The sequence below is a fragment of the Streptomyces sp. NPDC007875 genome, assembly GCF_042868035.1.
In the GTDB taxonomy this organism is placed as follows: domain Bacteria; phylum Actinomycetota; class Actinomycetes; order Streptomycetales; family Streptomycetaceae; genus Streptomyces; species Streptomyces antimycoticus.
In genome coordinates, this window is sequence record NZ_JBIADZ010000002.1 from 659,023 (window position 1) to 699,533 (window position 40,511).

Consider the following 40,511-nt stretch of genomic DNA (forward strand, 5'->3'; position numbering starts at 1 on the left):
CAACCGCGACCGTCGGGACAACGACCGTGGCGGCCGTTCCTTCGACCGTCGGGACAACAACGACCGCGACCGTGGTGGCTTCAACCGCGACCGCCGCGACGACCGTGGCAACTTCGGACGGCGGGACGACCGTGGCGGCCGTCCGTACGAGCGCCGTGACGACCGGGGCGGCTTCAGCCGCGACGGCCGGGAGAACGACCGTGGCGGCCGTTCCTTCGAGCGCCGCGACCACAACCACCGTGGTGGAGACCGTCCGTTCAACCGCGACCGTCGCGACGACCGCCCGGCCCGCCGTGACGACCACCGGGGCGGTTCCGCCGGCGGCCGTTCGTACGAGCGCTCCGGCGGCTCGTCCTTCGACCGGCGCGCCGACAAGCCGCGCTGGAAGCGCAACGGCTGATCCGGCCGTCGAGAGGGCCGTGCAACACCGCGCTGTTGCACGGCCTTTCGCTCCCGGAGGGTATTGGCTCGGGTGTTGGCCCCCGGCCGAGCTATGCTGCGGGGGTGCGGGTCATTAGCTCAATTGGCAGAGCAGTGGACTTTTAATCCATTGGTTCAGGGTTCGAGCCCCTGATGACCCACCTCGGAAACCGCAGGCGCCATCGGTGACCTGCGGTTTCATCGTTTCTGAGGGTCCCGTCGCGCGGTCTTCCGCGGCTTGGGACCGAGGTGTTCGCACCCCCGTCGTACAGAAGATCGAGTCTCACTCGACCGGCGCTTGAGCAGATGCCGAACGGTACTCGACCGCAGAGTCTGAACCTGCTGCGTCTGAACCGCTGCTCGGAAACGCTTAAGGAGACTCCTCGTGCGACTCGCGACAACGATCCGGGGATTGATCCCCGTCATGGCGCTGGCGGTATCGGCGTGGGCGGTTTCCGCTCCGGCGTCCGCCGAAGGGAAGGGAGACGGCGGAGGAGCAGGCGAGAAGGCGGCCCCGGTGCCCTGCGGGGACGTGGCGGCGCTGATCACCGCGGTGAGCGAGGCCAACAGCTCGCCATCGGGCGGCTCCGTCTCCCTGGCCACGGGGTGTGTGTACACGCTGGGTACCGCGGCGTACACCGGCGGCCCCAACGGCCCCGACGGACTGCCGCTCATCACCGGTGACGTGACCATCAGTGGGACCCAAGCGACCATCAGACGCAGTGCGTCCGCAGGCGACTTCCGGCTCGCGGAGATTGCGCCCGGTGGAAACCTTACGGTCAACGGCGTGACCTTCTCGGACGGCCGGGCGACTTCGGGGGCGGGCACCGACGGCGGTGGCATCTTCGACGCGGGCTCACTGAGGCTGATCAACGCCACGGTCACGGGCAACACCGCGAGCAACGTCGGCGGTGGCATCGAGGTCGCCTCGGGCGGTTCAGCGGTGCTTTCGGCCACGGATGTGACGCACAATTCCGCGGGGGACGGCGGCGGCATCCACATCAATACGTCGGCCACCCTCAGCGTCTCGGGCGGCAACATTTCCGACAATACCGCCTCCAGCTCGGGCGGCGGCGTCAGTAACTTCGGAACGACGCTGCTGGGCGCCGTCACGGTCGCGCGGAACAGGACCACCAACTTCGAGGGCGGCGGTATCGCCACCGCGGTCGGAGATTTCACGATCAACGGCGGCCGGGTCGCCGAGAACACCGCCGGCAGTTTCGGTGGCGGTATCGCCAATATGGGCAGCGCACTGCGCGTACTGGCCACCACCGTGTCCGGAAATACCGCGACGCTGAACGGTGGCGGGCTGTTCCAGCACGCGGGCACGACACAAATGATCGGCGACACGGTCACCGGTAATACGGCCAACGGCGGCCAGGGCGGCGGCATCTTCACGGACGGCGGCACGATCTCGCTCGCCGCGACCACGGTCTCCGGGAACAACCCGAACCAGTGCGTACCGGCTCTTGCGGGATGCTGAAACACACCGCTCAACGATCCGGCTGAATGCAGAGGCGCCCCCGGAAGTCGTTTCTTCCGGGGGCGCCGCGTGCTCGATCGCGAGATCGGCCGTCAGTGCTTGCAGTCCTTCTTCTTCGCCTTGGCCTTGGCCTTGTGGTGCTTCTTGGCCTTGTGCGGGTCGGCCTTGGCCTTGTGGACCTTCTTGGCCTTGTGCGGGTCCTTGGCCTTGTGCTTCTTCGGCGGGTCCTTGTGCACGACCACGACGGGGTCCGGCTCGTCGAGGGCGATGTTCGTGCAGTCGGAGCCGATGTTGACGTCGCCGGTCGGGGCGGCCACGGTGGTGATGACGGTGGGGCCGGTGGCCGTGTCGCACTCGTTCGACTGGATCACCGAACCAACGTGGTTGGCGAAGTTGACGCAGTCCGAGCCGAGGTTGATGTCGCCGGTGGGGGCGGCGGCGCCGGTGTTGGTGGTGGCGCCGGTGTTGGTCTCACAGTGGTTTCGCTGAGCACTGCTGGACTGCGGGAAGAGCCCATGAGCACTCGCGCTACCGGCGCCGCCGACCACCATTGTGCCCGCGGCCGCCGCGGCCATGAGAGCTGCCTTCTTGCCGATCTGCATTGTTCTGGTGCCTCCATATCGGGTTCTTCTCCGCGAATATTCCGCAGACACCTCTTGAACGAGATTTCCGTAATCCGGGATCCGGGACTATGTGAAGCATCACCCATCCGCCACAGTAAAGGTATATTCAGCCGGTGCGGAAGTCGGTGGATTTCTCTTCGCAAAAAATGAACGCGACCCCGGGGAAAATTCCCCAAGGCCGCGTTCATCTCGAGCAGCTTTTTCCAGAAGCTCGGTGGCGAACTCCGGTGAGCTCGGTGTTTCAGGAGCGCTGACGGTTTCCCTGGCCACCGCTCTTGCCGCTCTTCGTGCCGTTCGTGCTCGTGCCCTGACTTCCGTTCTGGGGGTCGGAGCCGGCGACATTGGCACAGTTGGTCTCGGTGGTGACATCGGAGCCGGGGCCGATCGTGATCGGGCCCGTCACGGAGGTGGTGCGACAGTCGTTGGTCTGCTTCGTCACACCACCCGACTTGCTGACGTTGACGCAGTTGGTCCCGTTCTTGATTTCGGATCCGGGGGCCAGCGCGACGGTGATCGGACCGATGACGGAGTGGGTACGGCAGCGGTTCTCCTGCTCCGACACACCCGACTCGGCGGTGTTGACGCAGTCGGTCTGATTGCTGAGCTCGGTCGGGCCGGCGGCCACGGTGATGGTGCCGACGACGGAACTCGTGGTGCAGCGGTTGCTCTGCGTCCCGCCGTTGGCGCCTGCCGCGCGGCTGGGACCGGAATCGGCGGCGTCGGCTCCGCCCGCACCACCGATGAGCAGCGCACCCACGGCCGCCACAAGAAGCGCCGACCTTTTGCGCATGTGCATAACGAGCCTCCAATCGGGCTTTCGGTACGGCACGCGCTCATCGCCATCACCGAAAGCCTCTTTCATGGCAGCGGCCCTGGAAGGGAGGCTTCCAGGGCCGCGATTCCCAACGGGGGGATGCCTCATGGCGTTACCGCGGGCGGGAACACCATGAAAGGGTCAGCGACTCAGCGACTCAGTGACGCTTGACGCTGTCGTCGTCCGTGGCGATGTTCGCGCAGTTCGACCCGATGTTGGTGTCGCCCGTCGGGGCGGCAGCGCCGGTGACCAGCGTGACGCCGGTGGACGTGTCGCAGTCGTTGGCCTGGACGACCGAACCGCTGCTGTTGGTGAAGTTCACGCAGTCCGAACCGATGTTGATGTCGCCGGTGGGAGCGGCACCGCCGGTGTTGGTGGTGGCGCCGGTGGCCGTGTCACAGCTGTTGAGCTGCACGATGAAGTCGTCGTTGTTGTTGGCCAGGGCGCCACCCGCGCCACCGATGACCAGAGCGCCGGCGGCCGCGGTCAGGAGAATTGCCTTCGTGCCGATGTTCACTTAATTCCTCCGTCTGGGTTGCTCCGCGAATTCACGGACGCATGACACAACGAAGCTCATCAGTTAAGGCTTCGGGCCGCCAGTCAGCTTCACCCGTCCGGCATAGTGCGGCTCTTCCGGCGCGTGTTCTCCAAGAATCCTGCTAAGGGGGACCAATGCAAGGACCATTTGGCCCAGCTCGGCCCGGCGGGCACCTGAATCCCTTTAATTGAATGAGGGGAAGCGGCTGCCCGGCGGAGGGGGCCCGGATGCGCTGGGACCCGGTGCCCGCGGTGGCCGACCGACCCACCCTGGCCCGCGCGCGTACTTGTTCGACCGGTCGGACGAGTGATACATCCAGGCTCTACGACGCAGGAGTGAGTGAGGCACAGTCACACCGACAGCTTTGCGGAACCGCAGCGCGGCGCGTGTTCACGCCGCTACGCTAAGTGCGCGAGGTGGTCGCCCGGGGGGCGCGGCGAATCAACGCCGGGAGGCGGGAGGAGAGACATGGGGCACTCACGAGCGGACGGGACCCCGGCCGAGCTGATGGACGGGCTGCTGGCCCGTGCGCAGAACGGCTTCGAGATCGGCGAGGCAGTGCTGGCCCAGGCGCGGAGCGCCCTGATGCACCAGTCCGAGCTGCGGTCCTGCCGGCAGTGCAATGAGCGGTGCGGCCAGCTTGGCTACAGCACCTACCGGCATGTCTTCCTGCTCCCTGACGGCAGCAGCCTGCTGCTGTGGGAACTGGAGCACAACACCGGCGAGGGCGGTCGCCCGCTGTACGAGCTCTACGCGGACGAGGACGCCCTGACGCTGGCCGAGCGCCGCGTCCACGATCGCCTCGGCGGCGCCCGCTGGGAGGAGCTCGACGGGTTACCGCTGTGGCTTCCGGACCAGCTGCTGCACACGGCCGAGCCACTGGAGAGCTCCCGTGCGTATGTGGCCGACAATTCGGCCGACCACGCCCGTCGTGTCCTGCGCCGCGCGGAGAACGCCGACCGCCCGGGCGAGGAGACCGAGCGGCTGCTGACGACCGCGTTCGCCCATGACATCGCCCTCGCGCCCAAGCCCCGGCGCCGCTCCGGCGGTCCCGACGCGACCTGGTGCCGCTTCTATGAGCACGCCTTCCTGCTCGCGGGAGGGGACGAGGTCGTGCTGTGGGAGCTGGAGCACAATCTCACCCGGGACGGACGGCTGGTGTGCGAGGTGTACCTCGACGAGGTCTCGGCGGAGCTCGCGGCGGACCGTCATGCCCGCGCGCTGGGCGTCGACCTCTGACGTCGCATCCGCACCCTCTGGCACATCCGCACCCTCTGGCACATCCGCACCCTCTGATGCATCCGCAACCTCTGGTGCGCCCGTAGCCGCTGACGCTCTCGTGGCCTCTGACGGGCCGGCGGCGCGCCCGCGGCGTAACCTCTGACGGCCCCCGTGGCTCTGACGCGCCCACAGCCTCTGAGGCGCCGCAGCGCGCCCGCTGCGTGCCCACCGCGTGCCCGCTGAGTGCCCGTGTGCGCCCTCCACATGCCCGCAGGGCGCCCGCCACGTGCCCGCAGCGCACGTGTGGGAGCCGGGCCCGCTCACGGCGCCCGTCCAGCACCCGCTTGGCCGACACCGACTCGCCTGGCGGCCCGTCAGCCGGAAGCCTGGTGACGAAGGTGACGAAGGTGACCAAGGTGGCAACGGCGACGCTGTGACGACAGCGAGCTGTGACGACAGCGACGCTGTGACGGCGGCGGGACGCGGACCAGGGAAGCGAGAGAAGCCGGTGCGGGTGCGAGGGAGCAGGGCTCGTACGGGCGCCCGTACCAAGTGGCGTACGGCCTGGCCCCGGCTGAGCCGCCCGCACACCCACCGCCGCCGCACCCGCCTGCACACGCTCATCGACACCGGCGCCGCGGCCGGTGGTGCCTCTGCCGAAGGGTTCACCGGGCCCACCGCGGGGCCCAGCCCGGTCGAGGACGCTCACCAGGGGCTGCCGGGCCGCCGGGTGGCCCGCTGGGTTCCCGCCATCCTCATCCTCGGCGGCGTCAGCTTCGACCTGGCCACCCCGTCCGGCTACACCGCCTCGCCCTTCTTCGCCGCCGCCCCTCTGGTCGCCGCGGCGCTCTTACCGCTGCGGCAGACCGTCATCATGGCCGTCATCGCCGTCCTCACGACCTGTCTGCTGGCGGAGTTGCACGGCGTGACGGACCCGACCCAGGCGGCCACCGAGATCGTCACGGTCGCCACCGTGACCGGGCTGGCGGTGGCGATCAACCGTGTCGTACGGCGCAGCTACCACCGGCTCGCCTCGGCACGCGGTGTCGCGGAGGCGGCCCAGCGCGCCGTCCTGCCCGCGCCGCCCGCCCGTCTCGCCGGGCTGGAGATCGCCGCGCGCTACGTACCGGCGGAGAAGTACGCGGCGATCGGCGGTGACCTGTACGCGGTCCAGGACACCCCGCACGGCGTACGGCTGACCGTCGGCGACGTACGCGGCAAGGGGCTGGGGGCCGTGGAGGTCGTGGCGATCCTACTGGGCTGCTTCCGGGAGGCGGCGGAGCAGGAGACGACCCTGGAGGCGCTCGTGGGCCGTCTGGAGCGGGCGCTGCAGCGTGAGGGCGCCCGGCGAGCCGACCTGGAGGTGTTCGAGGGGTTCACGACGGCGGTGGTGGCTGAAATTCCGCGCGGTGACTCCACCCTGCGGTTGCTCAACCGTGGTCATCCGGCGCCGCTGCTCATGGAGGAGGACGGCGGGGTGCGCGCCCTGGAGCCGGAGGCGGCGGCGCTGCCGGTGGGGATGGGGGAGCTGGCCGGGTGGCCGGACCGGGTGATGGAGCTGGGGTTCGAGGAGGGGGCGACGCTGCTGCTCTTCACGGACGGGGTGACGGAGGCCCGGGACCGCAATGGCGAGTTCTACGACCCGGCGAAGCAGCTGCGCGGCCGCCGCTTCACCGATCCGCAGGAGCTGCTGGATGCGTTGGTGGCCGATGTCGAGCGCCATACGGACGGCGGGACGGCGGACGACATGGCGCTGCTGGCGGTCCGCCGGACCCCGGCCCGCGGGAACGGACGGGGGAACGGGCACGGCGACGGTGACGCGAACCGCACCGGCCATACGAGGGACGGCGACGCTCCCCACCGTCCGTAGCCGACCGGGTCCATACCGTGCGTAGTCGGCCGAGCCCCCTCCGCATAACAATTGCTGCACGATCGACCCGCACGCGTTTTTGTGAACCTTTGGCCAGTGCGCCGATTCGCTCCCATCTGTTCCTTCTTGAGCGCTAAGTTCATGCCAAAGGTGCGCGGATTCCTCAGAACAGCTTGGAATCACATCGCGCTCTCTATTAACGTTCGATAACGCAGCGCGGTCGTCACAACCGTCGCAAGGGCGGCACCGTGCGCCGTCGCCGAATCCCGTACGCACACCGGCAGTACCGCACCACCAGCAGCACCAAGGGAACCGGGGAACCAACACCTTGGGGTGAATCGGGTCGAACCTGACCCGTAGGAGACCTTCCTGCTCCGAACCCGTCAGCTAACCCGGTAGGCGAGAAGGAAGGAAAGGAGTGCGCCTCCGTGGCGTCCAACAGGTCTGCCCTGGACGAGGCCCCGTATCGCACACGGGGAGGCGGTTTGGGGACCGCCACCGCCTACGGCCCCGGCTTTGACGCCGGCGGTGGGATGAGCTCCGGGGACGGACACTTCGCCCCCGACGATCGGTACGCGAATGCGGATGGGGACGCGTTCGAGGGCCCGGGTGCCGGATTCGAGACCGAGCCCTGGGAGGAGTGGAACCCCACCGAGGAGTCCATCGCTCCCGTACGCGGCCGGCATCGCGTGGCCAAGCAGCGCGGCGGGACCATGGCGCGCAGCGGCGCCGTCCTCGGGGTCGGCGTGATCGCGGCGGTCGGTGCGGGCGGCATGGCCAGCGCCAAGGACCGTCCCAAGCCGCCCATTTCCATGCCGGACCTCGGCCATGTCGCCGATGAGGTCAAGGCCAGCTTGCCCGCGGCCAAGGACCTGCCCGGCATCGGCTCCTGGACGTCGGACGACAGCAGTGGGCCGCAGACGGCCGCCGCCCCCCTCTCCCAGGCCGGCCTGACCAGCGAGGACGAGCAGCGCGGCACCACCGACGCGGGTGAGGCGCTCCGCGCCCGCATCCTCCAGCAGGCCGAGAACCAGCAGAACGCGGCGGACGAGGACAGCCGCACCGCCGCGGCGAAGGCCGCCGCGGAGAAGGCATCCGACCAGGCCGCGGAGGTGGCCGCCCAGCGGAAGGCCAAGGCCGAGGCGGAGAAGAAGGCCGCCGAGCAGCGGGCGAAGGAGGCGGCCGAGAAGAAGGCCGCGGCCGAGCGCCAGGCCAGGCTCGCCGCCGCGTACACCCTCCCCGTCGGCTCGTACACCCTGACCGCGAGCTTCGGCCAGGCGGGCGACATTTGGTCGGCCGACCACACCGGCCAGGACTTCGCCGCCCCGACCGGCACCCCGGCCAAGGCGGTGCACGGCGGCACCATCACCCAGGCGGGCTGGGCCGGTTCGTACGGCTACCGCATCGTGCTGACCCTCAGCGACGGCACCGAGATCTGGTACTGCCACCTGTCGTCGATGGTCGTCACATCGGGCAAGGTGACGGCGGGCGACGTCATCGGCCGCGTCGGCGCCACCGGCAATGTGACCGGCCCGCACCTCCACCTCGAGGTCCGGCCGGGCGGCGGCTCGCCGATCGACCCGATGCCCTGGCTGCGCCAGCACGGGATGAATCCCTGATACTCCGGCGGCTCTGGCGCTCTCTCCCCCCTTGACGCCAGGGCCGCCGGTTTACGTCCCGACGGGGCGGCCCCTCAGGAACACCCCTCTCAGGAACCCCCCAGGAATCCCCCAGGAACACCCCCCCGAGGAACACCCCCCCGAGGAACAACCCCGCCCGGCCACCCGTTGTAAAAACGTATGGCTGACAACACACAAAAGATCGGTGACCTGTCCGTCTTCCCGTTCTCCCTCGGCGGGAACGTCTTCGGCTGGACCGCCAACGAGGCCGAGTCCTTCCGGGTGCTCGACGCCTTCGTCGCGGCGGGCGGCAACTTCATCGACACGGCCGATGTCTACTCCGCGTGGGTGCCGGGCAACGAGGGCGGCGAGTCCGAGACCGTCCTCGGCAACTGGTTCGCTTCCCGGGGCAACCGTTCCGAGGTCGTCCTCGCCACCAAGGTGGGCGCCGGCTACCCGGAGCCCCGCGGTCTGACCTCGTCCGCCATCAAATCGGGCGTCGAGAAATCCCTCCAGCGGCTGCGCACCGACTACATCGACCTCTACTACACCCACTACGACGATCCGTCGGTGCCGGTGGAGGAAATCATCAGCACCCTGGACGAACTGGTCACGGAGGGCAAGGTCCGCGAGATCGCCGCGTCCAACGTCAGCGCGGAGCGCCTGGAGGCCCAGCTGACCTTCTCCACCCAGGAGAGCCTGGCCCGCTATGTCGCCCTCCAGCCGCACTACAACCTGGTCTCGCGCGACACCTACGAGGGCGAGCTGGCCGACGTTGCCGCCCGCCACGGCCTGGCGACCATCCCGTACTACTCCCTGGCGTCCGGCTTCCTCACCGGTAAGTACCGCCCCGGCACGGCGGTCGACAGCCCCCGCTCCACGGGCGCGGCCCAGTACCTGGAGACCGAGCGCGGCCAGAAGGTCCTCGCCGCCCTGGACGACGTCGCCGCCAATCACGCCACCGAGCCCACCACGGTCGCCCTCGCCTGGCTCCTCGCCCAGCCCACGGTCGCGGCCCCCCTCGCCAGCGCCCGCTCCGTCGACCAGCTCCAGCCCCTGCTGGCCTCGGTCGACCTCAAGCTGACCCAGCCGGAACTGGACCTGCTGACCTCGGCGTCGGACTGACCGGAAGTCGGCGGGACGGGGCGCGGTAAGGACTGAGCGGAAGGCGGCGGGACGGGGCCCCGTAGAACGGCGGGCGGGCAACAAGCCCCGCCCGCCTGAGCCCCCCCCGCACGAACGCGATCCGCTACATACGGCCCATGGACCCTCTACCGCCGATCGGCAAGAGCCCAGGAGGCGAGGGCAACCCCACCGGCGACGGCGAAGACGGACGGCCAGGCCCCGATCTTCTTCGCCAGCGGATGCGACCCGGCGAACGCGGCGACGTACGCCGCACTGAGCGCGGCGGCGGTCCCGTTCCCCGCCTTCTCCCGCCACCCCCGAGCGGCCACCGCCCCCGCAGCCGCGAGGGCAACCCCACCCAAGGGCCGCCTCTTGGTCCACCGAGCCACCGAATACCCCCCAACCAACCCACCCGCAGCCACAACCCCCGCCGGCACTCCAGCCATCCCCTTACCTCCCACTCCAAGGATCTTCTCGCCCCCGATCCTACGAAGGTAGATGCCGAGAATGGACGTCGCAGCCAAGCGGGATAGACAGGCCTGCGTCGCCCCTGTGGGGGCATCAGTTCGGCAGAGGATCTTTGCTCTAAAATCCTGGCTAGCCGCTTACATGCCCCAGACCGGTGGGTCCCTCCGTGAGTGGCTGTTCCCTGGAAGGAAGTAGGCATGGCGGCACCGGATTGGCTTCGCGAACTCCTCGCTTGGAAGAACTCAGCCAACCAAAAGGTGATCGATGTCTGTGATGAGCCCTGGGCTCCAAACATCTCGGACGTAGACAACAAAACCAGCCTGCGCATCGCAAAATCCGTGCTCGATGACCTCGGAGTTAGCCGCAAGGTTTCTGCGAACTCATCCGACGCCAAGGAGGAAAGCAGAGGAACCGCACTCGAAAACGCCGTTACAGTTCAGCTTGTCTCCGAGCTGCCCAGTCTTGAGCCGAATAGGGCCTGGGCGGTAGGACGCGGGAAAGACGTCAGGAACTTTGAGCAGTATCAGCACCTAGACGAACTGCGCATGCTTCTTGCTGAGACCCCGAGCCTGCGCGTGGCGCTCGGAACTGACTATCAAATTGCTCCCGATGTGACCGTCGCACTTGACGTACCTGGTCATCCGCTCCACGCGGTGGTCTCCTGCAAATGGACACTGCGGTCAGACCGCGCGCAGAACGTCCGACACGAGTTCAACCTTCTAGTGCGGTCCCGCCGGGGGCGGACGCCGCACTTGGTTGCAGTTACAACAGAGCCACTGCCAAGTCGCCTGGCTTCGCTAACGCGTGGGACTGGTGAGATAGACGCCGTCTACCATCTCGCCTTCGAAGAGACGCAGGCTGCGGTCCAAGAATGGGGAACAGTCCAGCACAAGAAGAGCGAGCCGACTCAACTTGAACTGTGGCGGGAGATGACTGAACAGAACCGGCTGAAGGACTACAACGACTTGGCCGGAGATCTTGCGCGACTGTGACGTGTGCTCGCTGACGCTCCCGGAATTAGCGGTTAGTGCAAGTCTTTATGGGGGCGCGTAGGACCGGTGAGGCCGGTCAGTTCAGGTGCTTGCGCCGCACGGCCGCGATGAATTCTTCCCAGGCATCGCTTGAGAACCCGAGCATGGGTCCGTCCGGATTTTTTGAGTCCCGCACGGCTGTCATGCCCTGCCGGAAAGTGGTCTCCACGCACTCGGTGTTCCCGGCACCGCTGTACGAGGACTTGAACCAGCCACTGTTTCTATCGGATATGCAGGGCTCGCGCATCAGATCTCCTCACGGACGCGTTCGATGAGGGCGGAGGACGAGGCCATGTCCAGCGCCTGAGCGCGAAGGTAGTCGAAAGCGACCCGGTAGCGCTCCAGTTCCTCGTCCTTCTCCATGAAGAGCGAGCCGACGTGGATATCGACGTACACGACGTCAAGCGAGGGCTCGGCACCCCCGAGGATCACGAAGCTCCCCATGGCCGCTGAGTGCGCGCCCTTGGCGAACGGCAGGACCTGGAGCGTGATGTCAGGCGACTCGTTGGCGCGCAACAAGTGATCCAGTTGCTCCCGCATAACCTCACGCGAACCGACCACCCGCCGAATCACCGACTCGTCGAGGATGGCCCACAGATGCGGTGGCTTCGGACGGCTCAGGATCTCCTGCCGCTTCATCCGAAGATCGACCAGCCGCTTGATCTCCTCCGCGGACAACCGCATCTCCGACGCATGCTGCACCGCCTCCGTATAGCCGCGCGTCTGGAGCAGGCCCGGCACATACAGGCAGGCGAAGTGGTCCTCCCGAGCCGCCTCGTCCTCCAGCGTGAACAGCAGGTTCATGCTCTCTGGCAAGGAATCCGCGAAGGATGTCCACCACCCCTGCCGCTTTGCGTTCTTGGCAAGGCCGACCACGGCCTTTCGCTCCGCCTCACTCGCTCCGTACTCACGGCACAGCGCATCCACGATGGGCCACTTCACGGGCCCTTCCTGCGTCTCGTACCGGCTGACGGTCGCCTTCGAGACTCCGACGAGCCGACCTGCCTCCTCCAGCGTCATCCCCTTACGGGCCCGGAACTTGCGCATCATGACGCCGAGCTGTCGCCGACGAGTAGTGGCCCGCGATGGCATGACGACTACCTCTCCCTTCGCGCCGACTCGTGACGGAGCCAGCGGCAACCAGGCTATGAGCGCCTGAAGTTGGCATACCACCGGATTCACTCTTTCGGGAACCGGTGAGAAGTTACATGAAGAGACTTCTCACTGTCATACTCGCATCAGCGAGACTACGCAGCGCGGTCGTACGGATACGACTGGACACAGTGCTGGCGTAGCGCCCAAGGAGTGTGGCCATGCACCGCTACTCAGTCACCGAATCCCAACCACGCCGCTGCATCCTTCCCTTTGCCGCCGAGCCGCCCCAACTGGCCGACCTCCGCCGAGCCGTGAACGCCGAGCTCACCGCCTGGGGCATGTCGGCGCTCGCCGACGAGGCGCAGCTGATCGCCACGGAGCTGGCTTCGAACGTCATCAAACACGTCGGCCAGGGCACCGCGGCCACCCTCGTCCTCGACGCAGACAGGGACCAGCTACGCGTAGAGCTGCATGACAGCAGCCATAAGGAACCCCGGAGCCGCATCCCGACGTCCGAGGAGGAGTCCGGCCGCGGGCTGCAACTTTTCGTCGGCCTCTCAGCTTCCTGGGGCACCACGCGTACGGCGGTCGGCAAAGCGGTCTGGTGTGAGCTTCCCCTGACTCCGGACGAGTCCCGCCGCCGCATCCAGCGCGCAACGGCCGTCATGGAGACGTACGGCTGCGCGATCGGCGGCTCGGCAGCACGGCTCACCCACCGTCCAGTCCTGGAAGAGTTGGCGACCAGTCTGATCCTGGACTTGCTGCACTGGCTCAGCGCACACGGTCTCGATCCCGACGACATTCTCGATCGAGCCCAGACCCACTTCGAAGCCCGGCCAGGAGTCGTCTGACGTAGGAGGTCGGAGCCGCTACTCGGAGACTTTCTCGATCTCAGCCTTGAGGGCCGCGGGTGTGCGCCATGATGCGCCGAGATGGTTCCTGTGACACATGCGGTGGCAGTTGGAGCACAGGAGAGCAAGATCGTCCAGTTCGGTATCCCGTGGCCCGGATATATAGAGAGGCAGCAGGTGGTGCACCTCGATGTAGCCCTCGCCGATCGGCCCGTAGAAGCGGTCGAACTGGAAGTCGCAGACCTCGCACCGCAGCGGCTGGCCGAGACGCCTCACTCGGTCGAGCTTGCGTCGGCGGAGCTTGGGGTCGCGTTCACGCGCGATGGTCCAGCGTGCCAGGAGGCGGCCTTCAGCTCCGGTGGCACCGTCGTCGGAAATCTCGTCCGGCTGCTCGGGTATTCGCTGCAGCTCGCCGGAGCGGATGCCTTCCTCGATCGCTTTGGCCGCGTTGATCATTTGGGACGGCTGGGAGATAAAGCCGGCGATCACCTCCCGGTCCAGGCGCCCGCACCGAGTGGGCTTCCCGGAGTAGGCAGGGTGGTTCGACGCCAGGTCGGTGGTCTTGCGGCTGACGCTGCCGACGGACCGGAAGTTGGGCACGCTCCGGGCCGCGTCGCCGTGCAGGGGGAGAGAACGGAGCAGTCTGGAGAGCTGCTGTGTCCGTGGATCGCTCTCGCGCAACTCGTTCCAGTCGTTCTCGACGACGAGAACGCACGCGAGCAGCAGTTCGTCCCGGGTCCATGCAGGGCTTCGCATGGGCAATATCGTATGAGTGTTCGCTGTGGCGCAGGAGGCGGGCGGAGGGGAGTGAAGTTGTCCGGCAAACTTGGCGAGGCACGTTGTCAGTGGGGTCTGTCACCCTCTGTGGTAGGCGGGTTGCGAAGAGTGCCCGTCGTAGCAAGCTTTGAAAGGAGGGTGCATGACTCGCGCTGAGTCCAAGTTCACCTCAGTGGAGATCTGCGCCGGCGCAGGAGGCCAGGCGGTCGGTTTGCACAAGGCAGGCTTCCGCCACCTGGCTCTGATTGAGATCGATGAGCACGCCTGCGCCACCCTCGAATTGAATGTGGCAGGTAATGCGGAGTGGGACGGCTGCAGGGTTCTGAAGAGAGACCTCAGGCAGTTCGATGTGGACGAGCTGGGTCTGAAGCCCGGTGAATTGGACCTCCTCGCAGGTGGTGTGCCGTGCCCGCCGTTCTCCGCAGCGGGTAAGCAACTGGGGCAGGATGACGAGCGCGACCTGTTCCCCAACATGCTTGACATGGTGGAGGCCCTACGGCCTAAGGCCGTGATGATTGAGAATGTGCGGGGACTGCTGGAGCCACCCGAGAAGTTCAGCCGCTATCGCGAGGACGTCATCGAACACCGGTTGCGTGAGGCCGGCTACGTAAAGTGCTACTGGAAGATCTTGGAGGCATGCGACTACGGGGTGCCGCAGCTACGTCCGCGCGCGATCCTCGTGGCCATGCTTGAGGAGTACGCGAAGCACTTCGAGTGGACTGAGCCGAAGACGCGTCCGCTCCTCACCGTGGCGGAGGCTCTAGCGCAATCCATGCGCGACCGTTTCAAGGCCAGCGGAGACCCTCGCTGGAAGACCTCCTACGACCGCTGGCTCAAGCAGGCCCGGAAGGGGACCGTTGCCCCGACGCTGGTGGGAGGATCCAAGAAGCACGGTGGTGCGGATCTTGGCCCGACCCGTGCCAAGGAAGCATGGCGCAAGCTGGGTGTATGTGGTCTGGGCGTTGCAAACGAGCCCCATGAAATCAAGGATCCCGAGCGCGATCTCTTCAGTGACCGTGGTCCCAAGCTCACCGTGAGCCAAGCGGCGACTATCCAGGGCTTTCCGAAAGACTGGAAGTTCGCGGGGCGGAAGACCGCTGCCTATCGCCAGGTCGGCAACGCCTTCCCGCCTCCAGTCGCCCAGGCGGTTGGCGAGCAGATCATTGCTGCGCTCGAAAAGGCTATGAAAGAACTGGCTGCGGCCCAGAACGACACGCTGTTTGAGTTCCCCGAGCCCTCAGCTCCGTCTGGGGCGAAGCCTGGCGACCGTAGCGGCGATCGCGAGTGCGCAGCTGTGAGCTGACTCATGCTCCCAGAAGCGGAGCACGGTCCACCCGGCTTTCGCAAGGCGTTGATCGGTGTCCCGGTCACGTGCGATGTTCCCGGCTACCTTGCCTGACCAATAGCCGGAATTGGTCTTTGGTGGCACGTAGTGCTCGGGGCAGCCGTGCCAGTAACAGCCGTCGATGAAAACCGCGACCTTCGCCGGACGGAAGACCATGTCGGCCGTCCGGCGAAGATCTGGGAGTGGTTTGGCTGACACGCGGTAGCGAAGCCCCTGCGCATGGACCAGTCGCCGGATGAGCTTCTCCGGCTTGGTGTCACGGCTCCGGATCGCCTGCATATTCCGGCGCCTGGATTCGGATGACGCCCACGAGCCGTCCGGCGGGGTCCAAGGTGTCTCTGTCGCCACTACATGCCTCCCATCTCGACTCTACTCAGTCCTGCGACGCCTTCTTCGTCTCGGGGAGCAGGGGCGCTGCCTCTCTCGGGTCGGTGCTGTCGGCGACCACCCAGTACTGACCGTCCATGAAGGCGCGCGGACGGTCCCCGTGGCGGGGCTGAGCCTGGGCGAGGCGTGTACTTACGAACTCCCCCTCCCTCGGGACTGGGATCTTGAGCTGAGCGGCAGCGGCTTGGTGATTGGGATAGTCGCCGAAGATCACGATGCCTTCGGGCTGAAGTATGGCGCGGGCTCCGCCGTTGTAGCGCACCCGCTTCATGTAGTCCTTCTGCTGTGCCAGCGTGCGCACCACAGTGCGGCTCACGGGCCGCCTCTGCACGCGCCGGAAGAGCTCGGAGACCCTTGCCTGGCCCGAGTTCCTGCGCGGGTTGATGCTTGGATTGAGGATGGCTTGCCGAATCTCGGTCGGGATATGAAGCAACAGGTTCTCTTGTAGCGGTTCGTTGTGCCACAGCCACGTGACCAGAGCGTGGTGCTGCTTTGTCAGGCTGAACTTGCCGTCGCGGTTGCCCTTCTTGGTGACTGTGCCGCTTGTGGTGAGCTTCTCCCGGTCGGCACGGAACAGCCCTGCGCTCCAGCGGCTTTGCTGGTCGTCGGCCCAGACCACAAGACAGAGCTCCCCCAGGGCCTCGGGAGGGATCATCCAGCCGTACAGCTTCTGTGAAAACTTGCAGTCGACCTCAAGTCCTTCGATGAGGTAGTCCATGTCCCGACCGTCGGCGAACCCGAACTCCCGCTGCAGATTGATCTCTACCAGCGTGCCGGCGTGAGTCTTCTCCGTCTTGTGGAGGTCACGCCAATCGAAGCGGCCGGTGTGTTCTCCGTCGAGAAGCTGGTCGATGGTGTCCCGCAGCACTTTCGCGAACCGTTGACCGTCAGGATCGAGCGTCAGCAGATGCTGCCGGACGAGCATCAGTTCCGGGTCATCGCACACACCTGGCTGAGGGCCCGGCAGGTCAGCGAGTTGCACTTCTCGTCTCCTCGGGAGTCACGGCACAGCGGAGTGTCATGCGCCACTCCTGTGTTTACCAGAGGGACATGCTTGCCTACTTGTCGTGATCGCATTGCTCAGTGCTCAACGGACGACTGTAAGAGGCTGTTGGCGGCGCCCGTGTGACAACTTATGGTCAGTTGCGATCAGCTGTTCGCGCACCGCGGGCTCGATCATCTTTCCGCGGCTGCTGCAAGACTCCCCGGATAACGACGTTCCGCGCCGGTGCCCGCGCACGCACGTGGGCACCCGCGCCCTAACAGCGCGGGTGCCCACATCATCGTTGAGCAGACTCAGCGCAGGGCGCTGAGCTTTTGCCAGGACGGGTAGGGGAGGTTCCAGTCGCCGAAGCCGTTGCCCGTGGAGACCGTGGCGCGGGTGGAGCCGGATATTTCGACGATGTCGCCTCGGGTGGCGCGGTTGTAGAACCACTTGCCGTCGGCGAGGGACATGCCGACGCAGCCGTGGCTCATGTTGGTCTGGCCGAAGTAGCCGAGGCCCTCGTTCCAGGGGGCGGCGTGGGCGTAGGTGCCCGAGGTGGTGAGGTGGACGGCCCAGGGGACGTCCTTGTTGTAGGGGTCGGCTATGCCGACGGACTCGCTGGTCATATTGACCATGGGGGCCTTGTCGAGGACGACCATGGTGCCGTTCCAGGTGGGATAGGAGGGCTGGCCGGCGGATATGGGGATGGTCTTCTGCTTCTGGCCGTCCTCGTAGACGGTCATCGTGTGGTTCTTGATGTCGACCTTGGAGATCCGGGGCGTGCCGATGGTGAAGGTCGTCGAGACATCGCGACGGAGGTAGCGGGAGTCGCCGGTATTCACGCCGCTGAGGTGGGCTCGGAGGGTGACCTTGGTGTCCTTGTGCCAGTAGGTCTTGGGGCGCCAGTCGACGCGCTCGATGCCGGTGAGGGGGTCCTTGGTCCAGCCCCAGGAGCCTTCGGTCTTGGGGCTGGTGGAGATGGAAAGGGTGCGTTCCACCGCTGCCTTGTTGGTGACGGGGTGGTCGAAGGCCAGGGAGACCGGCTGGCCTATGCCGACGGTCGAGCCCTTGGTCGGAGTGACCGTGACGCCGTTGGTCTGCTGGGCGGTGCGGGTGCGGAAGGTGGAGTGCTGGACGGCGGACTCGCCGGCGGCGTTGGTGGCCGTGGCCTCGACGGTGTAGGTCGTACCCGGGGTCATGGTGCGGGTGGAGCGCCAACTGCTCTTGGAGTGGGAGAGGGCGCCGGTCACCGTGGCGGCCTGGGAACCGGCGCCGTCGGGGACGATGCGGACCTTGGTGAGGGTGCCGTGGGAGGCGGTCACCTTGACCGTGGCGTCGGGGGCTATCGCCGCCGTGTCGCTGCTTGGGGTGATCGTGATCCGGGCGGGCTTGGCGTCGGCCGGGTCCACCGAGGCGGTTTTCGACGCCGACTGGCAGCCGGTGAGCAGGGCGACGGCGAGGGCGGGCACCGTGAGGGTGCTGAGGGTGCGCAAGGAACGGACGGAAAGCAGCACAGAGGACCTCTTGCGGGAGTCGTGAGGGGCGGTGGGAGGGGAGGAGTGGGTCAGCAACGCCTCTTCGCCTCCTCGGGGTTGTCCCGGTACGGGCCGGGGGAGGCGGTGGCGGTGGGATCGAGGCGCCAGAGCGCGACCGATACGCAGTAGGCGGAGGGACCGTCGGTGTAGTCGCCGGACGGGCTGCCGATGCCCTCGGCCTGCAGCACCCCGACCCGGGTGCCCGAGCGCATCAGGACGACCTGGGCGTCGTGCGGTGCGCGGGGCGAGTGCCAGCCGTAGGTCATGGTGGTCGGCTGGTCGGCCGCGGCCTTGCCCGAAGAGAGCGTGTCCATCGTCTTGGGCCGGGCACAGCGGTCCTTCAGCGTCTCCTCGAGGGAGGTGAAGACCTTGGCGGCCTCGCCGTCGCTCGCATAGGCGTTGATGGTGTGGCGCGCCTGCTCCGCCGCGCGGCCCTGGTAGCCGCGGGTGCGTTGGACGAGGGGGCGCGGACCGTCGAGGCGGCAGCTGGGGGAGAGGTCGAGCAGCGGTGCCCGGCCATCGTCGGCGGAGCCGATGGTGGCGTCGACCGTCTTCCAGCGCATCATCGCGTCGAAGGGGAGCGCCGAGGGCCGAAGGAGGGCGCTCGAGGGGATCTGCGTCCCTGCGACGCGGTCCGTTCGCGGTGCGGGCGGGGCCGCCGGGAGCGTACGGGAGGAGTCGTCGCCCGGCAGCAGCCGCCAGGAGCCTGCGGTCACGGCTGCCACCGCGAGGACGGCCGCGGCGGTGATTGCCGTGCGCTGCAGTGCGCGGCGCCGACGGCCCCGCGCCCGCACGGCTTCCGGGCCCACCAGACGTATGGAGGGCTCGACGTCTCGGGCGATATCGCGCAGACGCTCGTCCAGATCAGCCATGGGAGGGCACCCCCTTCGGGTGGCAGGTGGGCGGATGGGGTGCCGGTGCCTTGGCGTCAGCGTTGGCGAAGGTGCCGGTGTCGGCATCGGCATCGGCATCGGCATCGGCGAGATGGGAGCCGAGGACCTTGCGGGCGCGGCTCAGCCGGGTGCGCACGGCGCCGGAGGAGACGCCCGTCTCCCGGGCCACCTGCTCGATGGGCAGATCGAGAAGGTGGTGCAGGACCACGGCCGTACGCTGCTCGGGCTTCAACCCGCGCAGGGCATGGATCAACGCCACCCGGTCCGGGGCGAGATCGGGCAGATCGGGGGGCGGGCCATGGCGGAAGTGAGCCCGCATGCGGTTACGGGCGCGGCGCCAGGAGCTGACGGCGAGGCGCAGGGCGACAGTGCGCACCCAGGGCGTGGGGTCGCCCTCCGCGGTCAGCCGGTCCCAGCGCTGCCACGCCCGGGCATACGCCTCCTGCACCGCGTCCTCGGCCTCGGCGAGATCGCCCGTCGCCGCATAGACCGCGGCCACGAGCCGCTTCGCCGTAGCCGTATAGAACTGGTCGAAATCGGATGATGTTGATGAAGATGATGGTTCTGGCATGAATCCCCCGCGCCCCCACGTGCTCCCCGCTTCTATGTAGGAACACGTCTGAAAGGGGCGGGAGGTTACAGACGACTTTCGGGACCGCCGGGTCCGTACGGCACGGGGGAGGTGTGGGGCGTCGTCGAGTTCGCGGGTGGCTGCGGGGTCCGCGGCGGCTGCGGGCCGTGCGGCGGAGGGGCGGCGCCCCACGGGGCGTAGGCGGGCTGGGCCCCGTACTGCGGCTGGGCCCCGTAACCGGACCCGTACCCGTACCCGTAACCGGACCCGGGCCCGCCGTAGCCGTAGCCGTAGCCGTAGCCCTGACCGGTTCCGTAGTCATACGCGTACCCGTCGCCGTACGGCCCCGCGGGCCAGAACGGTGCGGGCATCGTGCCCGGGGCCGGCCGGGGTGCCCGGCGGGGCCGGGGGAGCGGCACGGACAGCGCCGCGTGGGCCAGAGCGGGCTGGACGGTCTCCCGCCGCTCCCACAGACGGTCCAGCAGTTCCTTCTCGTGGGTGGTGAAGTCCGGGCCGGCCGTGCCGCGGTACGCCCGGCGGCGGAGGAAGGCGAGTGAGGTCGCGAATGCGGTGTACTCGCCGACCGTACGGGCCGCCGCCGCGCCATGGGTGCGGCGGGCGAGGTCGCGGGCGATACCGCGGGCGCGCATCGAGGACAGGACGAGGGGCTCGGGCGGGGTGAGCCAGCCGGCGGCCTGGTAGGCGGCGAGCTGCTCCCGTATGGTGCGCAGTTCCTTGCTGCGGGACCAGAGCGTCAGCCAGGTCAGCAGCCCGAACATCGGGACCATGAACAGGGCGTAGACGATGAGGAAGCCGTAGCCGCCGAGGGTCGCCGAACCGTTCCAGACGCCGTGCAGAACCATCGCGGTCAGCAGCATCGCGATCGGCATGAGGACGCGGCGGACGCGCTGGTGCCGCGCCGCCGCGGCGGCTATGCCGAAGCCCACCCCCGTCATCGCGGTGAAGAGGGGATGCGCGAAGGGGGACATCACCGCGCGGATGAAGAAGGTCGCGGCCGTGGTCGACCGGATGCCGGAGTAGCCGAGCGTCTGGTCGCTGACGAAGGCCGAGCCGAGATAGAGGATGTTCTCGGTGAAGGCGAAACCGGTGGCGGTGATTCCGGCGACGACGACCCCGTCGACCAGCCCGTTGAAGTCGCGGCGGCGGAAGAGGAAAAGCAGCAGGACGGCGGCAGCCTTGGCGCTCTCCTCCACGAACGGCGCGATGAAGGTGGCGCCCCAGGCGTCGGCGTCGGCCTGGCCGGTCGGGGACGAGGAGTCCAGGGTGGTCATGAGCCACTCGGTGGCGAAGCCGTTGGCGATCAGCGCGACCAGCGTCGCGGCGCATGCCCCCCAGGCGAAGGCGAACACAAGGTTTCGCCAGGGCTTGGGGTCGACGCGGTCCAGCCAACGGAAGACCGCGATGATCAGCGGAACGGGGAGCACGGCGAGGCCGAGCCCCACGAGGAAGCCCTTGGTGCCTGTCTGTTCGCGCACCAGCGCCAGGATGATCAGGCCGGAGAGCGAGAGCAGACCGGTGAGCGCGGTGGCCCGCAGCGCCTTGTTGTGCCAGACGCGGGCGAGACGGCCCTCCGGCCCCCACAGGCCCTGGCGGGGCGGATGCGGCCAGCCCGCCGGTGCGGTGCCGGTGCCGAACCACGGGTGCTGGTCACCGTAAGGAGCTCCGTAGGGCGTGCCGTGTGGTGCTGCGCCCTGCGGTGCGCCGTGCGTCGCCTCGTACGGGCCGCTGTGCGTCGCCTCGTACGGGCCGCCCTGCGGTGCCGCGTTCACGCCGCCCTGGGGTGCCTCGTACGGCGCTCCGTGCGGAGCCTCGTGCGGTGCGCCACGCGGAGCCTCGGGCAGCGTTCCGTATGGAGCCTCGTGCGGCGGCGTGACCGGTGGTTCGGGCGGCTCTTGCGGGGGCGGGGACTGATGCACTCAACCGACCCTAACGAAAGGGGGAAGGGGGACTCAGGGTTTATGCCCATCCCCTTGGGGTCGCTATGTGTCGTTGCGGCGGAAGATCAGGTCATGGACGAGGTGGCCCTTGTCCAGCCCCTGGCTCTCGAACTTGGTGAGCGGCCGGAAGTCCGGGCGCGGGGCATAGCCGCCGTCGGGCTGGGAGTTGTCGAAGGCGGGGCTCGCGGAAAGGACCTCCAGCATCTGCTCCGCGTACGGCACCCAGTCGGTCGCGCAGTGCAGCAGCGCACCGGGCTTCATCCGGGTGGCGGCGAGCTCGATGAACTCGGGCTGGATGAGGCGGCGCTTGTGGTGCCGCTTCTTGGGCCAGGGGTCGGGGAAGAAGACCCGCAGTCCGGAGAGCGAGGCGGGGGCCAGCATCTCGCGGAGCAAGATGATCGCGTCGCCGTTGGCGACCCGGATGGTGTCCAGGCCGTTCCGCTCCGCGAGCGCGAGCAGATTGCCTTGGCCGGGAGTGTGGACGTCGGCCGCGAGGATGCCCGTGCCGGGGTCGGCGGCGGCCATCTGCGCGGTGGCCTCACCCATGCCGAAGCCGATCTCCAGGACGACGGGAAGGCCCGGGCGCGGGCCTGCCTCTGTGGCGAACAACTCACCGAGGTCGATACGGCTCAGCCCGTCGATGTCCAGGCCCCACTGTGGCCACAGGCGGCGCAGAGCCTCGCCCTGGCCCGGGGTCACCCGGCCGCGGCGGGGGCGGAAGGAGCGGATGCGGCGCTCGTGGTGCGAGCCGGCCGGATCGGCCACGGGACCGCCGGGGAACATCGGCTCGCTGCGGTCACGGGGGGCGGGCAGAGCGCGCTCCACGTGGGAATCGGGGGCGGTGGGGTTCTCGGACACAGTGCTTCGATTCTACGGGCGGAGGTGGGGAGGACGGCGGGGCCGGTGCGGCAGGTGGGGCACTGGGGGCACCGGGGGCTGGTCCGGTGGCCGCCGCCCGGCGGGTCGGGGGCGGTGGGACGGATAGCCGGGCCCCTGGGCAGTCGGATCTATGGGCAGCCGGGCCCTGCGCGGTCAGATCGTGCGGCCTCGGTGGGGGGTGGCCTGAGGGCTGGGCCCGTGCCTCGCTGCGAGGGCTCGGCCCGTATCCCGGCGGCGGGGCCCGGTTCGTACCCCGCCCCCAGCCGCCCCCTCACCCCGCCCGCAGGGTCTCCAGCACTCGGCGGGCGACCTCCCGGCCGATCGGCAGTGAGGCCGTGGCCGCGGGCGACGGGGCGTTGAGCACATGGACGATCCGGGGCGACTGAGAGATCAGGAAGTCGTCCACCAGCGTGCCGTCCGGCAGCACCGCCTGGGCGCGCACGCCCGCCGGGGCCGCTATCAGGTCGTCGGCCGTCACATCGGGCAGCAGACGGCGCACGGCATCGGTGAAGGCGCGCTTGGACAGGGAGCGCCGCAGCTCACCCGCCCCGTACCGCCAGTGGCGGCGGGCGATCCGCCAGGAGCCCGGATACGCCAGCGTGCCGGCCAGCTCCTGCGGGCGCACCGTATGCCAGGCGTACCCCTCGCGGGCGAGGGCCGGCACCGCGTTGGGCCCGATGTGGACGCCGCCGTCGATGCCGCGGGTCAGATGGACGCCGAGGAACGGGAAGGCCGGGTCGGGTACCGGGTACACCAGGCCGTTCACCAGCGAGGCCCGGGAGGGCACCAGCTCGTAGTACTCACCGCGGAAGGGCACGATCCGCATGCCCGGGTCGTCGCCCGCCAGCCGGGCGACGCGGTCGCAGTGCAGCCCCGCGCAGTTGACCAGGGCCCGTGCGCGCAGCACCGTGCCGTCCGCCGTGCGCACCGCGACCGCGGAGGGGCGGCGGCCAATGGTGCGTACGTGCGCCCCGTACCGCACCGAGGCGCCCGCGTCCTGGGCGAGCCGGGCCAGCCGGGCCGCCACCGCGCCGAAGTCGCAGACGCCCGTGGTGCCGACATGGATGGCGGCGAGGCCGCGCACCCATGGTTCGTAATCCGCGATCTGGGCGGGGCCCAGCTCGCGCACCGGAATGCCGTTCTCCCTGCCGCGCTGGACGAGGCCGTGGAGCCTCGGCAGCTCGGAGCGCTCCGTGGCGACGATGAGCTTGCCGGTGACCTCGTGCGGAATGCCGTATTCGGCGCAGAACTTCACCATCTCCGCGGCTCCGCGCACCGCGAACCGCGCCTTGAGCGACCCCGGGCGGTAGTAGATACCGCTGTGGATCACGCCGCTGTTGCGCCCGGTCTGGTGGCGGGCCGGGCCCGCCTCCTTCTCGAGCACGGTCACGTGGGTGCCGGGCGCGGCGCGCGTGATCGCATACGCCGTCGACATGCCGACGATCCCGCCCCCGATCACCAGCACGTCGCAGTCCAACGCCGTCACGCCATGTCACCTCCCCACGCGCCACACCGTCCAGTCGCCCGACCGTCGATCCCTATCATGACCTGCACCACTGACAACGGCCCGAAACCCATGCCATGACTAGGGTCCGGGCTAGGTCCACCGGCCATATGGATCGATTCACACCGAGTCATGCATTCCGGGCGAAGATCACATGATCCGCGCATTCCGGGCAGCTCTCGCCTCACCACTCATCCCGGGCCGATCGCGCCCTTCATTCCGGGCCGGCCACGTCTCCTCCCACGCCGAGGGCCGCTCACGCCGGGGTCACCAGCAGCGGCCGGGCCTGCTCGCGCAGCTCGGCGACGCGCGGCTCGTCGCGGTACGCCTCGAGGCGGCGCATCAGGTCGCGGACGTACTCCGTGGTGCGCGCGGACGAGATCCGGTTGGCGACCTCCACGGCACGGGCGCCCGCCGCGCAGGCCGCGTCCAGATTGCCGGACTCCAGTTCGGCGACGGCGGACACCACGAGCCGCAGTCCGTGCGACCGTACGAACTCCTCCGTCGGCCGGGCCAGCGCCTGCTCGGTGAAGCGCCGCACCTGGCGCGGCAGCCGGAGATCGCGATAGCACTCGGCGGCGTCGGCCGCGAACCGCTCATGGCTGTAGAAGTCGAGCCAGGACGGATCGGGGTCGCCCGCCCGCGAGCGCTCCAGCCAGCCCTCGGAGGACTTCAGGGCCGCCCCGCAGGCGGGGCCGTCCCCGGATTTGGCCTGGGCGCGCGCCTCCACGAGCCGGAAGAAGCTCATGGTGCGGGCGGTGGCCAGGCCGCGGTTGCGCTCCAGGGCGGCCTGGGCCAGGTCCACGCCCTCATCGGCGAAGCCCCGGTAGGTGGCCTGCAGGCTCATCGACGCCAGCACATAGCCGCCCAGGGGGACGTCGGCAGCGGCGCGGGCGAGGCGCAGCGCCTGGATGTAGTAGCGCTGTGCGGCCTCCTGTTGGCCGGTGTCGAAGGCCATCCAACCGGCGAGCCGGGTCAGTTCGGCGGTGGCGCCGAAGAGGGAGCGGCCGACCTCGTCGCTGTACGAGCCGAGCAGCAGGGGCGCCGCGTCCACCCGGAGGCACTCGGGAACCATGGACGAACGCCAGTCGCCGCCGCCGTACTTGGAGTCCCAGCGGCGCGCGTCCTCGGCGGCCTCGCGCAGCTTGGTGACGTCACTGTGGCCGACGCGCTGAAGCGGTAAGGCGTCCGGCGCCGCCCCGCCCGTGGTGCTCGCGGCGGTGGTCCCGTCCTCGGCGTCCTTGGGTTCGCGGGCCACCGAGCTGTCGGCGGGAGATATGAGCCAGCGTGAGGCCGGGGTGGCGTACGCGCTTACTGAGAAAGATCCGGCCAGGCTCTGCCAGATGCCGACCCCGCCGCGCCGACCCGCGAGATCCAGCCGGTAGAGCTCCGTCGCGGAGCGGACGGCCTGGCCGATGTCGCGCGGGAAGGCGAGACCGACCTCGGGGGCCGGATCGGCATCGGCCAGGCCGATTTCGTGCAGGGGCACGGGGCGGCCGAGTTTGCTGCCGATCGCAGCCGCAATGAGGTGTGGCGCGGCCCCCTGGGGGACCATGCCCTTGGACACCCAGCGCGCGACGGACGTCTTGTCGTAGCGAAGTGTCAGGCCACGCTGGGCGCCGAGGTCGTTGACTCTGCGCGCGAGCCCGGCATTGCTGATCCCAGCGAGGGCGAGAACGGTGCCGAGCTTCTCGTTCGGCCCGCGTGGCTCCCTGGACATGCGCACCCCTCGACAGCACCGACGGCCGCCCCGGCATAAGCGCGGGGCATTCGTAAACCCAGCGTAGTTCGCCGCATCCCGACCGTTAAGAGGTGGTGTCCCGGATGGCGAGATTCTTGTACGAACGGGCGTGCGGGGCGTGACGTGTGCTCCCGGTGTGTGTGGCTGTGCGCCCGTGTGTGCGCTCTGTCTCAGTCGCGGCGGGGACGTTTCGATGGGTCCTGCGTGGGTCGGCCCGCTGTACTGGATCCAGTGGGCTGGGGGACGCCGCCGCCTCATTCCCCGCGGGTGGCGGAACGGTCCGGGAGGCGAATGCCGCCTCCCGGACTGTCGTGTCGGGGGGCGCGAGAGGCGGAAGTTGAGTACTGGCAGGGCGTCCGCAAGACCATCGAGAGCGCCACGGCAACTTGGCTGAATAACGCCCATCACGGCCGGGCTCCCGCGTCGGGCCGGGGAGGGGGAGGCCCGACGCGGGAAGCCCTCTTCCGCTCGGATCGCGCACGTATTCCGCCCAGAGCGGTGCGCCTCGTATCACATGCCGCGGATGCCCCGGTGCGCGGCGGACGCCGCGGCGGACGGTAAGTCCCTCGTCTGGTCTGCGGGTTGGCGGATTTTCCGTGCGCCCCTTCGTGCGCCCCTTGTGCGCCGCTCCGCATATGCGTCGATGCCCTTGCGCTCTTGCGCGCCCCAGTCGTGGCAGCATGGGCCACGGCGGAACGGTGGGTCGCTACCGGCGGTGGTTCCCTCGTGGGCTCCTTACGGATGCCTCCCTGGGAGGCATCACCTACTGGGATCAACTCTGCGATTTCTGCGGTCATCTGTGGTCACAGGACATCCAGGAGATCCATGTTGTTGTCCGGTTCGATGCCGAAACCGTCAACATGCTGTGCATGATGGCACCTACTTCTTGGTTGCCCTGGATGCCCACAGCCTGTGGAGGCGGCGATGCGGTGGTTGGTGGGGTGGAGCAGTACCGCATCCGGCCCGGTCCCCTCGGAAGGCCGTGCGATCCAGCCGGTCGGCGCCCAACTCCTGTGGTCCGACCCCGATCCGCTATGGGCGGTCGGCGACTGGCGGCCCGATGAGGTGCGCGTCGTCCAGACCGATCCCTTCACCCGCCTCGCCGTCTTCGGCTGCTGCGGCGCCACCGACGAGGAGCTGCGGGTGGGGCTGTTCGCCGCCCGCGGCGGCGCCCTGCGCCATCTGACCGCCTGGCCCGGCAGCTACACCGCCGTCGCCCAGGTCGGCCGCCGCATCACCATCGTCGGCGACCTCGCGGGCGCCCGGCCCGTCTTCCACACCGACTGGGCCGGCGGCACCGCCTACGCCACGGCCGCGCTCCCGCTCGCCGATCTCATCGAGGCACAGCTCGACGTCGGCCACCTCGGCGCGCTGCTCGCCTGCCCCGACTCCCCGGAGGCCATGGGCGACGGCACGCCCTATATGGGCGTCAGACGCGTGCCCCCGGGCCATGCGCTGATCCTGCGCGACGGCGCCCGCGACGTCACCGGCTACGAGCCCACCGCGTCCCTCGCCGTCGCCGCGCCCCCACTCGACCAGGGCACGGCCGTGGACGCGGTCCAGGACGCCCTCGTGGAGGCCGTACGGGCCCGGCTCACCGCCCCGCGCCACGCCCCCGAGACCGACGACCTCGACCCCGGTCCGGTGCCCGGCATGGGGCCCGCCGAGCGGCGGGCCGCCCGCGGCGCCCCGGCCCCCGGCATCGGCGCCGATCTGTCCGGAGGCAGCGCCTCCGCCACCCTCGCCCTGCTCGCCGCCGGGCTCCCCGGAATGCCCGGCACCCTCTTCGGGCACGGCACCGAGGCGGGCGAGCGGCTGCTGGCCGTCACCTTCAACGACCTCGCCACGGCGGGCGGCGCCCGCACCCGCGAGGCCGAACTCGAACGGGCCGGCGCCATCGCCGCCAATCCGCGGCTGCACCATGTGGTCGTCGCCGCGGGCGAGGAGGCCCTGCCGTACGCGGGCCTCGACACCGGCGCCCTTACCGATGAGCCCGGCCCCTCCCTCGTCATCGCCGAACGCCACCGGCGCCGGCTCGCCGCGGGCAGCGCGGACCACTTCATCGGGCACGGCGCCCGCCAGGTGCTCGACGCCCACCCCGCGCGCCTCGCCGACCTGCTGCTCGACCGGCGCAGACGCCATCTGCTGCGCCCCGCCACCGCGCTCGCGAAGGCCGACGGCCCCTCCGCACAGTCCTTCTTCGTGCCCTTCACGGTCTACCGGGCCGCACGACGGCTGGCCCGCACTTCCTACCGCGACGGCGTCCAGGAGGCCGCGGTGCGCCTCCTGGAGCGCCGCTTCACCGACGACCAGGCGGTACGCGACCCCGGCGCCGTATCCGCCTCCCTCGCCGCCCTGACGTGGTGCCGCCCGGGGCCCGCCGCCCGCTGGCTCACCGGGGAGACGCTCGCCGAGGTGTCCGTCCGGCTGGAGGAGGCGGCCATGCGCCCCGTGCTGGTGCGCCGCCCCGGGGAGCGTCGCGCCGACGCCGCCCTCGCCCGCTACGCCGCGGACCACCGCGTCTTCGAGCAGGCCGCCGAGATCCGCAGCCAGCGCCTGCACGCGCCCTTCCTCGACAACCAGGTCGTACGGGCCTGCCGCGCGCTCCCCGAAGCGCTTCGGGTGCAACCGGGGGCGCGCGCCGCGGTGCTGCGGACGGTCCTCGCCGGAGCGGGTATCCGGGAGCTTCCTCCCGGATGGGGAGCCACCTCCCATGCCGCCCACACCGCCGCCGTACGGACCGGCATGCGCACCTGGACGGGCGAGTTGATGACCCTCTTCGACGCGCCGCTGCTGGCGGACGCCGGTCTGATCGAGGCCCGCGTCGTCCGTAAGGCCCTGCGCGCCGCCGCACAGGGGGAGCGGCTGCCCCTGGACGGCCTGGCCGAACTCGTCTCCACCGAAGTCTGGCTGCGGCGCCTGCTGGCCCGACGGGGCACCTGCTGGACGGGTACGGCGGCGCCACGGCAGCGGGCCGTGGCGGGCGGAGTGGTGCCGCGCCCGAGCCTGTGACGGCTTCCGCGCCGAGGCGGCACGAGGCCGCCTGGTGACGCCTCGCCCCCGGATGCCCCGCGGGGCATGGCCCCTGGCCCTCAGGGAGCCGGTGCCCGCCGCGGACCCGCCGCGCACGAAGCCGGCGTCCTTACGGCGGACGACGGCGGACGAGTCCTTACGGCGGACGACGGCGGACGAGTCCTTGTGGCGGACGAGACGAAGGGGCCGCGCCGCCCGACCTCCCCAGCGGCAACCGGCAACCTAGGAGAATGGCCCCTGTGCGGTATCTGATCCTCGGCACCACCGAAGCGCGCGACGACCACGGCGACCCGCTCCCCCTCGGCGGCCCCCGGATCCGCGCGCTGCTCGCCGCGCTCGCCGTACGGGCCGCACGCTCCGCCCCGGTCTCCGTCGACGTCCTGATCGACGAGGTGTGGGCCGACGACCCTCCCCATGACGCGCCCGCCGCGCTCCAGGCGCTCGTCGGCCGGCTGCGCCGGACCATCGGCAGGGACGCAGTCATCTCCTCACCCGGCGGCTACCGCCTCGCGACCGCCACCCCCCAGGACGACGTCGACCTGCTGCGCTTCGAGCGGCTGACAAACGAGGGCATCCGCGCCCTGGACGCCGACGACCCCGAGACGGCCGCCGTCACCCTCCGTAACGCGCTCGCCCTGTGGCGCGGCCTGGCCCTCGCCGACCTGCCGGACCGGGACGCGCCCGCCGCCCGCCCCGAGGCGCTCCGGCTGACCGCGCTGCACCGCCGGATCGACGCCGACCTCGCGCTCGACCGCCCTACGGACGTCATACCGGAGCTGCGCCAGCTCGTCGCGGACCATCCATTCGACGAAACGTTCCACGCCCAGCTGATCCGCGCGCTGCGGGCGGCCGGTCACTCCGCCGATGCCCTCGCCGCGTACGAGGACGTCCGCCGGATCCTCGCCGACCGCCTCGGCACCGACCCGGGAGCGGAGTTGAAGGAGCTCCACAGACGGCTGCTGACGACGAACGCCGAGCCGGCCCCCGAGGATCCGGACGCCGCGCGCGGCGGCGCGCCCACCGCGGAGGCCGTGGCGCCGAGGGCCGACGGCCATGGGGGGAGCGGTGGGGGCGGGACCCGGGCCGACAGCGGGACTGGGTGGGCTATCGACGGCCGGGGCGACAGCCCGGCCAGGGGCGCGTTCGACGCCCCGGCTGGGAACGGAGGAACCGGCGGCGGGGCCCGAAGCCGGGGCGACGACGGCCGGGAGGCGGGCTCGGGCACCGCCGTGCCGCCTCTGCCGCACAGCAACCTCAGGGCCCGCCTCAACAGCTTCGTCGGTCGGCAGGACGAGATCGGCGACATCCTCCGGGACCTGGACGGCGCCCGGCTGGTCACCCTCACCGGCCCCGGCGGCTCCGGCAAGACCCGGCTCTCCGAGGAGGCCGCGGCGACCGTGACGGCCAGCTATCCGGACGGCGTCTGGGTGGCTGAACTCGCCCCGCTCGACCAGCCCTCCGCCGTCCCCGGCGCCGTCCTGAGCGCGGTCGGCCGTCGCGCGACCATGCTGCTCGCCTCGGGGCTCGAAAGCCGCACCACGGGCCCGGACGGCGGGAATCCGACCAGTCGGCTCGTCGAGTACTGCGCCGACCGCCGGCTGCTGCTCCTGCTCGACAACTGCGAGCACGTCATCGACACCGCGGCCCGGCTCACCGAGACCCTGCTCGCGCACTGCCCGGGTGTGACCGTGCTCGCCACCAGCCGGGAGCCGCTGGGGGTGCCCGGCGAGACCATCAGACCGGTGGAGCCGCTCGCGCCCGCCCCCGCCCACCAGTTGTTCGCCGAGCGCGCCGCCACCGTAAGGCCCGGCTTCGACCCGGAGGCGGACCCGGAGACGGCGGCCGCGGTCGCGGAGATCTGCCGCCGCCTGGACGGTCTGCCGCTGGCGATCGAGCTGGCCGCGGCGCGGCTGAGGCTGCTGACCCCACGCCAGATCGCGGCCCGGCTGGACGACCGTTTTCGCCTGCTGACCAGCGGCAGCAGAACCGCGTTGCCCCGCCAGCAGACCCTGCGGGCCGTCGTCGAGTGGTCCTGGGACCTCCTCGACGAGCGCGAGCGCACCGTGCTGCGCCGTGCGTCGGTCTTCGCGGGCGGGTGGACTCTGTCCGCGGCCGAGGCGGTGTGCGCGGACGCCCCGCCCGGTGAGAACGCCCTTACGGTCGACACGGACGAGGATGGCGTCTTCGACGATGGCGTCTTCGAGAATGCCGTCGACACCCGTGGCGCCCTTACGGACGCGAAGGCGAGCACGCCGGAGCCGGGCGAACCGGTCGCGTACGACGAGACGCGCTCCCCCCTGCGCTCTCATGCGCGCCCCCACGCCAGGATCGGGCCCGCCGAGGTGCTGGAGCTGCTCGGGGCGCTGGTCGACAAGTCGCTTCTGATCGTCGACCATCCGCCCCACGGTGCGGCGGCGGAGTCCTCCGGGCCGCCCGGCGGGGAGCCCCGCTACCGGATGCTGGAGACGATCCACGAGTACGTCGGCAAGCGCGCCACCGAGGATCCGGCGGCCCGCGCCGACCACAAGGCCGCCGTGGCCCGTCACACCGCCCACTTCAGGGACTTCATCTGTACCGCCGAACCCCGCCTGCGCTCCGCCGAACAACTGCCCTGGCTCCACCTCGTCGAGACCGACCTCGACAACATCCGGGCAGCGCTGCACCGCTCCTTGACCATCGCGGACGAGGACACCGTCTTCGCGCTCATCCGTGCCTTGGCCTGGTTCTGGTGGCTGCGCAACTACCGGGACGAGGGGGCCGCCTGGGTCGGCCGTGCCCTGGCTCTCCAGGCCCGCCCCCACGGCACGGGAGCCGCGGCGGACCGGATACCGGGTGGCAACCATCCCCTTGACCAGTTCCGGCACATCCCGGCCCGGGTTCCGGACGGCGGGGACGGTGTCGACGAGGAAGCCACCCGTTACTGGCAGCGCATGGACCTGCGACTGATGCTCCTCGTCCTGCTCGCGGAGCAGGGCACCGGCCCGGATATGAGCGACCCCGGGATCCGGGACATCGCCATACGCATGCGCGACGCCTACGCGGGCCACCCAGGGCCCCGTAGGGCGTCCTTCCCCAGTCTGCTGTGGCCGTTCACGGCCTTCGTCATCGAGGGCTTCGCCGGTGGGATGCTGCCGCTCATGGACCAGACCGTGGCCGGCTGCCGCACGCACGGCGACGACTGGGCGCTCGGCATCACGCTGATGTACCGCACCCACCTCACCATCGACATGCCGGGCGGCATCGAGACCGTCGACGACGACCTGGCCGAACTGCTCGACCTGACCGCCCGCGTCGGCGATCGCTGGCTGCTCGCCCAGGTGGAGGGCGCGCGCGGCGAGATCGCCACCCACCACGGCCGGTTCGCGGAGGCGAAGGCCGCCTACGAGAAGGCACTGCGGCTCGCGCATGAGCTCGGCGCCCACACCGAGGTGCCGTTCCTCTACACCCGCCTCGCCGATCTCGCCCTCCACGAGAGGGACATGGAGGCCACGCTGAAGCTGGTGACGCTGTCCGAGGAGGCGGCGGAGCGCTGCGGTACCCAGGACGTGCGGGCCTTCAACCAGATCGTGCGCAGCGAGGCCGAGCTGTTCCGTGGTGATCTTGCGCGGGCCAGGACGCATTGCGACGCCGCGTGGCATCGAGCGGGGCGCGGCACGCCGCCGCCGCAGTTCTGGGTCGTGGCCAGCGGCCTGGACGGCCGTATCACCGGCCTGGAGGGCGATCTGGTCGGTGGACTGCGCAAGCTGCGGAACACTCTGCACGAGGGCTTCGCGGCGAACTCCATGGAGCTGCTGCTGGCCCATCAGGCGGAGTCGGCGGCGGAGCTCCTGGCGCGATGCGGACAAGAGCGGCTCGCCGGTCGGCTGCTCGGCGCCGCCGACGGCTGGCGCGGTCGGCTGCCGCGCTCACCACTGGTGGCCGGGGACGTCGGCGCGACCGTCGCCCGCGCGAGCCAGACGCTGGGCCAGGACGCGGTGGAGAAGCTGCGCGCCGAGAACACGACCCTGACCCCCGAGCAGGCCATCTGCCTGCTCGACGAGGTGCTGACATCTCTCGACGCCACGGCCGCCACCGACGCCTTCGAAGCCACCGCGGCCCAGGCCGAGGCCGTCGAGCGGGCCGCAACCGACGACCAAGCCAACCCCGACACCCAAGCCAACCCCGACACCCAAGCCAACCCCGACACCCAAGCCAACCCCGACACCCAAGCCGAGCCCGCCGACCGGGGAGCCGCACCGCCGCCCGCCCGCTGACGCGGGCGCACGCACGCGCAACGCCCCGGCCCACAGCCGCGTGTCGTCACTCGTACGGAGGAGGCGAGACGCCCCCGACCGCCCCGGCGCACGAACCGCGAGTACCTGCGGGCCCCGCCCGCCGGGCCGACGTATCCCCGACCCCCTCGCGGGCGGCCCCGCGGCAAGCACCCACGCCCGGCACGGCTCATCGGACGTCGCCGATGTCACCTTGCCGGGCGTGGATATCGCTCCAGGGCCGACGGCATCACCCCACGGGGCGCGACCGCAACCCGTCCAGCAGGATGTCCAGCAGCCGGGCCGACGCCGCCGCCTGCTGCGCAGCGTCCGGCAGCGAGGGCGCGGCCGTGGCGATCACCAGCAGTACGTCGGCGACCGCCACATCCGGGCGCAGCTCGCCCGCTGCCCGTGCCCGCTCCACCAGTTGCCCGACGACCTCCAGCAGCGCCGCGGCGCCAGCGTCGTCCGGCTCGTCCTCAGGCGCGGTCGGCCGCTCGACCAGCCGGAGCTCCGGCTGACCCGGTGCGGCTAACGCCGCCTGCCGCTGCTGCGGCAGCCGGATCTCGCCCTCCACATCGACCCCGACCCGCAGCACCTGCGGCGGCAGCAGCCGGCCCGCGCCGGACGCCACCGAGGTGCGCAGGAACCGGGCCAGCGCGGACCACGGCTCGTTCTCCTGACCCAGCGCCGCTCGCGCCTGATCGGTCAGCCTTGCCGTCTCCTCCTCGGCTATGCGGCGCACCAGCACGTCCTTGCTGGGGAAGCGCCGATAGACGGTGCCCACCCCGACCCGCGCCCGGCGCGCCACGTCTTCCATCGGAGCCCCGTATCCCAGCTCACCGAAGACTTCGCGCGCCGCCCGCAGGACGTGCTCCAGATTGCGCTGCGCGTCCACGCGCAACGGTGTGTTCCGTCCGCCGTTTCCGTCTGACGATGCGACGGCTGCGGACCATGACGAACCCTGAAGGTGCATAAGTGATCCCCCGGTAATGACGTCTCCCCCCGGAGACTCCCCGCCCAGACTGTCGAGGCAGTCACAACCCCGACGAAGTACGAACATAGTTGAGCCCAGGTCAAGAAAGAAGAGGGTAGCTCGGGACAGAACGTCCCCCGATCAGAGCAGAGGACCGCCTTTTTCTGACTCGCCCCCCGACCGTCACTGACCATCGAGGGGCTGACCTGCGGACATTTCGTACGTGTAACCGATTCCGCGCCGCGGGGCGAGTCAAGCCGTCCGGTCACACAATTCGTCGGGGCTGTGGACAAACCGCGGTCGCGCGTGCCTCATGGGAGGGTGAAGGAACCCGCGCGCATTCTCGTTGTCGGTGGTGGCTACGTCGGGATGTACGCCGCGCTGCGCCTCCAGCGAAAGCTGAAGCGAGAGCTGAGGCAAGGCGGCGTGCAGGTCATCGTGGTCGACCCAGAGCCGTATATGACCTATCAGCCTTTCCTGCCCGAGGCGGCGGCCGGATCGATCTCACCGCGCCATGTCGTCGTCCCGTTGCGGCGGGTCCTGCCCGACTGCACGGTCGTCATCGGCGAGGCCACCGCGATCCACCATGGCAAACGCACCGCGACCGTGAGAACCCTCGCCACGGAGGAAGAGCGCACCGGCACGGTCGATATCCACTACGACGAGCTGGTGCTGGCCCCCGGCTCCGTGTCCCGCGCCCTCCCGGTCCCCGGCCTCGCCGAGTTCGGCATCGGCTTCAAGACCGTCGAGGAGGCCATCGGCCTGCGCAACCATGTCCTGGGACAGCTGGACATCGCTTCCTCGACCCGGGACCCCGAGGTCCGCGACGCGGCGCTGACCTTCGTCTTCGTCGGCGGCGGTTACGCGGGCGTCGAGGCTCTCGGCGAGTTGGAGGACATGGCGCGGTACGCCGTCCGCTACTACCACAACATCGCCCCCGAGGATCTGAAGTGGATCCTCGTCGAGGCCACCAACCGGATCCTCCCGGAGGTCGGCGAGGAGATGGGCAAGTACGCCGTCCGGGAGTTGCGCGGCCGCAATATCGACGTCCGGCTGGAGACCCGCCTGGACTCCTGCGCCGACCGGATCGCCGCACTGAGTGACGGCTCGCGCTTCCCCACCCGCACGCTCGTGTGGACCGCGGGCGTCAAACCGCACCCGATCCTCGCCTCCACCGATCTGCCGCTGAACGAGCGCGGCCGGCTCAAATGCACCGCGGCGCTCCAGGTGGAGGGCGTGGAGCATGCCTGGTCGGCGGGGGACGCCGCGTCGGTCCCCGACCTGACGGCCGACCGGCCCGGTGCGGAGTGCGCCCCCAACGCACAGCACGCCGTCCGCCAGTCCAAGGTCCTCGCGGAGAACGTGGCAGCCTCGCTCGCCGGCCGGCCGCTCACCGACTACGCGCACAAGTACGCGGGCTCCGTGGCCTCCCTGGGGCTCCACAAAGGCGTGGCCCATGTCTACGGGCGCAAGTTGAAGGGCTATCCTGCCTGGTTCATGCACCGTGCCTACCACCTCAGCCGGGTGCCGACGTTCAACCGTAAGGCGCGCGTGCTGGCCGAGTGGATCCTGTCGGGGCTGTTCAAACGGGAGATCGTCTCGCTGGGCTCGCTGGAGAACCCGCGCGCCGAGTTCAAACTCGCCGCGGACACCGGTCGCCATCCCGAGTCCAGTTGAGCCGATCGGGGCGGAGCCGGGAACTCCCCTCCCACGATCGGCGTCTCACGGATGTCAGTCCGGTCGGCCACACTGGTCGTGTGACCATGGGTGGGCTCGTATCTGCAAAGAGTGACAATCGCGAGGATTCGGAAGTTTGCTGCATTCCCCTGGGGGCCGTCCCCCGTACCCGCACCCATCTCCCCGATCCCGCGTCGGCGCGCAGCTCAGCCACCACCCCACGAGGTAATCCGCAGTGAACTTCACGCGCTGGAGCGCCCGGCTCCCCCGAACCCAGCGACGCAACGCCGCCCGGGCAGACCGCGGTGCGCGGCGGCCGAAGCCCGCGGCCACCGCGGGCGGTGGCTCCGTCCCGGCGGCCCGGGGCGAGCGCGCCGACCCCTCGGGACGCGGTGAGCCTCCCGCTGCCGCCCCATCGGACGCCGCGCCGCCCGATGCCGTCCCGACCCTCGACGGGCTGTCCGTCCATGACCTCCTCGGCCAGGTGCCGGCCCTGGTCGCGGTGGTCTACGGCCCCGAGCACCGCATCGCCTACCTCAACGACACCTATGTCGAGCTCTTCGGCTCCCGTCCCCCCGGCACGCCCGCCCGCCATGCCCTGCCCGAGCTGACGGAGCTGGGGCTGCTGCCGCTCATGGACCAGGTCCTGCGCAGCGGCAAGCCCCGTACGGTCAAGTCCCGGCGCGTGCCCGCGGGCGGCCCGGCGACCACGCCCGGGCCCCGACACGAGGGCGCGGCCCCCGGCCCCGGCCGATCGCGCCACGGCTACTACACCTTCACCTGCTCCCCGATCGAGATGGCCGCGCCCAGGGTCGTCGCCCCCGCGCAACCGATGGACGAGCGGGCGGGGGAGGGGGCCGTGGACGGATCTCCGGTGGACGGATCGCCGTTGGACGGACCGATCCGGGAAGCCGCCCTCCGTAAGGGCGTCATGCCGGAAGCGGTCGCCACTGAGGCCGTCGCCACCGCCACCGGCACCGGCACCGGCACGGTCACCGAGCCGGTCCGCGGCGTGCTCGTCTTCGGCGCCGACGTCACCGACCAGGTCGAATCCGCGGAGCGGCTGCGCGCCGGCGAGCGGCTCCAGCGCGAGGCCGCCGTCACCCTCCAGCGCAGCCTTCTTCCCCAGGAGCTGGAGCAGCCCGACGATCTGCGGGTCGCCGCCACCTATCAGCCCGGTGGCACGGACGCGGCGGTGGGCGGCGACTGGTACGACGTCATCACCCTGGGCGCCGGCCGCACCGCCCTCGTCATCGGCGACGTCATGGGCCGCGGTGTGCGGGCCGCCGCCGTCATGGGTCAGCTGCGCACCGCCGTCCGTGCCTACGCCCGGCTCGACCTCCCGCCGCACGAGGTCCTGCAGCTCCTCGACGGCCTGGCCGCCGAGATCGACCCCCACCAGATCGCCACCTGCGTCTACGCCGTCCACGACCCCAACGAGAACCGCCTCGTCTACGCCTCCGCGGGCCATCTGCCGATCCTGGTCCGCGACCCGGACGGCACCGTGCGCCGCGCCTCCGAGCCCACCGGACCTCCGCTCGGCACCGGCGGCTGGCTGCACACCACCGGGTCGGTCCCGCTCGGCCCCGGGGCCAGTGCTGTCCTCTACACCGACGGCCTGGTGGAGCGGCGGGACAAGGACATCTATGACGGTGTGGCCGCGCTCGAGCGGGTCTTCGCGGGCGCGACCGGCTCGCCCCAGGTGATGTGCGACCGCCTCATCAGGGCCCTGGGCATCACCGCGGAGCACGACGACGATGTGGCGGTGCTGGTCCTTCAGCACCCCGCCCGTACGGGGCATGACGCCGAGCTCTTCCACAACGCGGCGCTGGAGCTCCTCGGCGGGGTGGAGGCCGCACCGCGTGCCCGGGCCTTCGCCTCCGGGGTCCTCGCCAGCTGGCGCTTCCCCATGGAGCTGCGCGATCTGGGCGTGCTCGCCGCCAGCGAGCTCGTCGCCAACTCCCTCCAGCACGGCACACCGCCCATGCGGCTGCGGCTGCGCCGCACCGACCGCCGCCTGATCATCGAGGTGACGGACGGCGATGAGCATCTGCCGCGCCGCCGCCGGGCCGAACCGGTGGACGAGGCCGGACGCGGCATCTCGATCGTCGCGACCATCGCCTCGTCCTGGGGCTCACGCCGCACACCGGGCGGCGGCAAAGCGGTGTGGTGCGAATTCGCCCTGCCTGCGGGCTAGCTCCACGGAGGGTCCCGGCGGCACTGGCCCGACGAGGACAAGGCAGACCCCGAACCAAAAACATCGCCCTGGCACGGCGGAGCCGACTGGCTCCTTCGCCGTACCAGGGCGATGGCGGAATGGCCGGGCGGCTCAGGCCGCGGTGGTCACCTCGTCCGACGCGGCCGCCCGCGGCGCGGGCACCGCTGCACCGGCGACCGCCCGCAGCGGATTGTCCTGCTCGGCCGTAAGCCACTTGCCGAGCCCCAGCGCGAGCGCGGTGATGCCGAGCGAGCAGACGATCAGCGTCACGATGTACGTCCCATACAGCCCGGCACCGGCCATCAGCCCGCCGACCGCCGGGCCCACCGCCAGGGCAAGCTGCTTGACCAGCGCAAACGCCGAGTTGTACTGACCGAGTGCCGACGACGGTGCCAGATCGGCGACCAGCGGCGCGACGGTCGGCGACAGCATCGCCTCGCCGATCCCGAACAGCGCATACGCCGAGACGATCGCGGTGATGCCGACGGCCTGGCTCCCGGGCACCAGCCCGGCGGCCCCGGCGACGCACCACGCCACCGTCCAGACCAGCCCGACCAGCGCGATCACCCGGCTGCGCCGTCGCCGCTCGACCAGCTTGAGCACGACGAACTGCGCGAGCACGATCGCCGCCGTGTTCGCGGCGAGGGCGACGCCCAGCATCGACGGCGATATGCGGGCGACGTTCACCGCGAACGCCGACAGCCCGGATTCGAACTGGCCGTAGCAGGCGAAGAACATCACGAAGCCCAGCACACACAGCTGCACCATGGCCCGGTCGCCGAGCAGCGAACGCCAGCCACCGCCGGCGCCACCGAGATGCTCATCGGCAGTGGGCACCGGGTCGTCGAACACCGGTGTCTTCGCCAGCCTTACGGTCGCGACCGCGGCGCCGAGCACCAGGAACATCACCGCGTCGATCGCGAAGAGCCGCACAAAGCTCGAGGCTGCGGAGGTGTCCACCAGCAGCCCGCCGAGGAGCCCGCCGACGCCGAGGCCCAGATTGCCGAGGAAGAACTGGGTGGCGAAGGCCCGCGACCGGGTGACCGGCGTCGAGCACCAGACGATCAGCGTGGCCAGCGCCGGCTGTATGGCCGCGATGCCCGCGCCCAGCACTCCGGCCGCGGCGATGACCAGCGGCTCGCTCGCCGCCAGCCCGAGCCCCATCGATCCGACAGCGGCGGCGACCGCGCCCGCGACGGCAACGGACAACGGCCCTCGCCGGTCGATCACCCGACCGATGAAGGGCAGCACGGCAAGCGCGGCGACGGCGAACGTCGCGAGCACCACGCCCGCGGTGTTCGAACCGAGATCCCGCACCTGCGCCACATAGACGAAGAGGAACGGGACCGTGAAGCCGTTGCCGAACGCGCTCAGCGCGTTGCCCAGCTGGATACGGCGCAGCGCTGCGCCCATCGCGGTGGTCACACTCACCTACCTAGGTCGAGAAGGGTCAAGGGAGAACGGGCCTGACCTGCGAGCCAGCCCGGAGGATCTATGTCTGAAGACTTCGAACCTAAACTTCGATACTTAAGAGTACAGACCGAAGGACTTCAGCGCCAATGACTTTCGTGTCATGCTGTTCACCATGGCGGAGACCCCCGACGCGGACGACCTGCTGAGCCTCGAGGAGCAGATCGCGGCCTATCAGCGCGAGTTCCAGGACCTGGACCCCCAGGTGGAGCAAGTCGTCAGCGCGCTCAGCCGGCTCACCCGGCGCATGCACGTCGCATACGGCCGCCAGTCGGCCAGGCTGGGGATCAGTAACTCCGAATGGGAGGTCCTCAAGGCGCTCGTCCTTTCGGGGGCTCCCTACCGCCTGGGCCCGGGGGACCTGGCCAAGCGGCTGGGCCTCACCCCCGCCGCCATGACCCACCGCATCGACCGCATGGTCAACGAAGGTCTGGTCACCCGTGAGCGTGATGCCGACAACCGGGTCCGCGTCATCGTCGAGCTGACCCCCGACGGCCGGGAGAAGTGGCTCGAGGCGATGCGCCAGGCCACGGTCTTCGAGGCGGACCTTCTCCAGGACCTCTCCAGCGAGGAGCGTGGAGCCCTCGGTGCGATGCTCACCCGCGTGCTGCGCCGGGTGGAGGAGGCCCAGCCCGATGCCGAGGGGCGCCTGAGCAACCTCGACTGAGGCATTCGGCCTAGGCCGTGTTGACACGGGTCAGGGCGATCCGTAATGTACTCCGAGCTGCCACGGAGCCGTAACGGTTCCCTGGTCAGCACTTGAGCCGCACCGGCGGCAAACCACTTCTGCACGGCCCCTCATCGGGATGGATTTCGGCATGCCGGAATTCGGATCGGGAAGCTCGATTATGAGCATCCGGGGGAATCCGCTAAAGTAGTGATCACGCCGGAAGGCGCGAAAGACCCCGCTCCAGCAGGGGGCCGGAAACGGAATTCGGACCGGAAACGGAACGGAAAACGGATCTGGTAAGGTTGGAAACACCGAAGGGAAGCGCCCGGAGAAACCGGTGAAACGGTTTCAAAGGAAGCGTCCGTTCCTTGAGAACTCAACAGCGTGCCAAAAGTCAACGCCAGATATGTTGATACCCCGTCCATCTCGGACGAGGTTCCTTTGGAAAAATACACAGCGAGGACGCTGTGAGCGGACTGGATTA

The 40,511-nt window shown here is 69.9% G+C and carries 31 protein-coding genes, 1 tRNA gene, 1 pseudogene and 1 riboswitch; of the genes and pseudogenes, 15 read left to right on the forward strand and 18 right to left on the reverse strand.

Annotation, left to right across the window (positions count from 1 at the left end; translation table 11 throughout):
* The 3 genes and pseudogenes from ACFYOY_RS06740 to ACFYOY_RS06750 form a co-directional block, all read left to right on the forward strand.
* Positions 1-400 (forward strand): annotated as a pseudogene (locus ACFYOY_RS06740) (RNA helicase); the annotation flags it as partial.
* Positions 401-508: 108 nt separating this feature from the next.
* Positions 509-581 (forward strand) — tRNA-Lys (locus ACFYOY_RS06745).
* A gap of 224 nt (positions 582-805) precedes the next feature.
* Positions 806-1,903, forward strand: coding sequence for a right-handed parallel beta-helix repeat-containing protein (locus tag ACFYOY_RS06750; RefSeq protein ID WP_351883169.1), 1,098 nt, complete (start codon positions 806-808; stop codon positions 1,901-1,903).
* A gap of 92 nt (positions 1,904-1,995) precedes the next feature.
* On the opposite strand, the gene ACFYOY_RS06755 is transcribed toward ACFYOY_RS06750, so the two are convergent.
* The 3 genes from ACFYOY_RS06755 to ACFYOY_RS06765 form a co-directional block, all read right to left on the reverse strand.
* Positions 1,996-2,505 carry a hypothetical protein gene (locus ACFYOY_RS06755; RefSeq protein ID WP_351883167.1) on the reverse strand — a complete coding sequence of 170 codons (510 nt, stop codon included), beginning with the start codon at positions 2,503-2,505 and terminating at the stop codon, positions 1,996-1,998.
* A 262-nt stretch (positions 2,506-2,767) separates the two neighbouring features.
* Complete coding sequence (locus ACFYOY_RS06760) at positions 2,768-3,322, reverse strand: hypothetical protein (RefSeq protein ID WP_388585237.1); 555 nt, start codon at positions 3,320-3,322, stop codon at positions 2,768-2,770.
* 175 nt (positions 3,323-3,497) lie between these two features.
* Positions 3,498-3,857, reverse strand: coding sequence for a hypothetical protein (locus ACFYOY_RS06765; protein WP_351883163.1), 360 nt, complete (start codon positions 3,855-3,857; stop codon positions 3,498-3,500).
* A 489-nt stretch (positions 3,858-4,346) separates the two neighbouring features.
* Between ACFYOY_RS06765 and ACFYOY_RS06770 the strand changes: the two genes are divergently transcribed.
* The 4 genes from ACFYOY_RS06770 to ACFYOY_RS06785 all read left to right on the forward strand — a co-directional run bounded on the left by ACFYOY_RS06770 (position 4,347) and on the right by ACFYOY_RS06785 (position 9,713).
* A complete protein-coding gene (locus ACFYOY_RS06770; RefSeq protein WP_351883161.1) occupies positions 4,347-5,117 on the forward strand; it encodes a DUF6227 family protein in 771 nt (256 codons plus the stop codon).
* Positions 5,118-5,607: 490 nt separating this feature from the next.
* The gene (locus tag ACFYOY_RS06775; RefSeq protein ID WP_388585304.1) at positions 5,608-6,969 is read left to right on the forward strand and encodes a PP2C family protein-serine/threonine phosphatase; all 1,362 of its coding nucleotides are present in this window, start codon (positions 5,608-5,610) and stop codon (positions 6,967-6,969) included.
* A gap of 247 nt (positions 6,970-7,216) precedes the next feature.
* Positions 7,217-7,386, forward strand: a riboswitch (cyclic di-AMP (ydaO/yuaA leader).
* An 11-nt stretch (positions 7,387-7,397) separates the two neighbouring features.
* Complete coding sequence (locus tag ACFYOY_RS06780; protein WP_351883159.1) at positions 7,398-8,588, forward strand: M23 family metallopeptidase; 1,191 nt, start codon at positions 7,398-7,400, stop codon at positions 8,586-8,588.
* A gap of 180 nt (positions 8,589-8,768) precedes the next feature.
* Positions 8,769-9,713, forward strand: a complete 945-nt coding sequence (locus ACFYOY_RS06785; protein WP_388585241.1) for an aldo/keto reductase — start codon at positions 8,769-8,771, stop codon at positions 9,711-9,713.
* Between the two features lie 146 nt (positions 9,714-9,859).
* Here ACFYOY_RS06785 and ACFYOY_RS06790 read toward each other — a convergent pair whose 3' ends face one another.
* Complete coding sequence (locus ACFYOY_RS06790; RefSeq protein WP_037953329.1) at positions 9,860-10,159, reverse strand: hypothetical protein; 300 nt, start codon at positions 10,157-10,159, stop codon at positions 9,860-9,862.
* Between the two features lie 219 nt (positions 10,160-10,378).
* Here ACFYOY_RS06790 and ACFYOY_RS06795 point away from each other — a divergent pair, with 219 nt between their 5' ends.
* Positions 10,379-11,173 (forward strand): NgoMIV family type II restriction endonuclease, encoded by a 795-nt coding sequence (locus ACFYOY_RS06795; RefSeq protein ID WP_388585244.1) that lies wholly within the window; start codon positions 10,379-10,381, stop codon positions 11,171-11,173.
* 76 nt (positions 11,174-11,249) lie between these two features.
* Here the strand turns inward: ACFYOY_RS06795 and ACFYOY_RS06800 are convergent, their stop codons facing one another.
* Complete coding sequence (locus ACFYOY_RS06800; RefSeq protein WP_388585246.1) at positions 11,250-11,459, reverse strand: DUF397 domain-containing protein; 210 nt, start codon at positions 11,457-11,459, stop codon at positions 11,250-11,252.
* The gene (locus ACFYOY_RS06805; RefSeq protein WP_388585248.1) at positions 11,459-12,304 is read right to left on the reverse strand and encodes a helix-turn-helix domain-containing protein; all 846 of its coding nucleotides are present in this window, start codon (positions 12,302-12,304) and stop codon (positions 11,459-11,461) included. Before ACFYOY_RS06805 ends, ACFYOY_RS06800 begins: the two co-directional genes overlap by 1 nt.
* A gap of 221 nt (positions 12,305-12,525) precedes the next feature.
* On the opposite strand from ACFYOY_RS06805, the gene ACFYOY_RS06810 reads away from it, so the two are divergent.
* The gene (locus ACFYOY_RS06810) at positions 12,526-13,158 is read left to right on the forward strand and encodes an ATP-binding protein (RefSeq protein WP_388585251.1); all 633 of its coding nucleotides are present in this window, start codon (positions 12,526-12,528) and stop codon (positions 13,156-13,158) included.
* Positions 13,159-13,176: 18 nt separating this feature from the next.
* Here the strand turns inward: ACFYOY_RS06810 and ACFYOY_RS06815 are convergent, their stop codons facing one another.
* Positions 13,177-13,914 (reverse strand): HNH endonuclease, encoded by a 738-nt coding sequence (locus tag ACFYOY_RS06815; protein ID WP_388585253.1) that lies wholly within the window; start codon positions 13,912-13,914, stop codon positions 13,177-13,179.
* A 163-nt stretch (positions 13,915-14,077) separates the two neighbouring features.
* Here ACFYOY_RS06815 and ACFYOY_RS06820 point away from each other — a divergent pair, with 163 nt between their 5' ends.
* Positions 14,078-15,238 (forward strand): DNA cytosine methyltransferase, encoded by a 1,161-nt coding sequence (locus tag ACFYOY_RS06820; protein ID WP_388585256.1) that lies wholly within the window; start codon positions 14,078-14,080, stop codon positions 15,236-15,238.
* Here ACFYOY_RS06820 and ACFYOY_RS06825 read toward each other — a convergent pair.
* The 9 genes from ACFYOY_RS06825 to ACFYOY_RS06865 all read right to left on the reverse strand — a co-directional run bounded on the left by ACFYOY_RS06825 (position 15,173) and on the right by ACFYOY_RS06865 (position 25,712).
* The gene (locus tag ACFYOY_RS06825) at positions 15,173-15,628 is read right to left on the reverse strand and encodes a very short patch repair endonuclease (RefSeq protein ID WP_388585258.1); all 456 of its coding nucleotides are present in this window, start codon (positions 15,626-15,628) and stop codon (positions 15,173-15,175) included. The two genes, ACFYOY_RS06820 and ACFYOY_RS06825, sit on opposite strands and share 66 nt — an antisense overlap.
* Before the next feature lie 25 nt (positions 15,629-15,653).
* Positions 15,654-16,649 (reverse strand): NaeI family type II restriction endonuclease, encoded by a 996-nt coding sequence (locus ACFYOY_RS06830; protein WP_388585261.1) that lies wholly within the window; start codon positions 16,647-16,649, stop codon positions 15,654-15,656.
* Between the two features lie 314 nt (positions 16,650-16,963).
* A complete protein-coding gene (locus tag ACFYOY_RS06835; protein ID WP_351883141.1) occupies positions 16,964-18,145 on the reverse strand; it encodes an Ig-like domain-containing protein in 1,182 nt (393 codons plus the stop codon).
* A gap of 71 nt (positions 18,146-18,216) precedes the next feature.
* A complete protein-coding gene (locus ACFYOY_RS06840; protein WP_351883139.1) occupies positions 18,217-19,059 on the reverse strand; it encodes a hypothetical protein in 843 nt (280 codons plus the stop codon).
* Positions 19,052-19,651 carry a SigE family RNA polymerase sigma factor gene (locus ACFYOY_RS06845; RefSeq protein WP_388585265.1) on the reverse strand — a complete coding sequence of 200 codons (600 nt, stop codon included), beginning with the start codon at positions 19,649-19,651 and terminating at the stop codon, positions 19,052-19,054. Before ACFYOY_RS06845 ends, ACFYOY_RS06840 begins: the two co-directional genes overlap by 8 nt.
* A gap of 65 nt (positions 19,652-19,716) precedes the next feature.
* Positions 19,717-21,255 (reverse strand): PrsW family intramembrane metalloprotease, encoded by a 1,539-nt coding sequence (locus tag ACFYOY_RS06850; protein ID WP_388585307.1) that lies wholly within the window; start codon positions 21,253-21,255, stop codon positions 19,717-19,719.
* A 396-nt stretch (positions 21,256-21,651) separates the two neighbouring features.
* Positions 21,652-22,467, reverse strand: a complete 816-nt coding sequence (gene trmB / locus ACFYOY_RS06855; RefSeq protein WP_059147615.1) for a tRNA (guanosine(46)-N7)-methyltransferase TrmB — start codon at positions 22,465-22,467, stop codon at positions 21,652-21,654.
* Between the two features lie 292 nt (positions 22,468-22,759).
* Positions 22,760-23,974, reverse strand: a complete 1,215-nt coding sequence (gene lhgO / locus ACFYOY_RS06860) for an L-2-hydroxyglutarate oxidase (protein ID WP_351883135.1) — start codon at positions 23,972-23,974, stop codon at positions 22,760-22,762.
* Positions 23,975-24,248: 274 nt separating this feature from the next.
* On the reverse strand, positions 24,249-25,712 hold the full coding sequence (locus ACFYOY_RS06865) for an MFS transporter (RefSeq protein ID WP_351883133.1): 1,464 nt from the start codon (positions 25,710-25,712) through the stop codon (positions 24,249-24,251).
* Positions 25,713-26,657: 945 nt separating this feature from the next.
* Here ACFYOY_RS06865 and ACFYOY_RS06870 point away from each other — a divergent pair.
* Together ACFYOY_RS06870 and ACFYOY_RS06875 are read left to right on the forward strand one after the other, a co-directional pair.
* Positions 26,658-28,745, forward strand: a complete 2,088-nt coding sequence (locus ACFYOY_RS06870; RefSeq protein ID WP_351883131.1) for an asparagine synthase-related protein — start codon at positions 26,658-26,660, stop codon at positions 28,743-28,745.
* 260 nt (positions 28,746-29,005) lie between these two features.
* On the forward strand, positions 29,006-33,019 hold the full coding sequence (locus ACFYOY_RS06875; RefSeq protein ID WP_388585309.1) for a BTAD domain-containing putative transcriptional regulator: 4,014 nt from the start codon (positions 29,006-29,008) through the stop codon (positions 33,017-33,019).
* Between the two features lie 247 nt (positions 33,020-33,266).
* Here the strand turns inward: ACFYOY_RS06875 and ACFYOY_RS06880 are convergent, their stop codons facing one another.
* Positions 33,267-33,992, reverse strand: coding sequence for a helix-turn-helix domain-containing protein (locus ACFYOY_RS06880; RefSeq protein WP_351883129.1), 726 nt, complete (start codon positions 33,990-33,992; stop codon positions 33,267-33,269).
* A gap of 321 nt (positions 33,993-34,313) precedes the next feature.
* On the opposite strand from ACFYOY_RS06880, the gene ACFYOY_RS06885 reads away from it, so the two are divergent.
* Complete coding sequence (locus ACFYOY_RS06885; RefSeq protein WP_351883127.1) at positions 34,314-35,669, forward strand: NAD(P)/FAD-dependent oxidoreductase; 1,356 nt, start codon at positions 34,314-34,316, stop codon at positions 35,667-35,669.
* Positions 35,670-35,904: 235 nt separating this feature from the next.
* Complete coding sequence (locus tag ACFYOY_RS06890) at positions 35,905-37,866, forward strand: SpoIIE family protein phosphatase (protein WP_388585269.1); 1,962 nt, start codon at positions 35,905-35,907, stop codon at positions 37,864-37,866.
* Between the two features lie 132 nt (positions 37,867-37,998).
* On the opposite strand, the gene ACFYOY_RS06895 is transcribed toward ACFYOY_RS06890, so the two are convergent.
* Positions 37,999-39,312 carry an MFS transporter gene (locus ACFYOY_RS06895; RefSeq protein WP_388585311.1) on the reverse strand — a complete coding sequence of 438 codons (1,314 nt, stop codon included), beginning with the start codon at positions 39,310-39,312 and terminating at the stop codon, positions 37,999-38,001.
* Between the two features lie 160 nt (positions 39,313-39,472).
* Here ACFYOY_RS06895 and ACFYOY_RS06900 point away from each other — a divergent pair, with 160 nt between their 5' ends.
* On the forward strand, positions 39,473-40,024 hold the full coding sequence (locus tag ACFYOY_RS06900) for a MarR family winged helix-turn-helix transcriptional regulator (protein WP_093470421.1): 552 nt from the start codon (positions 39,473-39,475) through the stop codon (positions 40,022-40,024).
* The last annotated feature ends 487 nt before the right edge of the window (positions 40,025-40,511 follow it).

Coding starts and splice junctions, on each gene's coding strand:
- ACFYOY_RS06755 (WP_351883167.1), bottom strand. CDS start 2,505: ATGCAGATCGGCAAGAAGGCAGCTCTCATGGCCGCGGCGGCCGCGGGC.
- ACFYOY_RS06760 (WP_388585237.1), bottom strand. CDS start 3,322: ATGCACATGCGCAAAAGGTCGGCGCTTCTTGTGGCGGCCGTGGGTGCG.
- ACFYOY_RS06770 (WP_351883161.1), top strand. CDS start 4,347: ATGGGGCACTCACGAGCGGACGGGACCCCGGCCGAGCTGATGGACGGG.
- ACFYOY_RS06785 (WP_388585241.1), top strand. CDS start 8,769: ATGGCTGACAACACACAAAAGATCGGTGACCTGTCCGTCTTCCCGTTC.
- ACFYOY_RS06790 (WP_037953329.1), bottom strand. CDS start 10,159: ATGGCTGGAGTGCCGGCGGGGGTTGTGGCTGCGGGTGGGTTGGTTGGG.
- ACFYOY_RS06795 (WP_388585244.1), top strand. CDS start 10,379: ATGGCGGCACCGGATTGGCTTCGCGAACTCCTCGCTTGGAAGAACTCA.
- ACFYOY_RS06800 (WP_388585246.1), bottom strand. CDS start 11,459: ATGCGCGAGCCCTGCATATCCGATAGAAACAGTGGCTGGTTCAAGTCC.
- ACFYOY_RS06805 (WP_388585248.1), bottom strand. CDS start 12,304: ATGCCATCGCGGGCCACTACTCGTCGGCGACAGCTCGGCGTCATGATG.
- ACFYOY_RS06810 (WP_388585251.1), top strand. CDS start 12,526: ATGCACCGCTACTCAGTCACCGAATCCCAACCACGCCGCTGCATCCTT.
- ACFYOY_RS06815 (WP_388585253.1), bottom strand. CDS start 13,914: ATGCGAAGCCCTGCATGGACCCGGGACGAACTGCTGCTCGCGTGCGTT.
- ACFYOY_RS06820 (WP_388585256.1), top strand. CDS start 14,078: ATGACTCGCGCTGAGTCCAAGTTCACCTCAGTGGAGATCTGCGCCGGC.
- ACFYOY_RS06840 (WP_351883139.1), bottom strand. CDS start 19,059: ATGGCTGATCTGGACGAGCGTCTGCGCGATATCGCCCGAGACGTCGAG.
- ACFYOY_RS06845 (WP_388585265.1), bottom strand. CDS start 19,651: ATGCCAGAACCATCATCTTCATCAACATCATCCGATTTCGACCAGTTC.
- ACFYOY_RS06865 (WP_351883133.1), bottom strand. CDS start 25,712: ATGTCCAGGGAGCCACGCGGGCCGAACGAGAAGCTCGGCACCGTTCTC.
- ACFYOY_RS06870 (WP_351883131.1), top strand. CDS start 26,658: ATGCGGTGGTTGGTGGGGTGGAGCAGTACCGCATCCGGCCCGGTCCCC.
- ACFYOY_RS06880 (WP_351883129.1), bottom strand. CDS start 33,992: ATGCACCTTCAGGGTTCGTCATGGTCCGCAGCCGTCGCATCGTCAGAC.
- ACFYOY_RS06900 (WP_093470421.1), top strand. CDS start 39,473: ATGGCGGAGACCCCCGACGCGGACGACCTGCTGAGCCTCGAGGAGCAG.